We start from the raw sequence: 56862 nt of genomic DNA, 5'->3' as shown, positions 1-56862 counted from the left end.
TTGGACAGTGATGCCCGTAAAAACGCGCTGTTTCTGACTGAACGCGGACGCGATGCGGCCATCGTTGAATTTACCAATCACCTGCGCAGTGCGATGCTGGATGACATCCCGACCGAGGAACTGGACCGCACCATGCTGGTCCTGAACAAGATCACCCACAATATCCGCAAGCTGGACCGCACATGAACGACCAGCCCCAACCCGCAGAACCTGCCGCCCCGCAGCGTCCTGCGCCGCACCCGCCGCTGCCGTTCTGGCTGGCGGTGGCCTATATGACGGCGGCTGCGATGATTGCCCTTTCGCAGGGCCTGCAACAGGGGTTTATCACCACCAACCTGTCGCAGATCGCCGGTGATCTGGGGGTGACAACCTCGAAGGCGGCGTGGCTGTATATTGCTTATACCGTTCCCCGCGCGGCGTTGCCGGTCTTGCTGATCAAGGTCCGCACGCAATACGGGTTGCGCCGTTTTGCCGAACTGGGGATCATCGTCTATGTGCTGGTTGCCTTTACCGCTGTCTGGGTGACGGATTTCCGGTCGGCCCTTGTGGTTCAGGCGCTTTCGGGTGCCGCAGCTGCGCCGCTGTCGACGCTTGGCTTCCTTTACATGCTAGAGGCTTTGGCCCCCGAATGGAAAATGCGTCTGGGCCTGCCGATGGCGCTGACGGTATTGCTGTTGGGGTCGTCCCTTGCGCGGATCGTGTCACCGGCGCTGATCGGTGATGGCGGGTTGCTGTGGATCCACCTGACGGGGCTGGGCATGGCGATGGTGTCGCTGATGCTGGTGTTCTTCCTGCCCCTGCGCCCCATCCCTCGCATGAAGGTGATCGAGCCGACGGATTTCCTCAGCTTCGGTCTGATCGCGCTGGGGTTCGGGGGAATGACGACCGCCTTTATCATGGGGCCGATCTATTACTGGACGAATGCCGCGTGGATCGGCTGGACGATTGTCGTTGCGGTGATTTCACTGACGCTGGCAATTATTGTCGAATTGAACCGCAAGGCGCCGCTGCTGGATGTGCGCTGGCTGGCCAGCCCTACCATTCTGCACCTGACGGGGACGCTGTTCCTGTTCCGGCTGATCCTGTCCGAACAGGCCGCGGGCGCGCCCAAGATGTTCACCATTCTGGGCGTCGCACCCAGCCAGATGGTGGTGCTGTTTGCGGTAATCACAGTGGCCACCCTGCTGGGTGCGCTGGCCTGCGTGGCATGGATGCGCCCGAACCGTGTGCCGTGGTTCCACCTGATCGCGCTGTTGCTGATTGCTTTTGGGGCATTGCTGGACAGTCAGGTCACCAGCCTGACGCGGCCTGCCCAGATGATCTTCAGTCAGGCGCTGGTCGGATTCGCAGGCATGCTGTTCATGCCGCCCGCGATGATGACGGGGCTGATCACCGCACTGACCAAAGGGCCGCAATATCTGCTGTCGTTTATCATCGTCTTTATCTCGACCCAAACATTGGGCGGGGTGCTTGGGTCGGGGCTGTTCACCACCTTCACCACGCATCGGCAGGCGTTCCATTTGCAGGGGCTGGCCGAACAGCTGACCCCCAGCGATCCGATGACGGTGCAAGCACTGACCCTCTATGCGACCAATCTGGCCGGACAGATCACCGACAGTTCGGTGCGTACCGCGCAGGCCGCCAGTCAGGTCGTCCAGATCGCCACAGCGCAGGCCTGGGTGCAGGCCTATGCCGATGCCTATCTGCTGACGGCAATCGTCGCGATGATCGCGGCGGGGGCACTGCTGCTGCATGTGCTGCGCGACATGATGGCCCGCAAGGCCGCAACCTGAATATTCAAGGGCAAGACCATGAAAAAAGAAAACCTTCTGCCAACTGCCGTTGCCCTGGTTCTGGGGATTGCCGGTGTGCTTTTGTTGCTGTTCGCATGGCATCTGCCGCCGTTCCAGGCATCGACGCCGACGACGGAAAACGCCTATCTGCGGGGCAAGGTCACATCATTGGCCCCCCAAGCCTCGGGCTATGTGTCCGAGGTCGAGGTAACAGATTTCGACACCGTCAAGGCGGGCGACGTCATTGCCCGTATCGACGACCGTATCGCCCGCCAGAAACTGGCACAGGCCGAGGCGCAGTTGCAGGCGGCCAATGCCGCACTTGAGGTTGCCGAACAAAGCATTGTGTCCGCCGAAGCCTCGGCCCGCGCCAATCAGGCTGCGGTGGATGCCGCAGGCTCGGCGCTGGAAATCGCGCAGACGGCAGCGGACCGTTCAGGGCGCTTGCTGGATCGGGGCGTCACGTCGCAATCCTCGACCGATCAGGCGCAGCTGACCTTGCAACAGGCACTTGCCGCCCAGACGCAGGCCAATGCCCAGCTTGCCGTCCAGAACGAGGCGATCCGTTCGGCCCGTGTCGCACTGGATTCCCGTCACGCCGATATTACCAGCGCCGAAGCCGCAGTCGAACTGGCGCGTATCGATCTGGACAATACCGTGATCCGTGCACCAACCGATGGCCGTCTGGGCCAGCTGTCCGTCCGCGTGGGGCAATATGTCACGCCGGGAACGGCTTTGGTGTCCCATGTCGGCACCGATCTGTGGGTCATCGCAAATTTCCGCGAAACGAACCTGAACGGGTTGACCCAAGGGCAGGCTGTGACCTTCACCGTCGATGCGCTGCAAGGGCGTCGATTTAACGGCAAAGTGCAGTCATTTTCGCCCGCGACGGCATCGGAATACAGTCTTTTGTCGGGAACCAATGCCACGGGCAATTTCACCAAAATTGCCCAACGCCTGCCGGTTCGCGTGTCTATTGACGACGGGCAGGAAGATGCGGACCAACTTCGTCCGGGCATGTCTGTCGTAGTGTCCGCCGTCCAGTGATATCTGGAACGGCGGGAACCCAAGCCCTTGTGCCACGTTTGCCCTGACCCAGCAAACGCGGATCAAGGAGCCCAAGATGGCGAACACTCGCGCAGCCAGGATTGCCGTCAACGGCACCACCTATGACTTTAACGGCGACCCGCGTCGCAGTCTTCTGGACTTCCTGCGCCTTGAACTGGGCATGACAGGAACCAAAAAAGGCTGTGACCATGGTCAATGCGGTGCCTGCACCGTCCACGTCAACGGACGCCGCATCAATTCCTGCCTGTCACTGGCCGTGATGCATGACGGTGACGAGGTCACGACCATCGAAGGCATCGGAATGCCCGACAAGCTGTCGGCGCTGCAAAAAGCCTTTGTCGAACATGACGGATACCAGTGCGGCTATTGCACCCCCGGCCAGATTTGTTCCGCCGCGGCCATGATCGAGGAGATCAAGGCAGATTGGCCAAGCGCCCTGACCGATGACGTCGCCGCCAAACCCGCCATCAGCGACAACGAGTTGCGCGAAAGGATGAGCGGTAATCTGTGTCGCTGCGGTGCATATGACAACATCATCAGCGCCATCAAGGATGCCATGGGACAAGAGGTGGCATCATGAGGGCTTTTGATTATACCCGCGCCTCTGCTTTGCCCGATGCTGTTGCCGCCGACGCCAAGCTGATCGCGGGCGGCACCAACCTGCTGGACCTGATGAAGCTGGAGGTCGAGACCCCTGACAGCCTGCTGGACATCAATCGCATCGGTCTGGACCTGATCGAGCCAGAGGGCGACGGCCTGCGGATCGGTGCTTTGGTGACCAATTCCGATTGCGCCGCCGATCCCCGTATCCGCAAGGATTGGCCGCTTCTGTCCAAGGCCATTCTGGCAGGTGCCAGTCCCCAACTGCGTAATAAGGCGACGACGGGTGGCAACCTGTGCCAACGCACACGCTGCGGCTATTTCATGGACAACCGGTCGGCCTGTAACAAGCGGCAGCCAGGGTCCGGCTGCGCGGCGATGGGCGGGTTCAACCGTATTCACGCCATTCTTGGTGCGTCGGATGCCTGCATCGCCACCTATCCCGGTGATATGGCGGTCGCGCTGTCAGCCTTGGACGCCCATGTGGTTATCGCAGGCAGCGGTGATGCGCGCACGGTCCGTGTGCGTGATTTCCACGTCCTGCCGGGGGATAAGCCGCAATTCGAAAACGTGCTGCAAAAGGGCGAGGTGATTACAGGTGTCACCTTGCCTGCGCCGGTGAAAGGGCAGCATATCTATCGCAAGGTGCGCGACCGCGCGTCCTATGCCTTTGCCTTGCTGTCGGTGGCGGCGGTGATCCGGATGGATCAGGGCCGCATTGCCCATGCCCAACTGGCCTTTGGCAGTCTGGCACATAAGCCTTGGCATGATCCCCGCATCGAAGAACTGCTGACCGGTGAAACGCCATCAACTGCATTGTTCGACAAGGCTTCCGACCTGCTGCTGGAAAATGCACAGGGGCATGGGGCCAATGATTTCAAGATTCCTCTGGCGCGGCGCACCCTTGCAGCCGTTCTGGCCGAAGCGACGGGAGTGTGAGTGATGTTTGGAACATATGACCGTCCTGACCAGCGCAATATGCTGGACCGCACCAAACAGGGTGTGATCGGCAAGCCGCTGGACCGCCCCGAGGGCCATCTGAAGGTTGCGGGACAGGCAACCTATGCCGCCGAATATCAGCGCCCCGATTGCGCCGAAGGTGTGTTGGTTGGCGCAACCATCAGCAAAGGCCGCGTCACCGCCATTCACCGCGATAAGGTGATGGCGATGCCCGGTGTGTTGGGGGTCTACGCCGCGCAGGCCATGCTGCGCCGCGCGGCCCAAGGCACTGCGGGGCAGGCACCTGCACAAGATGTGCAGCAGGTGGATTTCCCCTTGCAGCCGGTTGCTTTGGTCGTGGCCGAAACCTTTGAACAAGCCACCGCAGCCGCCAAGGCGTTGCAGATTGACTATGACGATCAATCCGCAGATGCGGTGTTTGTGCCATCCCGCGAAATGGCCGAACCAGCGACCGAACCGACTGAAGCGGGTGACATCGACGATGCGATGACGCAGGCGAAACACGTGGTCGACCATATCTATACCACCCCCGGACATTCCAGCACCGCGATGGAGCCGCATGCCTCGATTGCCGAATGGGACGGGGACAAGCTGACCCTTTGGGGCAGTTTCCAGATGTTGAAATACAACATCAAGGAATTGGCAGACAGTCTGGGTATTGCTTCCAGCAAGGTCCGGATCTTGTCGAACTATGTCGGCGGTGGCTTCGGATCGAAGCTGGGCATCTCGCATGACGCGGTTTCCGCAGCGGTCGCGGCGCGGGAATTGGGACGTCCGGTGCGCGTGGTTCTGACGCGCCAGCAGGTGTTCCAGATCATTATGCGCAGGTCGGAAACCGAACAACGGGTGCGATTGGGCGCGGATGCGGATGGCCGCCTGATTGCCTTGGGGCACGAGGCATGGGTGTCGAACCTGCCCGACGAAGCCTTTGCCGAACCCGTGACCCAAGCGACCGAGTTTCTTTATGCCGGTGAGAACCGCCGTCTAGCGATCGAGCTGTCGCAGATTTGCCGCGTAACCGCAGGTTCTGTCCGTGCCCCGGGCGAGGCTGTAGGCATGCAGGTTCTGGAATCCGCAATGGACGAACTGGCCTGCCAGATGCAGATTGACCCGATTGAATTGCGCAAGTGCAATATTCCTTCAGTGGTGCCGGGGGACGGCACGCAATATTCATCGCGCAAACTGGTCGAGGCTTTGGATCAGGGTGCCAAAGCCTTTGGCTGGGACAAGCGCAAGCCGAACCCCTGTATGCGTCGCGAAGGCGAATGGTGGATCGGAATGGGCATGGCGTCGGCTGCGCGGGTGAATATCCTGATGGCGGCACAAGCACGGGTGACGATGCGGGCCGATGGATCGCTTCTGGTGCAAAGCGACCAGACCGATATCGGCACCGGCAGCTATGCCATTCTAGGCCAGATCGCAGCCGAGATGTTGGGCCAGCCGATTGACCGTACCGAGGTAGAGCTGGGCGATAGTTCATTGCCGCATGGTGCGGGCTCGGGGGGCAGCTGGGGTGCCAGCTCGACCGGATCGGCGGTTTTTCGGGCCTGCGAGGCGATCCGCGGCGTTCTGGCGGGTCGTCTGAAATGCCGCCCTGACGATCTGCATCTGCAAGACGGTATGGCATGGGCCGAAGGGATCGCGCCGCGCCCCGTCACCGATCTTCTGGACGGTGATATTGCCAAGATCGGGCTTATCAAGCCGGGCAAAACCTCGAAAAACTATCAGCAGGCGACCTATGGTGCCTTCTTTGTCGAGGTTGCCGTGAATGCCTTTACCGGCGAAACGCGCCTGCGCCGTATGACGGGTGCCTTCGGGATCGGGCGTGTTCTGAATGAAAAGACCGCGCGGTCGCAATGTCTGGGTGGTATGGTCTGGGGCATCGGCAGTGCGCTGACCGAGGAATTGGCCTTTGATAACCGTGACGGTCATCTGGTCAACCATGATCTGGCCGAATACCATGTGCCGGTTCACCGCGACATTCCCAAGATGGAGGTGATCTTCGTCGAGGAACGTGACGGCGTCGCATCCCCCTTACAGGCCAAAGGTGTCGGCGAATTGGGCATCTGCGGTGCTGCAGGGGCGGTGGCAAATGCCATTTACAACGCCTGCGGTGTACGTTTGCGCGATTTCCCGATGACACCGGACAAGCTGTTGGCGGATCTGCCTGATCCTTTTACGGCAGCATCCTGATACAAGGCGGCAGGGGGTGAACCCTTGCCGCCTTTTCCATGACATGATCCCAGATAAAGGACGCCCCCCATGGCCGATGATAAAATGCCCCAAGTTGCTGAATATGACGGCCCTGTCGGTGGTTGGGGGTCGGCCAAGGGCATGGCGGCGGTGGGGCGTACGGCCCGCCCAAGTCCGGGGGCAATGAAGACGCTGGCCCATCAGAACAAGCTGGGCGGGACGATGTGCAGTTCCTGCGCGTGGGGCAAACCTGCCCATCCACATGCAGCCGAGTTTTGTGAAAACGGTGCCAAGGCGACATTATGGGACCTGACCTCGGCGCGATGCGGACCGGATTTCTTTGCCACGCATAAGGTTGCCGATCTGGTGACGTGGTCGGAATACGATCTGGAACGGGCAGGGCGGTTGACGCATCCGCTGCGCTATGACGCGGCGCAGGATAAATACGTCCCGACGACATGGGATGCGGCATTTGACGCCATCGGGGCCGAATTGCAGCAGTTGGACCCAAAGAAGGTCACCTTCTATGCGTCGGGCAAGGCCGCGCTTGAGGCATCCTATCTTTATGCGCTGTTTGCGCGATCCTATGGACATACGAATCTGCCTGACAGTTCGAATATGTGCCATGAAACCACCTCGGTGGGGTTAAGTGAGATGATCGGATCACCGGTCGGCACCTGTGTGCTGGAGGATTTCGAACATTGCGACATGATTCTGCATGTCGGCCAGAACCCCGGCACCAACAGCCCGCGCATGCTGCACCCCTTGCAAGAGGCTGCCAAGCGCGGGTGCCATATCGTCGCCATGAACCCATTGCGGGAAAAGGGTCTGATAGAATTCGCCAATCCGCAAAGCCCGATGCAGATGACAGTGGGTGCCCCGACCGAAATTGCCGACAGCTATCTGCAGGTCCGCACCGGTGGCGATATTGCCGCACTGACCGGCATTGCCAAACATGTGTTGGAGCTGGAGGAGACCGAGGGAGGCATTCTTGACCACGATTTCTTGAACCAGCACTGCCATGGTCTGCAATCTTGGATGGATTGGGTGGCCGCAACACCGTGGGACCGGTTGGAAAAGGTCAGCGGTCTGTCGCGTCAGCAGATGGAACAGACCGGCAAGGTCTATGCGGGATCAAAGGCGGTGATCGGTGTCTATGGCATGGGTCTGACGCAGCATGTGCATGGGTCCGATGCCATCGGGACCTTGGTGAACCTGTTGCTGCTGCGCGGTAACATCGGTCGCAAGGGGGCGGGGTGTTCGCCGGTGCGTGGCCATTCCAACGTGCAGGGCCAGCGCACAGTAGGTATCTCTGAAAAACCCGATCTGGTGCCGAATGACAAGCTGCGCGCATTGTTCGGGATCGAACCCCCGATGGAGGAAGGTTGGAACACCACTGCCTTTGTCAACGCGTTGCTGGAAGGTAATGCGCAGGGCTATGTCGGTTTGGGCGGCAATCTGGCCCGTGCGGTTCCTGATCAGGACCGCGTGGTGCAAGCTTGGGGAACGATGCCCTTGACGGTCCATATCGCAACGCGCCTGAACCGCACCCATCTGATGCCCGGAAAATCATCCTGGATCCTGCCCTGTCTGGTGCGGGCAGAACAGGATATCCAGAACGGCACCAACCAGCAGGTCACGGTCGAGGATAGCTTCAGCCATATCCAGGCCTCGATCGGGCATCGCACCCCCGCCAGCGAAGACCTGAAATCCGAGGTGGCAATTATTGCGGGCATTGCTGCCGCGACGGTTGATCCGAACCCCAGACTGGCATGGCAGGACTGGACAGGCGATTATGCGAAAATCCGGTCGCTGATCGCCAAGACCTATCCCGAACAGTTTCATGACTTTGAAACGCGGATGAACCAGTCCGGTGGCTTTTACCGCGGCAATCCCGCACGGGAACGGCAGTGGAAAACCGACAGTGGCAAGGCGAATTTTACCGTGCCGCAGGATCTGGATGCGACGGGCTTGGGCGATGCAGCCGATGTTTTCCGACTGATGACCCTGCGATCGAACGACCAGTTCAATACAACCATCTATGGCATGTCGGACCGTTTACGCGGAATCACCGGCGACCGGATGCTGGTCATGATGTCCCCACAGGACATGCAGGCGCTGGGGCTGAAGGCTGAACAGCGCATCGCGTTGCGGTCAGTTATGGACGATGATGTCCAGCGGCAAGTCAAAGGCTTGCGCGTCATTCCCTATGATCTGCCGCGCGGCTGTCTGGCGGGGTATTTCCCCGAATTGAACCCGCTGGCCCCATTGTCGCGCGGCGACAGGCTTTCGGATACCCCCGCAAGCAAGGGCATCCCTGTCAGTATCGACGTGACTTAATCCGCGTCGGGCATCGCCCCGGATTGATATAATCCGGGGTTGGCCACGACTTTCTGGCACAGCGCCAGCAGGGTCGCCTGTTCATCATCACTCAGGACACAGAAAATTTCGGCCTGCCGTTTCTGGATGGTTGCGCGGATTTCATCGTTCAACTGCTGTCCTGCATCGGTCGGGAACAACTGCTTGGCGCGCCCATCCTCGACAGAAGGACGCTGCGTGATCAGGCCGCGCTGTTCCAGCAGGCTGACGGCACGGCTGATGGTGTTTTGTGGACGCGGGAAAACCCGCATGACATCGCGTGCCCGCAATCCTGGAAAAGACGTAATGGCATAAAGCGCCGACCAGCATTGGACAGGCATGCCGTAACGCCGTTCGATATAGCGGTTTGTCACCTGGTTGTTCGACAACACAATATGGGTGATCGAAGACAATTCCTTCAGATCGGATGACAGCAGTCGGGCCAGAAGCGGATCACTGTCCATTTTATCCTCATTTTTTTTAAAAACTGACATTTAAATTCCATCATAATCAATTGCGCATTGCGAAATAAAACCATCTGGATCAAATATCGCGCCAGAGGGGTGATTTGCGGTGATATATTATGCATCGCCGTCATGCATGGAAATTTTGTAATCAGTTGACAGGAAATCTGACAATGCCGCAGCTTTTGGCTTTCTCGATTTTGGCGTTCATTCTTTGGGTCGGGGATATTGTCTCGGTCAGGACGCGATCGTGGTTGCCATCGGTGTTTATCTGCGCGCTGCTGTTCCTGTTCGGCTATTGGACTTTCTTCCCGCAGGACATCGTCGAAATTGCCGGCTTCCAGACGCCGATCGTCTATCTGGCAATGTATCTGCTGATCACGAATATGGGCAGTTTGCTGTCGTTCGCCGAATTGACGCGGCAATGGCGGACGGTTGTCATCGCCCTGTCGGGGATCGTCGGGATCATCATCCTGCTGTTCACAGCGGGGCTGCTGGTTCTGGATTACCAGACCATTGTGATCGCCACGCCGCCTTTGGTGGGGGGAATTGTCGCCTCATTGATCATGTCGCAGGCGGCGACCGATGCCGGATTGCAGGCGCTGTCGGTGCTGGCGATCCTTGTCTATGTCATGCAGGGCTTTGCTGGTTATCCACTGACTGCCATCATGCTGAAGCGTGAAGGTCGCCGCGTTCTTATCGCGCATCGCAAGGGGGAATGGCAGGCTGTAACGCGCGCTGACACAACCGTCGTTGATGCGGGTGGGCCGCGTCTGTTCAAAGCGTTTCCTGCGGGCTACCAGACGCCCTATTTCGCCTTTATGCGCCTTGGCATCGTGGCCTTTGCGGCATGGGGATCGGCACAACTGCTGTCGCCCGTTGTAACGATCAGCCCGTTCGTGCTGTGTCTGGTCTTTGGCGTCATCGCCACGACACTTGGTTTTCTGGAACGCGAACCGCTGCGAAAGGCCAATGGCTTTGGCCTGACGGTGCTGATCCTGATGGTCTTTATCTTTGACGGCCTGAAGCGCGCGACGCCGGATATGCTGACGCAACTGGCTGTTCCATTGGTCACCATCGTCGTGATCGGTCTGATCGGGATGTATCTGGCATCATTTCTGACGGGGCGGTTGCTGGGTGTGTCGCCTGCTATGGCCTTTGCCTGTTCACTGACAGCGCTTTACGGGTTTCCTGCCGATTATATCATCACGAATGATGTCATCCGCGCCCTGTCCGATGACGAGGATGAACGTGCCCTTCTGACCGACCATCTGCTGCCGCCGATGCTGGTGGCGGGCTTTGTGACCGTGACCATGGTTTCAGTCGTTCTTGCGGGGCTGTTTGTGGGGCTGATCGCATGACCGGATATGCCGACACCCGCCGCGTTGCGGACCTGATCGAGGATCTGGACCAGTTTACGGCCACCCCCGAAAACGGCACGACGCGCCTGACCTACAGCGCGGAATATGCCGCCGCGCGTGATTTCATCATCACCCATATGCTGCGCGCCGGACTTGAGGTCAGGCAGGATGCCATCGGCAATATCTTTGGCAGGCTGGCCGGCAGCAATCCGGATCTGGCGCCGGTTCTGGTCGGATCACATCTGGATTCCGTGCCAAATGGCGGACGCTTTGACGGGCCTGCGGGCATCATTGCAGGTCTGGAAACGGCCTATCTGTTCCGCGATCTTCGACTGACACCCGAACGCGGGCTGGAGGTCGTCGCCATGATCGAGGAAGAGGGCGCCCGTTTTGGCGGCGGTCTGCTGGGATCGCGGATGCTGACCGGACGGGTCGCGCCTGCGGATCTGGTCGAACTGACCGATGATCACGGTGTTTCGATGGCGGATGCGATGGAGGGTTACGGTCTGGATCCGCAAAAAGCCGTGCAGGCCGTGCTGGCGCCCAATGCCTATCACAGCTTTCTGGAACTGCACATTGAACAGGGCCCCGTGCTGGAGGATGCCTGTCAGGATGTTGCCATTGTCGACCGGATCGTCGGTATTGCACAGTTGAAGGTCACCATCTGGGGGCGCGCAGGCCATGCAGGAACCACGCCGATGCACGCCCGCCGCGATGCCTTGACGGGGGCCGTTGCCATACTGTCACAACTGTCGGGCCTGCCGGTGCAGACCAGCAAAGAGGCTGTCCTGACCGTTGGCAAGCTGGAGGTTCTGCCCGGCGGCGCGAATGTCATTCCCGATCTGGTCAATTTCACCGTCGATCTGCGTGCGCCTTTGGCCAAGGATATCGATTGGATGATTTCCTGCGTCCGCGATATTGTCGGCAGCGCCTGCACCGGTGGTCTGACGGGCGATGTCGAAGAAATGCTTTATGCCAAACCCACGATGCTGTCGCCCGATCTGCATCGTTGTTTGACCACCAATGCGCGGGCCTTGGGGCTGAAGTACCGGACCATGGTCAGCGGCGCAGGGCATGATGCGATGATCATATCGGCGGTGATGCCAACAGGCCTGATTTTTGTTCCCAGCCGCGACGGAATTTCCCACGCGCCCGAGGAATGGACCGATTACGCACAGCTGGCGCGGGGTATCGATGTAATCTTTACCACCATCCGCGACATGACGGGGGCTTAACGTTCCAGCACCAGCATATCGTTTTCAAAGCTGACCCGCGTGAAGCGGCGCAGATAGGACATGCCCAGCAGTGAGTCTTCCAGTTCGCTGTTGATGACGACGGCGGTGACATTTCGGTCCGCAGTATCGCCTATGGCAAAGCTGTCGATCGTGACCGAGGCTGTGGAGACCCGTCCATTGGCCGTCACGGCAATCCCGTCAAAACGCAGGTTGTCGAGATGCAGGCCGATGGCAGTGGCGTCATTCCGGCTGAGGGCGATACGCGTGGCGCCGGTATCGACAATGAAACTGACCGGTATGCCGTTCAGTTGTGCCGTCAGGTGGAAATGACCGTCGCGCCCCGAGGGAATCTCGATTCGGGTGCCATTGTTCAGGACCTGCTGGCGCGGGGCGGTCCGTTCCATGTACCAATCGGCCCCCATGGTCACACCTGCAAAGATCACCACCCAAAGCAGCAACTGCCGTAATTTTTGTCCGCCACGTCCCGACAGTTCGAACAGCATCGCGCCGCCGATCACCACCAGCAGAACGACATAGAAGACAAGTCTGGCGACATCGTCTTCCAGCATCAGAACAGCCCCGACCCTTGCAACCCGTCGATGACAAATTGCACCGACAATGCGGCCAGCAACATTCCCAGCAGACGGGTGACAACCATGGTGCCGGTGCGCCCCAGCCCGCGGGCCAGCGGTGTGGCCAACATGAACAGCACCATAGCGATGGCCAGAACCGACAGCATGACCAGATGGATCATCACGATATGGCCCACGCCGCCATCCTGCCCGACCAGCAGGATCATGGAGGCCAGCGCCCCCGGACCCGCCAGCAGCGGCATGGCCAGCGGAAAGACCGACGGATCATGGCTTGGTTCGTCTTCCTCGGCCTTGCCTTCGCGGCGTTCGGTGCGGCGTTCGAACAACATGTCCAGTGCCGTTAAAAACAGCAGCATCCCGCCCGCGATCCGGAACGCGGAAATCGAGATGCCGATCCCCGACAGGATCGCATCCCCCGCCAGACCGAACAGCGTCAGCAGGATCGCGGCAATGAACAGCGCGCGAAACCCGATACGGCGGCGCTGTGCAGCGTCCATATCCAGCGTCAATGCGATGAAAATCGGCGCAAGGCCGATCGGGTCGATAATCACGAAAAGCGTGACGAATGCGGTGATATATGTGGCCATGTCCATAGGCCCTTATCGCCTGCCGTTCGTTCCCTGCCAAGACCGCGATAGGTAACGGTATTGCAACGATCCCCGAAAGGGCTTTGCATTCCCGTTTCATGGGCCTAAATATCGGGTGCGGGTGTCAGGATCACCCTGCAATGGAGTTTGTCATGCTGAACAATATCGGCCTTCCCGGCCTTCTTCTGATCGCAGTTGTCGTGCTGGTCCTGTTCGGACGCGGTAAGATTTCGTCCCTGATGGGCGAAATGGGCAAAGGCATCACCGCGTTCAAACGCGGCGTGAAAGAAGGCGCGGATGAAAACGAAACCGCAGCTGAGGAACCCCGCAACCTGCCGGGCGAAACCGCACGCGATGTGACGCCGCATACCACCCCTGCCGCGGGTTCGAAAACGAACGACCGTATCTAAGCCCGGAAAGGCGCGTCCCTTATGTTGGACATTGGCTGGACCGAACTGCTGTTGATCGGCGTTGTCGCCTTGATCGTGGTCGGTCCCAAGGATCTGCCGCATCTGTTCCATACGCTGGGGCGCCTGACGTCCCGTGCGCGTGGCATGGCACGGGAATTCACCTCGGCTATGGAAGATGCGGCCAAAGGCTCTGGCCTGGACGAGGCGGCGAATTCGCTGCGTGACGTCAAGAACATCGCCTCGAAAAAATCGCTGGGGCTGGACGCGCTGGAACGCGCGACCGAAAAATTCGAAAAATGGGACCCCAAGCGTCCCGCACCCAGAAAAAGCGTGCTGCCGGATCCGGCGGCCCCTGCCGTGGCGGAAACACCCGCACCCGCAGCAGCCAAGGATCTGCCCGTGGCCGATAGCCCGCAGCGTCAGCTGCATGCGGTGCGTCGCTCTGATATGAAAGACGACTGAATTGGCCAGCAACATCCATCCTGATGAGAACCCGGACGAAAGCTCGGCCCCGCTGATCGAACATCTGGCTGAACTGCGAAACCGGATCATCTGGTCCATGGTCGCGTTCATTACCGCGATGGTGCTGTGCTATACCGTCTGGAACCCGATCTATAATTTCCTGACGCAGCCGATCTGTCACGCATTGGAAAGCCGCAATCAGGAATGTGGCCTGATCCTGTTGAAACTGCAGGAAGGCTTCTTCGTCGCCGTGCGTATTTCGCTGTTGGGCGGCTTTGTGCTGGCCTTCCCGATCATCGCCTACCAGATGTGGCGCTTTGTGGCGCCGGGGCTTTATCGCAATGAAAAGGCGGCATTCCTGCCGTTCCTGATCGCATCACCGGTGATGTTCTTTATCGGTGCGGCCTTCGCTTATTACATCATCCTGCCGATGGCCTATGACTTCTTTCTGGGCTTCCAGCAGGGGCCGTTGAACCTGCCAGATGACGTGGCAGCGGGGGCGCCCGCGATTCCGTCCGACAGTGCGTTGGCGGCCATCGTGTTCCAAGGCTCGGTCGATGAATATCTGTCGCTGACGACCAAATTCATCCTGTCCTTCGGTCTCAGCTTCCAGTTGCCGGTTCTGCTGACCCTGATGGGGCGGGCAGGGCTGGTGTCGGCCGCAGGTCTGGCGTCGGTGCGGCGCTATGCCGTGCTGGCCATTCTGGTGCTGGCCGCTGTGGCGACCCCGCCGGATGTGATTTCACAGGTGGTGCTGTTCGTTGTGGTCTATGGCCTGTTTGAAATTTCGATCCATCTGGTCCGCCGCATCGAACGCAAGCGCGAGGCCGAGCTGCGCGCACAAGGCCTGTGGGTTGATGAAGACGAGGATGACGCATGACACGTCCCCCTTTGGACCGGATTGCCGATGCGCTGGAACGGCTGGCCCCGCCGCCCGTTCCTTCGCCTGATTTTTCCAAGGCGAATGCCTTTGTCTGGCATCCCGATCCCGACCGCCTACTGCCGGTCGAAACTGTTGACGGTGTCGATCTGACGCAACTGATCGGGATCGAACGGTCAAAGGCGACTTTGCTGGCCAATACCCTGCAATTCGCGCGCGGCTTTGCGGCCAATAACGCGCTGCTTTGGGGGGCGCGTGGCATGGGGAAATCGTCTCTGGTCAAGGCGGTCCATGCTGAATGCGTAGGGCAGGGCTTGCCGCTGTCCTTGGTTGAAATCGCCCGCGACGACCTGTCTTCGGTCGGGCGCTTGCTGACCATTCTAGGGCGCGCCAAGGACCGGCGTTTCCTGTTGTTTGCCGATGATCTGTCGTTCAGCCACGATGATACGCAGTATAAATCGCTGAAGGCGGTTCTGGATGGCGGCATCAGTGGCCGTCCGGCGAATGTGCTGCTTTACGCCACCTCGAACCGGCGTCATCTGATGCCGCGCGATATGATCGACAACGAACGTGCCAGCGCCATCCATCCGGGCGAAGCGGTCGAGGAAAAGGTTTCACTTTCAGACCGTTTCGGACTGTGGCTGGGCTTCCACCCCTGTGATCAGGACGATTATCTGGCGATGATCGCCGGATATTGCGCGTTCTATGGTCTGCAGATCGACGCGGATGACCTGCGTGCCCAAGCCATCGAATGGCAGGCGACCCGCGGGGCGCGGTCGGGCCGTGTGGCGTGGCAATTCTTTGTCGATCTGGCGGGGCGTCATGACATCGCGCTGTAACCTTTCGGGATGGTGCGCCCTGATACGGGCATGAACGACCGCCATTCGCCCAATGTATTGACCGGCACGCGCATCCGCGAACGACGGATGGCGATGTCGCGCAGGCAGGCCGACATCGCGCGGGCGGTGGGAATTTCACCCGCCTATCTGAACCTGATCGAACACAACCGCCGTCCGGTCAGCCCCGAACTGATCGCCCGCCTTGCGTCCGAGCTGGAGGTTCCCGCCGACGAACTGGCCGAGGGCCGCGAAGAGGTCCGCATCGCCGCCCTGCGCGAGGCGGCAGCCCATCCTGTTGCGGCAACCTTGTCGCCCGAACTGGAACAGGTTGCCGAATTTCTGGCCCGTTTTCCCGGTTGGGGCCAGCTGCTGATCGCGCATGCGCGCCGCGCGGGAGGGCTGGAAAAGCAGCTGGTCGATTTGTCCGACCGGATGACGCAGGATCCCTATCTGCTGACCACCCTGCACGAGGTGTTGTCGGCGGTGACCGCCGTGCGATCCACCGCCGCGATTCTGGTCGAGGAGGGTGAGATTTCCGATGAATGGCGTCGCCGTTTTCACACCAACCTGCACGAAGACAGCCAGCGCCTGTCATTGACCGCACAGGCATTGGTCGCCTATCTGGACAGCTTCGAGGCCGAGGGCAGCGCCGCCACCCCCCAAGAAGAGGTTGAGGCGTGGCTGGCCGCCGGTGCGCCCGCTGCCGTCGATACGCCGCAATTGGCTTCGGATGCGGCACGGTCAATGGCCACGCAGTTGGAGGTCGGGCTGCATCAGGACCAGATCGCGCTGCCGGATCAGACCCTGATCGATGCGCTGGTGCATAATGATGCCAAAACCGACCCCTTACGGCTAGCCGCGCGGCTTGGCGCGCCGCTGGATCTGGTGATGCGCCGTCTGGCCGATCTGCGCCCTGCTGGATACGAGGGGGCGGGCCTGTTGGTTTGTGACGGATCGGGTGCGCTGACCCTGCGCCGCGCCGCCCCCGGTTTTCCCTTGCCGCGTCCGGGTGACAGCTGCGCGTTATTGCCACTGTATCAATCGCTTGCAACGCCGCAGGTGGCGACTTCGCAGGTTGTTGCGACACCGGACGGTCGCGGTTTCCGCACCTTCAGCTATGCGACCCGCAGCCAGCCGCTGGGTCTTTCAGGACCGCTGCTGACGACGGCGCAGATGTTGTTCATGCCGCTGGAGGGTCCGGCCCCCGATGACGCCTTGCCCATCGGTCCGGCCTGTCGCATCTGTCCGCGTGGTGCATGTCCGGCGCGGCGCGAACCGTCGATCCTTGTGCCGCAGACCGGTCCTTCAGGGGCGACTGATCGCAGTCTTTGACACAGGGTCGTGATCCAGCCCATGATCGCCCTCTGTAAGCGTTGGAATGGTGTGGAGAGGGGGGATGCAATTGGACATCCTGATGATCGAGGATGAGGTGAACATCGCCGAGGCGGTGCGCTTTATCCTGACCCGCGCGGGGTGGCGGGTCGATTTGCATGGCGACGGGGATGGCGCAATCCAGATCATCCGCACGCAGCGCCCGCGTCTGCTGATCCTTGATCTGATGCTTCCCAACCGTTCGGGGGCTGAAATTCTGGCCGAATTGCGGCAGGATGCCGACCCTGAACTGGCGGCCATGCCGGTGCTGATGCTGACCGCCCGCGGGCAGGTGGGGGATGCCGGCGGTCAGGCCGATGCCGTTCTGTCCAAACCTTTCGACAATGACGACCTGCGCGCGATGGTGCGCAAAATGCTGTCATGACTGCGGATAGGGTGTCCTGATGCCGGACCGTCCGCTGTTTCTGGAACGCGCATCTTTCCGCCGACGTCGTCTGGGCGATGCGGCGCGGGTTCTGCCCGTGCTGGCGATGATGCTGATGCTGGTGCCGGTTTGGTGGGTGCCGCGCAGCCTCAGCTATGCGGGCGGGGCGGTGTGGGTCTTTACCCTTTGGGCGGGGCTGATCGTGGCCGTCCGCGCACTGCACCGCGCCTTGTTACGGGCCGAAACTGCGACCATCCGTGCCAGCGAAGATCATGCAAAGATCACGGTGCATAATGCCCCTTAACGCGCTTGTCATCAGCTGTCTGGCCTATGCCGCGCTGATGTTTGCCGTGGCCTACGCTGCCGATCGTGCGGCTGCGCGGGGGCATGTGCGCTGGCTGGACCATCCACTGGTCTATACGCTGTCGCTGTCGGTCTATTGTTCGGCATGGACGTTTTACGGCGCGGTTGGCTATGCCTCGCGGTCGGGGTTGGAATTTCTAACCATCTATCTGGGTCCGACGATCATCTTTTGCGGTGCATGGTGGGGGCTGCGGCGGCTGGTGCGGGTCGCGCGGATGCATCATGTGACCTCGGTCGCAGATCTGATCTCGGCGCGGTTCGGCAAATCGAACCGTCTGGCGGCGATGGTGACCCTGATCGCCGTGATTGCCGCAACGCCCTATATCGCGCTGCAACTGCAATCGGTCCGCCTGTCGTTCGAGGTTTTCGCCATGGACCCGCGCGGTGTCGTCACGGCGGATGCCCTTGGTGGCACCGCGCTGTGGGTCGCCATCGGACTGGCCGCCTTTACGATCCTGTTCGGCACCCGCAATCTGGCCGCCGATGAACGCCACCACGGGGTTGTCACTGCCATCGCGTTCGAGGCTGTCGTCAAGCTGGCTGCCTTTATCGCCCTTGGGATATTTGTTGTCTGGGGGCTGGCCGACGGGCCGGTCGATATGCTGGCCCGTATCAATCGCGCCAGCACCGACCCCCGCATCGCCGAAGGCTGGCTGTTAAAGCCCGACCGCTGGACCGCGCTGATCCTGATTTCCGCCGCCGCCATCCTGACCTTGCCCCGCATGTTTCAGGTGCTGGTCGTCGAGGCCGCGGATGAGGACCGCCTGCACGTCGCGGGCTGGGCCTTTCCGGCCTATCTGTTCGCAATGTCGCTTTTCGTGCTGCCCATCGCGGTGATGGGGCGGGAATTGCTGCCTGCGGATGCCAACCCCGATCTTTATGTGCTGACGCTGCCAGCAGCCTCGGGGCAGAACCTGCTGGCGCTGCTGGTGTTTTTGGGCGGGTTCTCGGCGGCGACATCTATGGTGGTGGTCTGCGCGATTGCGGTGGCGACGATGGTGTCGAACCATTGGCTGGTGCCCGCATGGCTGGCCCTGCGCCGCATCCCCGTGGGTGAGGATACCGACGACCTGCGCGGTTTTGTGCTGAACGCTCGGCGCTTTGCCATTCTGGCGATCGTGGCGGCGGGCTGGGTCTATCATCAGGCCTCGGGCGGGGCGGCGGCACTGGCGGCGATGGGGTTGGTGGCCTTCAGCGGCATGGCGCAGGTTCTGCCCGCGATGCTGGGCGGTTTGCTGTGGCGGGGGGCGAACCGCAAGGGGGCCTATGCGGGGATCGGGCTGGGGTTCACGCTGTGGATCGGTCTGGTGTTTCTGCCCTCGGTCGGGATCGGGGGGGATCTGCCGGTGCCGCAGGGGATGGATGCATGGACCGCGGCTGTCGCGCTGTCCTTGGCGTTGAATACGCTGGTCTTTGTCGGGGTGTCGATTTTCGGTTTTCCCGATCCGGTCGAACGCTTTCAGGGCCTGTCCTTCGTGTCGGCGATCGAACCTTTGCGCCACAGCCGCACGGCCAGCGCGGATGACCGTGCCGAACCCTTGCTGGCCATGGCGCGTCGTATCTGGGGCCCCGAGGCCGCCCTGCGTTATTTCCAGACCGAGGCACGCCGGCAGGGCAAATCGGGGTATCTGCCCGATCTGACGCCGGATTTTCTGACGGGGCTGGAACGGCGGCTGGCGGGGTCCATCGGATCAGCCACGGCGCATGCGATGATCGACCGAGTGGCAGGCGGGGTGGCGCTGACGGTCGCCGACCTGTTGCAGGTCGCGGATGAGGCGCAGCGGGCCAAGGAAGAAACCCAGCGGCTTGAGGCCGCGCAGGCTGAACTGACCCGCACCGCCCGCCAGCTGCATCAGGCAAATGAAAAGCTGACCACATTGTCGGTGCAAAAAGACGCGTTTCTGGGCCAGATCAGCCATGAACTGCGCACGCCCATGACCTCGGTCCGCGCATTTTCCGAGATTTTGAAAGACCCCGATGTGTCGGACCCCGACCGCCTGCGCTTTGCCGCCATCATTCATGACGAGGCGGGCCGTCTGACCCGTCTGCTGGACGATCTGCTGGATCTGTCGGTGCTGGAAAGCGGGCAGGCGCAGCTGAATATCACCGTGGTCAATCTGCATGACCTGATCACCCGCGCGCTTGAGGCAGCTTCGGCCACGCGGGCGGAACGCGGTTTTCTGATCGACCGCGATCTGCCGTCGGAACATCTGGGGCTGATCACCGATCCCGACCGGCTGTTGCAGGTGCTGATCAATGTCATCAGCAATGCCCGTAAATATTGCGATGCGGTCCATCCGGTGCTGATCATCCGCGTCCAGCGCCCGCAGGCAGGTGGTGCCATCATCGACATCATCGACAATGGCAGCGGCATCGACAGCGGCCGCCAATCGCTGATCTTTGAAAAATTCGCCCGCCTGAATGACCCGGCGCGGGCAGGTGGCGCAGGGCTGGGGCTGGCGATCTGTAAAGAGATTATGGTCACGCTTGGCGGTGATATCGGTTATCTGCCGGGGCAGGGCGGGGCAGCGTTCCGGATTGTGCTGCCGCAGAAACCCGCGGGCGGGACCGGTTAACCGTTTCTCAACCCTGATTGCTGAATATGGGGGCGGGACAGGTTGATTCGGACATGATATGACCATTGCAGATGCCATCGGCGGTGATACGGCCATCGCGGCGGATACCAAGACAGGGGGCATCTTGCGCCGCATGTTGCGGGCCCGCACGGATGCAGACCAAGGTCGCGCACCAACCCTGCCGCCCCCTGTTCCGACGACACCGGCCAAGGCTGCGGCAACGGCGATCGGGCGGGCGGCTGACCGGCTTTATAATCTGGCGGTCCAGCCGGTCCATGTCGTGCCCGGTGTGATGACCTTGGCCGAACTGCCTGAATTGCTGCCGGAGTTGCCGCTGGTTGTCGTACTGCAGGGGACGGGGGATCATTTGGGGATGATCGCGCTTTGTCCGCAAACAGTTGCCAGCCTGATCGAGGTGCAGGCCCTTGGCCGCGTCACGTGTCGCATATTGGAACGTCGCAGACCGACCCGCAGTGATGCAATGCTTTGCGCCGATTTTATCAATCTGCTGCTGACAGAACTTTCGGCGGAAACAGAAGGGCTGGACGGGTTTCAGGGGATTGGCGGTTATCGTTTCCTGACCCATCTGGACGATCCCCGCCCTTTGGCGCTGATGCTTGAAGATAAGCCCCTGCGCAGTCTTGGCTTTGATTTGCGGATGGGAACGACCGATACGCGCGATGGCAGGGTCCTGCTGGCCTTGCCACAATCGCAAACGGTCGCCGCCGCCAAACCGCAGGCCACAGCGGTGCCGCTGCCGGTCAAGCCGGCTGTGCCGCGCGCATCGCTTGGGGGGGCGGTCCAGCAGGCGCCGCTGGATGTCGTCGGGGTGCTGTGCCGGCGCAGCGTTTCACTGGCAGAACTGCGGGCGCTGGCACCGGGGCGCATCCTGCAACTGCCGCGAGCCTGTCTGACCGATGCGCGGCTGGAAACGGTCGATGGCCAGATCCTTGCCGCCGGAAAATTCGGCGAGGCCGAGGGCTGTCATGCCATCCGTCTGCGCGACATGACGGCCCCGCCAATGGCCGATACACCACCGGCTGCATCAGTGCCGCCGCCCGCCGATCTGTCCAGACCTGACCCGTTTCGACCCCAAACCGGCGAAATAACACCCCGTGATCCGGCCCAAAACGCAACGATCCTTCGGTCAACCCGCTAATATGACGCTTTTGCCTTGAAATCCGCGCGTTGCGGACGCATCTAACAGCGGTCCCGAATCTTGCGGGATGACAAATATGGAGTGACCATGGCCAAGGAAGAAATGCTCGAATTCCCCGGCGTCGTGAAAGAACTCCTGCCAAATGCGACATTCCGGGTCGAGCTTGAAAACGGCCATGAGATTATCGCACATATGGCAGGAAAGATGCGTAAAAACCGCATCCGCGTTCTGGCCGGCGACAAGGTTCAGGTGGAAATGAACACCTATGACCTGACCAAGGGGCGCATCAATTACCGCTTCAAGTAAGCTGTCCCACGGGACGGCTGACGCCACCAACGGAGGCCGTATCATGGCCGAACTGCGCCCACCCCGGCTTGTGCTGGGATCGGCAAGCCCGCGCCGGCTTGAATTGCTGGCGCAGATCGGCATCACGCCGCATGCGCTTCGCCCCGCTGACATCGACGAAACACCGCAAAGGGACGAAGTTGCCCGCGCCTATGTCCGCCGTATGGCGGTCGAAAAGGCGCAGGCGATTGTTCTTGAGGAGGATGAAGCCTGCCTGACCGCCGATACGACCGTTGCGGTCGGACGGCGGATATTGGGCAAGCCCGCCGATCGTGCCGAAGCCGCCGAATTCATGCGATTGATGTCGGGGCGACGCCATGTCGTGCTGACCTCAATGGCGCTGCGCTTTGGTGACCGCTTGTCTGTGCGGGTGGTCGAAACCAAGGTGCGGATGCGGTCAATCGACGCCGCTGCGCTGGAAAATTATCTTGATATGGGTGACTGGCAGGGCAAGGCGGGCGCCTATGCGATCCAGGGGGCTGCTGCGGCCTTTATCCCGTGGATCGAAGGGTCGTTTTCCGCTGTTGTCGGTCTGCCCCTTTCCGAAACCGCCGCCATGCTGGCCGCAATCGGTATCCATTCCGCCCCTGAAGGAGCACGCCCATGAAGGGTCGCCAAGTCGTTTTGGGTCATCTTTTCGGCCAGGAAGCCGCCGCCCTGATGGAGGATGGTCAGCTGGTCGATCTGCTGGTCGCCACCGATGCTGTCTCGTCGTTGGCCCCCGGTGCAATCTGCCGCGCCGAGGCGGACCGTTTCATGAAAGGGCAGGGCGGTATTTTCCTGCGACTGCCGGATGGCCAGACCGGCTATCTGCGCGACCGCAAGGGCGTGTCCGAGGGTAAGCCCTTGTTGGTTCAGGTCGCGGGCGTCGCGGATGATGGCAAAGCCGTTCCCCTGACCACCCGACTTATTTTTCGTGGCCGCCATGCGCTGGTCACGCCGGGCAAACCGGGGGTCAACGTCTCGCGCCAGATCCGGATCGAGGATCGCCGTGATGAACTGGAGGCATTGGGTCAGGAAGCCCTTGGCCCACGGGATTATGGCCTGATCCTTCGCAGTGCCTCGGAAGGGGCGGATGATCAGGATATCACCGACGAACTGGCCGAATTGGTGGAACTGGCCGACGGTGTCTGCGCCGAAACCAGTGGTAAGCCGGAACTGCTGCTGGATGCCCCGACACCGTGGGAACAGGCGTGGATGGATTGGGCCGAACCGGTTCCTGACGCAATCGAGGAAGGCGAAGACAGCTTCGAACGCTGCGGCGTCCTCGAGGCGGTTGATTCGCTGCTGGCCGCGCAGATTGCGCTGCCCGGCGGTGGCGATGCCTATATCGAAACCACCCGCGCGCTGGTTGCTGTCGATGTGAACACCGGCAATGACACCTCTATTGCTGCGGGGTTGAAGGTCAATATCGCTCTGGCCCGCGAACTGCCGCGTCAATTGGCGCTGCGCGGTCTTGGTGGCCAGATTGTTGTCGATTTTGCACCGATGCCCAAGCGCGACCGTGCGACGCTGGATCAGGTTCTGGGCGCGGCTTTCCGTAACGCAGGTGCCGAAACCACTTTGGTCGGCTGGACCGCGATGGGCCTTTACGAGTTGAACCGCAAACGCGACCGCGTGCCATTGGCACGTCTGGCCACCGCCAGCGGAGAGGCCTGATGGCGGCCTGTCCGATCTGCGGCAAGGAAAGCGTGCCGGAATACCGCCCGTTTTGTTCGAAACGCTGCGCCGATGTTGACCTGGCAAAGTGGTTGCGGGGGTCCTATGTGATCCCTGGCGCACCGCTTGACGATATTTCTTCGGACGAAAACGGTTCTGATTGAAAAAACATGCGTTTGGGTCTGGACAGTCCGCTCAACCCCTCGTAAATACCCCTCACCCGACGCGGCAACCCGCGTCACTAAGGGCCCGGATAGCTCAGTTGGTAGAGCAGCGGATTGAAAATCCGCGTGTCGGCGGTTCGAATCCGTCTCCGGGCACCATTTAAATTATTAAAAAATAAGATTGTTCGAAAAAAGGTTTTTCCTTTAAACGTTTGACAGTTTTTAATTGTGGTTTGACAGTTTTGGTCGCCGTTCAATTTCACTGTCATAGACTGCCATGGCTTCGCGGTTCTTTGAGGAAAAGTAGAGCGTCCCGAGAAGGTCGGCTATTTGTCGTAGATCTGCTCCGCACACGCAAAGAACTGTTGTTACGGTATGCCATAGACCTTTTAGCGTGAGATCTTCTGACAAATTTGCACCTGTTGCGGTTTGGTTCCGCTCCTTGGATAGCATGATGTGCAGCAAAGGAGACGACCTATTGGCGCGGGGCGAACGTATAAATTCCGCAAGGATGCAGTGCGTATTGCGCTGACAAGCGGGCTTTCGCGGCGTTAGGTCGCGGATGATCTTGGGGTCGGCTTGTCGACCTTGAACCGATAAGTGGTAACGCACCGCGACACGGATTTGGTGTCGTCTGAAGATCATGAGGTTGCGCGAAAGAACGAACAGCTTCGGGGCGAGAACCGCATTGTCAAAGAGGAGAGAGACATCCTTAGACAAAGCCACACGGTTCTTCGTGATCCATGGAGGGCATGAACGCCATCGGTCTGAGTGAATAAGTTTCGGTTCGTTGAAGAACAGCGCCATGCCTGCCCGATTAACCGGTTGTGTCAGCTCATGAATGTCAGCCCGCGTGGCTTGCGGGCTTTTTGGAACTGCACCACCAGCCGCAGGCAGCACATGGGCTTGGTTGCTCTGGCGCATATCAAGAAACAGTCGCGTTTGAGCCTGGTCAGCTATGGTCGCCTATAGATGACCGAAGGGTTGAAGGAGGTCGGTGCCGATGCGGGTCGCCTAATGCGCGAAAACGGGATTTTCGCTTGAAGAACGCGCAAGCTCAAAGCCCCGACCGATAGCAACCATACGTTCAACATCGCCCCGAACTTGCCGGACCGCAATTTTGGTGCAGCCGGGCCGAACCGGAAAAGGGCGGGCGACATCAGCTACATCCGGACCCGAGAGGGTTGGCTGTATCTGGCAATGATCCTTGATTTGCACTCCGGGCACGTGATTGGCCCTGCCGTCAGCAACCGGATGAAGCGCGATCTGGCGATCCGGGCTTTAAAGATGGCCGTTGCCCTCCAAGTGCCACCCAAGGGCTGCATCTTCGACAGCGATCGCGGCAACCAATACTGTTCGCATGACGATCCGAAGATCCTGCGCCAGCATGGTTTTAGAGCGTCCATGAGCGGCAAGGGCAATTGTTATGACACTGCCGCCGTCGAGCGTCGCCTGTTCTCTCGAACCAATGGCGTTCACAGGCTCCATCTTAAGGACCATCAGGGCAGAGCTGAAATGGCAGCGGTCTTGGGAAATTAGGCGGCAAGCCGAGATGGTGATCTTTGAATAGATCAACGGCTTTTATAATCCATGCCGCCGGTATTCAGCATTGGGTTGGAAAAGCTTGGTCGCCTTCGAATAGAAAGGTGCCAAAAAGAGCACTTGGGGCGGTACATAAAAGCGACAGGTTCAATGGAGTGGTTAACTTGTATTTGCGGGTCCCGATAAGCGTTATGCCATTCTCTTGCTTCATGTGGCTACTGTATTAGTGTCGGACCTTACGTCCCTGCTACTATTATCTTTTGTTCATGCGCGGCCCTTTATAGCGTTGCGGGCGGGGCGGTGGTTTTTAGGAATATGAGCGAAGGATGATTATGCCATCGGGTTACCGTTAATGTACTGATCAAACCCTTCATTCAAGAAAGCTGCGAGATGTAATCCGCATAATCTGGCATAAGATTTTATTAATCATTTCTCTTAATGGGCTTCGATGGGCGCCATGCCCTTTGGCTTTGGCCTACAAGAAGTTTCACTTTCCAACACCTCGCTTGCCTTGCGCCACAAACGTATCTCTTTGCCGAAATGATCTTTTTTAACCACTTGCGCGATCCCGACATCCGTCCGTCATCTGGATATTTCGGGTTCACCTGTTCGGCGTCGAACGCCTGAATCCACAGTCGGGGGCCGTTTGTTGTCGTGTCTGTCCATTGGTCGTCGCAATGTGCGTCTCATCACGACGAAACTGCTTTGGATATATCGGTGCCATTCCCGATCTGCATTCATCGCAGATACTCTTCAAAGAAAACCAGACCGGAGCCGCAGCAAGGCCAACAAGGGGTTTTGCGGTCATATATACCGTAGTTGATCATTAGAAAAATTCTGGATCCGCCGTTCTGACATGACTGGTGCATATGTCGGTTTTACAAAATGGTCTGCCCCGCCATAAAAGCCGCGCATTTATCATGCTGAAAAACCGGCGCTAAGGTATTCTGCGCGCGCAAAACCTTGACCTTGGGGATGAAACTGGCAACGGTTTGGAAAGCCGCTATGTGTCTGGCGGAAATGGCCGAAAGGGTTCTAGGTGGCATCACTCTTGGCGTTTATCCAGATCGGCGGCGCGGTTGCTTTATTGCTGTTCGGATTGAAGCTGGTTCAGGACGGCGCGACCAAAGCCTTCGGGTTGCGGCTGAAAACGGCAATCGGCTTGGGGACAAAGACGGGATTGCGGGCTTTCTTTTCGGGATTGGTGGCAACGCTGGGGCTGCAATCGTCGACCGCGACGGCGCTGCTGACGGCCTCGTTCATTGATCGCGGGATGATTCGGGGCCGGATGGCGCAGATCGTGCTGCTTGGGGCGAATGTCGGAACGGCCCTGACGGCGGTGATCGTTTCGGCCGGGATCGAGGCGATCAGCCCTTTGCTGTTGCTGCTGGGCTATGGCTTGGGACGTCGGCAGGCGACGGTCTGGGTGGGGACGGGCAAGGCGCTGACAGGTATCGGCCTAATGCTGCTGTCGCTGTCGCTGCTGGGTGCTGCGACGGATCCTTTGCGCGAAGCACCCGCCATGGCCAGCTTTATCGGTTTGCTGGATCAGGCCTGGCCCGTTGCGCTGGTGTTTGCTGCTGTGCTGGCGGTGCTGTGTTCGTCATCCTTGGCCGCGGTGCTGCTGGTTTTGTCGCTGGATCTGCCACCGGGTCTGGCTGTGGTGATGGTGCTGGGCGCGAATATCGGTGGCGCTGTGCCACCTGTGCTGGCCACGCTGACATCGCGGGCGGCGACGCGCCGTCTGACAGTGGGCAATCTGATCGTGCGGTCGGCGGGGGCTTTGCTGGCCTTGCCGTTCGCGGGATTGGCAGGGCAGGCGCTGGCGGCGCAGGATATCTGGACCAGCGGGCTGGCCGTGCAGGCGCATCTGGCCTTCAATCTTGTGCTGGCGATGTTGGTCTGGCCCTTGGCACGGGTTCTGACGCGCATCTTGCGTCATATGGTCCCCGATCAGGAAGAAGCCGGCGAAAACGCCCCGCAATGGCTGGATGAAACCGCCTTGGAAACGCCACCCCTTGCATTGGCAGGGGCCAGCCGGCAGGCGCTGGCCATCGGTGACGTGATCGAACGGATGCTGGAACAGACGCGCGTGGGTTTTCGTAAGAACGACGCCGCCCCATTGGCCGAGGTTGCCAAGCTGGAAGAGCGGGTCGATCTGCGCCAGCAGCAGGTGAAAACCTATCTGTCGCGGTTGGGGCGCGGGGCCAGCGAAACCGAACGCCGCCACACGATCACCATTCTGGATTATGTGATCAATCTGGAACATGTCGGCGACATCATCGACCGTGGCCTTGCCGTGCAGGTCCGCAAGAAGATCGGGCTGCAACTGCATTTCTCGGATGAAGGGTATAAGGAACTGGACACCATGTTCCTTCAGACATTCGAGGTGCTGAAGCTGGCGCAGACGGTCTTTATGACCCGCGACCGCGATCTGGCGCGCCGTCTGATGGAGCTGAAGGTCGAAATCCGCAATCAGGAACGCCAGTCATCGCAACGCCATCTGATCCGCCTGCGTGAAGGGCTGGAAGAAACGCGCGAAACCTCGTCGGTCCATCTGGACATCCTGCGCGACCTGAAGCGCATCAATGCGCATTTCGTTTCGGTCGCGCATCCGATTCTGGATGAAGAAGGGCTGCTGATCGAAAGCCGTCTGCGCGGCGGATAAGCAGCCCTGTCAGGTCATCAGCCCCAAAGCTGCGACAGGGTCGAGATGGGGTCGTCCTGCGTCCAGAGTTCCGGCCCGAGGGCGATGAAATCGCTGATGGGTGACAGCTGGGTGATCAATTCGCGGGTGATGGCACCTTCGGCAACGACCGGCACTTCGATCATTTCCGACCACCACTGGAACAATTCAAGGTCGACGACCTCGTTCTTGTACAGGGCCGATTCGCCGATCGGGCCAAAGGACACGTAATCCGCACCGGCTTCGGCTGCGTTCATGCCTTCGTGGCGCGAGCTGCCGCAGAAAGCGCCGACAATGGCGTCATCACCCAATTCCTTGCGGGCATAACGGACGCTGCGTGCGCCGTCATTCAGATGCACGCCGTCAAGGCCGTGGCGCTGCGCAAGTTTGACATGATCGTCAATAACAACAGCAACATCTCGGGCATGGGCGATTTCACGGGCCATATCGGCAAGGCGGCCCAGCTCGTCCTCCTCGGCGCCGCCGCGGATGCGAAGGCAGGACGGGGAAAAGCGGTCCATCACTTCGGCCAGCATCGGGCCAAGGGCATGGGCCTGCGCGCCGGCAGGGGTCATCAGATACAATTGCGAGGCATCGGTCATGGCGTGTCTCCTTTGTGTCGCAGATAGCGCAGCTTGCCGCGCACCGCCAGACGGACTATTTGCGGGATCATGCAAATCGAACGTCATCCTGTCATTATTCTTGTGCGCCCGCAAATGGGTGAAAATATAGGCGCAGCCGCGCGCGCCATGCTCAATTTCGGTTTGACCGAAATGCGGCTGGTCGAACCGCGCGACGGCTGGCCGAACCCCAAGGCTGTTGCCATGGCCTCGGGGGCGGCGGGTCAGGTGCTGGATCAGGCCAAGGTCTATCCGACGCTGGCCGAAGCGATGGAGGGCATTGATTACGCCTATGCCACCACCGCGCGGGGCCGCGAGTTGTCCAAGCCGGTCTATACCCCCGCCACCGCGATGGAGAAAGTCCGTGGCCATGCCGGACGCAGCGCCATTATTTTCGGCCCCGAACGCGCGGGTCTGGAAAACGAGGATATCGCGCGGGCCAATGCCATCGTCACCGTTCCGGTCAACCCCGATTTTCCGTCGCTGAATCTGGCGCAGGCGGTGTTGCTGATAGGCTATGAATACGGCCGCGACACCTTGCCGCCGGAACCTGCCCCCCACGCGCGGCATTCCGAAAGCCATGATGTGGCCAACCGCGTGGAAATCGAACGGCTGGGCGACCGCTATGACGAGGCGCTTGGCGAAACCGGCTTTTTCTTTCCCGAAGAAAAGGCGGCATCCATGCGGATGAACATGCGCAATATGTGGTCGCGGCTGTCTTTGACACGCGGTGACGTCAAGATCCTGCATGGCGTTCTGCGCCAGTTGACCCGCCGATAGGCGCCCCATAACCTCTGCCTGACGCAAAGGAGCAAGCGATGGCCAAGCGCCCCGTTTTCGAGGAAGTCTCGGACCTGACCGCAAGCCGCCCCGTCCAGACCACCGGCATGATCGACGCCCGCCCGAAAGGTGCGCGTCGCGCCATCCGGTTCTGGCTGCTGGTCCTGTTCGCCATGGTTCTGGCGATGATCGCCCTTGGCGGCGCGACCCGCCTGACCGGATCGGGTCTGTCGATCACCGAATGGGCCCCCGTGACGGGGTCGATCCCGCCGCTGTCCCGTGCCGATTGGCAATCCGAATTCGAAGCCTATCAACAGATCCCGCAATATACCGAAGTGAACGCGGGCATGTCGCTGGGTGATTTCCAATATATCTATATGTGGGAATGGTCGCACCGCCTGCTGGGCCGCCTGATCGGGTTGGTCTGGGCTGTCGGCTTTCTGTTCTTCTGGGCCACGGGCCGCATTCCAACGGGCTGGAAGTCGCGCCTGCTGGCCGTGGGGGCGCTTGGCGGTCTGCAAGGTGCCATCGGCTGGTGGATGGTCAGTTCCGGTCTGGTCGAGGGGATGACCCGCGTGGCGTCCTATCGTCTGGCCACGCATCTGGGCATCGCTTTTGTCATCCTTGGCCTGATCGCATGGTACGCCCTGCAACTGTCGCGGTCCGAGGCAGAATTGCTGCGTGCCCGCCGCGCGGGCGAGGCCAAGCTGTTCGGCATGTCCACAGGCTTGCTGCATCTGGCATTCGTGCAGATCCTGATCGGCGCGCTGGTCGCTGGTATCGACGCGGGCCGGACCTATACCGGCTGGCCGACAATGGGGGGCGAATGGATCCCGGCCGCCATCTGGGACGCAACGCTTGGCTGGCGCAATTTCTTTGAAAATCCTGCGCTGGTGCAATTTATCCACCGCATGACGGGCTATCTGGTGGCGATCTTTGCGATTGTCGTCTGGATGCGGTCGCGCAAATCGCCGCATAAGGTGACGCGCGGCGCCTTTACGGTGATGATCGTAGCGGTGGCCGCACAGGTGGGCTTGGGTATCATGAATGTCATCCATGCCTCGCCGCTGGATCTGGCGCTGTCGCACCAGATCGGCGCGGTTATCCTGTTCTCGTTGATCCTGCGGGCGCGTCACCATGCCCGCTATCCGATTGAAACCTCTATCAGGGGAAGCCTGCGATGAGCGCGCTTGAAGATCTGTTTGCCTTCCAGCACCAGACCGAGGCTTTGTCTTCGGTCTCCGAACGCCTTGGCTGGGATCAGGAAACCGTCATGCCACGCGGCGCGACGGAACAACGGGCCGAAGAAATGGCCGCGATGGAGGAAGTGCTACATGAACGCCGCACCGATCCGCGCATCGGCGAATGGCTGGATGCGGCCAAGCCGGTCACGCCATCCGATCACCGCGCCGTCGATCTGATCGCCCGCGATTTCGCCCGCACCAGCAAGGTGCCCGCCCGTCTGGCATCCGAACTGGCGCGCCTGACATCGCTGGCCCAAGGCATCTGGGCCGATGCCCGAGCCAAAGACGCCCCGAACGATTTCCTGCCGACGCTGGATCAGGTCCTGATGCTGAAGCGGGAAGAGGCTGCGGCCCTTGCCGATGGCGGCGATCTTTATGACGCCCTGCTGGAGGATTACGAACCGGGCATGACCGGTGCGCGTCTTGCCAGCCTATTCGACCAGATGCGCCCGCGTCTGGTGGCCCTGCGCGATGACGTGATGGGGGCAGAACGCCAGCCCAAAGCCCTGTCAGGTCATTTCCCGCAGGAAACCCAGCTGCGTCTGGCACGTGCCTGTGCATCGGCCTTTGGTTATGACTGGTCGCGTGGCCGGCTGGATCTGGCGGTGCATCCCTTCAGCAGCGGTCGCTGGCAGGACAGCAGGATCACCACGCGTGTGGTCGAAACCGATCCGTTCAACTGCATTTATTCGGCCATCCACGAGGTCGGGCATTCCAGCTATGAACAGGGCATCGACCCCGATTATGCGTTCACGCCATTGGGGCGCGGCGTGTCGATGGGCGTGCATGAAAGCCAAAGTCGCATCTATGAAAACCAGATGGGGCGGGGGCGTGCCTTTACCGGCTGGCTGTTCGACCGCATGTCGCATGCCTTCGACGGGCTGAACATCACCGATGCCGATGATTTCTATGCCACCGTCAACCGTCTGACCCCCGGCTATATCCGCACCGAATCGGACGAGGTTCAGTATAACCTGCACGTCATGCTGCGGTTTGATCTGGAGCGTGATCTGATTTCGGGCCGTCTGGACACCAATGATCTGGTCGAGGCATGGAATTCCCGCTTTCTGCGCGATTTCGGCGTGCCTGTGGACCGTCCGGCGAATGGTGTTTTGCAAGATGTTCATTGGTCGGTGGGCCTGTTCGGCTACTTCCCGACCTATGCCTTGGGCAATGTCTATGCGGGTTGCCTGAACCAAGCGTTGTGCAATGACGTGCCCGATCTGGATGCGTCACTGGCCCAAGGAGATGCATCGCAGGGCACTGAATGGTTGCGTGAAAACGTCCAGCGCCATGGCGGCCTGTTGCCACCGGCGCAGGTGATCGAGGAAGCCTCGGGGCAGGCGATCAGCCCCGAACCGTTGCTGTCCTATCTTGAGGACAAATTCCAAGGCATCTACGGATTGTGAAAAAGGGGGGCAATGTGCCCCCCTTTGTTATTCGGCTGCCTGTGCCATCGGATTGTTGGCATGGGTGGTCCAGTTGGCGTATTCGCCGCGCGGAACGCCGGTGCGCTTGTCCATCTCGCCCACCTCCAGTTCGCGCATGGTGATGCAATCCTGAACGGGGCACACCTCGACGCACAGATTGCAGGCGACGCATTCTTCCTCGACCACTTCGAACACACGGTCCGGCGACATCGCAATGGCTTGGTGGCTGGTGTCTTCACAGGCCGCAAAACAGCGGCCACAGCTGATGCAGGCATCCTGATCAATCACCGCTTTGGTGACATAGTTCAGGTTCAGATGCTGCCAGTCGGTGACATTGGGCGTGGCGCGACCGATCAGATCGGACAGCTCCATCTCGTGGCTGTCCAGATAGTCATGCAGACCGCTGATCATTTCCTGAACGACCTTGAAGCCATAGGTCATCGCCGCCGTGCAGACCTGCACATTGCCCGCCCCAAGCGCCATGAATTCCGCCGCATCGCGCCATGTCGTCACGCCGCCGATGCCGCTGATCGGCAGGCCGGCGGTTTCGGGATTGCGGGCGATTTCAGCGACCATGTTCAGCGCGATCGGCTTGACCGCCGGACCGCAGAGGCCGCCGTGGCTGCCTTTGCCGTCAATCGTCGGCTGGGGCGCGAACAGGTCCAGATCGACCGAGGTGATGGAATTCACCGTGTTGATCAGGCTGACCGCATCGGCACCGCCGCGTTTGGCGGCCTCGGCGGGTTTGGTCACGTCGCTGATATTGGGGGTCAGCTTGACGATGCAGGGCATACGGCTGTGTTGTTTGACCCAGCGTGTCACCATCTCGATATATTCGGGCACCTGACCGACGGCGGCACCCATGCCGCGTTCGGCCATGCCATGGGGACAGCCAAAGTTCAGCTCGACCCCGTCCGCACCGGTATCTTCGATCCTGTGCAGGATATCGCGCCAGCTTTCCTCGTCACATGGCACCATCAGCGAAATGATCATCGCACGGTCGGGATAGTCGCGCTTGACCGATTTGATCTCGCGCAGGTTCACCTCCAGCGGGCGGTCGGTGATCAGCTCGATGTTGTTGATGCCCAAGACGCGGCGGTCGGCACCGTGGATCACGCCGTATCGCGGGCCGTTGACGTTGACGACGGGCGGGCCTTCGGAGCCCAGTGTTTTCCAGACGACACCGCCCCAACCGGCCTGAAAGGCGCGACGGACGTTGTATTCCTTGTCGGTGGGCGGGGCCGAGGCCAGCCAGAACGGGTTCGGGGATTTGATCCCGATGAAATTACTGCGCAGATCTGCCATGTTCAGCGTCCTTTTTCATGCGCGAATGGGATGGGCCTCAGCCCGGGATGCTGACGGGGCGACCGGTCAGATGGGCGTCGATGTCTTCGGCAGCGTCGCGGCCTTCGGCCACGGCGGTCACCGTCAGATCATCGCCACCTGCCGCACAATCGCCGCCCGCCCAGACACCATCAACGCTGGTGCGGCCTGCGCCGGTGATGGCGATCTTGCCGCCTTCCAACTGCATCGCATCAGGGGTGCCGTCCAGCCGCTGGCCGATGGCGCGGAACACCTGATCGGCCTTCAGACGGAAGCGGTCGTCGGTCATGGTCAGCCCGTCGGGGCCATTCGCGGTATAGCAGAACTCGATTTCCGCCACGGCACCATTGCCATGGATCGCCACAGGTGCTGCGTTGCAGATCAGGCGCACGCCGGATGCGGTGGCGTGGTCCTGTTCATGGCGGCTGGCCCCCATGCGGTCCTGACCGCGGCGATAGACGATGGACACGTTTTCCGCCCCCAGCAGTTTCGCCTGCACCGCCGCATCGACCGCCGTCATGCCACCACCGATGACCACCACATCGCGCCCGACGGGCAGGGTGGTCAGGTCGCTGGCCTGACGCAGATCGCGGATAAAGCTGACCGCGTCGGTGACATGGTCGCGGTCTTCGCCCGTGGTACGCAATGCGTTGACGCCGCTCAGACCCATGCCAAGGAACACCGCGTCATAATCGGCTTGCAGGGTTTCCAGCGTGATCTGCTGGCCCAAGGCCTGACCGTGCTGGACGGTGATGCCGCCGATGCCCATCAGCCACTCAACCTCGGCCTGTGCAAAGTTATCGACGGATTTATAGCTGGCGATGCCATATTCGTTCAGCCCGCCGGATTTTGGACGCGCCTCGAAGATGGTGACATCATGGCCTTTGGCGGCCAGACGGTGTGCTGCGGCCAGACCTGCGGGGCCTGCGCCAATAACGGCGATACGCTTGCCGGTGGTTTCGGCGCGGATAAAGGGGTGACCTTCCTGCGCCATCAGACCGTCGGTGGCATAGCGTTGCAGCGCACCGATTTCGACGGGTTTGCCTTCGGCCATTTCACGGACACATGCGCCTTCGCACAGGTTTTCCGTGGGACAGACGCGGGCGCACATGCCGCCAAGGATATTGGCGTGAAAAATCGTCATGGCCGCGGCATCCGGCGTATCGGTCGAGATCTGCCGGATAAACAGCGGAATATCGATCGAGGTCGGACATGCCGTGATGCAGGGCGCGTCATGGCAGAAATAGCACCGGTCGGCGGCGACCAGCGCCTCGTGCCGGTCAAGGGGTGGCGCGACATCGCAGAAATTCGCGGCCATGTGTTCTGGGTCAAGTCGACCCGGCAAAACGCCGGGCGACAGTCTTGCTTGGGACATTTTCGTCTCCTGGCTCACCTGTTGGTAGAATCAGGCTGGCACAGGTCCGATTTTTTATCAAATGGTAAAATTTAGCGCAGGTCGGTTTGCGGAAATTTCAGGCAGGCAGATCGATGATTGCCGCAAGTCCGCCCAGATCGGACCGTTCCAGCCGCAATTCACCGCCGTGAAGCGCCGCAAGATCGGCCACGATGGCCAGTCCCAGACCCGCACCGGGGGGGCCGTGTTCATCCAGCCGACCGCCGCGCATCAAGGCCATGGGGGCTTGGCCGTCTGTCAGGCCGGGGCCGTCATCTTCGACCCTCAGGGTCAGGGTGGCATCGTATTGGGTAACGTGAACACGCATCCGGCTGTGACCGAATTTGGCGGCGTTTTCGCAGAGGTTGCCGACCATTTCTTCCAGATCCTGCCGTTCGGCGGGAAATGCGGCATCTGGCTGGCAGTCGATTTCGGCGGTCATGCCTTTGTCCTGCATGGGCCAGCGCAGGACCAGCAGGATGTCGTCGATGACCGGCGCGATGGGCGTGCGTTGGCCCAAAACCCGCCCGCCTGCCTGCCGTGCGCGGCGCAGGTGCCAGCCGATCAAGCGGTCCATGCGGGCAATCAGGGCCTGACCCTGATGGTCGGCGGGCAGGTCGTTCGACAATGCCGCCAGCGGGGTTTTCAGCGAATGGGCAAGATTGCCCAGATGGTGGCGCGAACGCGTCAGCAGGGTTTCGTTCTGGTCCAGTGATGCGTTGATTTCATCAGTCAGCGGGCGCAATTCGGACACATCGGGGACATCCAGACGCGGCTTGTCGCCCGCACGCACGCGGGCCAGATCGGCACGCAAGCGGCCAAGGCTTTTCAGGCCGGTCAGCACCTGTATGACGCTGGCCAAAGCCAGACCCAACCCCAGCACTGCCAGCGCGACGGCCAAGGGTCTGATAACCTGACGCAGGCTGTTGTTGATCTGGGCCATAGGGACAGTCACCGTAATGGCGATCATGCTGTCGCTGTCGGGAACCGTGACCTCGCGGCGCAGCAGGCGCAGGGGGGCACCGTCTGTATCCGCAGTTAGCGCGCCGGTTTCTTCGCCATCCGCGATGTCCAGCGTTCCATCCAGCAGGGACGCTGATCGGGCCACCGGCGCACCGTCGGCATTGACCTGCCAGTACCAGCCTGAAAACGGCAGGGAAAAGCGGGCATCGGTGGGTTCGTCATCCAGTTCGATCTGCCCGTCATCGGAATCAAGCTGCCCGATCAGGCTGTCGGCGACGGCCATCGCCTCGGCGTCGAAGCGGTCGGTGACAAAATCGCGCAACAGCCCCGAGATCAGCAGGAACGCCCCCAGCAGCGCCACTGACAGCCACAGCGCCGCCAGAAGCAGCAGCCGCCCCCTGATAGAGCGGATCATGCCGCACTGCGCAGGATGTAACCTTCGCCCCGACGTGTCTGGATGACGCCTTCACCGACTTTCTTGCGAAGGCGACCGATGACAACCTCGATCGATTTGAAGTCGCGGTCGGTTTCGGCCTCGTACAGATGTTCGGACAATTCGGTGCGGCTGACGACACGGTCCTGATGGTGGATCAGATAGGTCAGGATGCGTAATTCGAAAGCGGTCAGTTTCAGCGGGCTGCCTTCGAAGGTGACGACGCCCAGCTGGCCGTCCAGTTTCAGCTTGCCAGCCTGAATGACAGGGCGCGAATGGCCGGCGGCGCGGCGGATCAGGGCCTGTGCGCGCAGGACCACTTCTTCCAGCCGGAAGGGTTTGACGGCGTAATCATCGGCACCGGCGCGAAAGCCCGCAACTTTATCGGTCCAGTCGCCGCGTGCGGTCAGGATCAGCACGGGCATGGTAATGCCCTGATCGCGCCAACGGGTCAGAACCTCGATTCCCGACATATTGGGCAGCCCCAAATCCAGAATGGCCACGTCATAGGTTTCGGTCGATCCCAGAAATTCGCCCTGTGTGCCGTCATGGGCGCGGTCACTGACAAAGCCTGCCTGAACCATAGCGGATGCAAGCTGTTCGGCCAGCTGGGGGTCGTCCTCGACGATCAAAGCGCGCATAGTCCTGTCTTTCTTATCGTTTCGATGCGGCCGATCGGGCCTGTAACTGGCCGCGCCCCGACACCTGCAGGAACCTGCCGTTGCGGGCGTCCAGCCGGATGTCCAGCAGATTGCGGTCCGGCGTCAGCAGGCGCACCTGATAGACCAGTTGCGTGCCTAATGCGGTTTCGCTGTCCGTCGGCAACTGCATGTCGATGGCAACGGGGCGTCCTGCATAACGTGCGGTGACCATGCGGACAATCTGGCGCAGGGGCAGGGGCTGGAAATCGGTGGCGCTTTCTTGGGATGTGAACGGCAGCATGTCCTGCGCCGCGCAAAGGCGGGGCAATGGCAGGGCCGTCAGAATCACAAGGGCAAGGGTGCGGATCATTCGTTGATTATGACGTTGGAAAGCCAAATGGAAACCAAATGGCGCATTGGCGTTTCGTTCGGCAAGCCTTTGTTAGAAGTGATTCGTCGAAGGCCGGAAACGACCGGTCCAAAGAATGACGATAGGAGACTGATATGAACCTGAGCAAACTCACCTCGTCCGCTGCCCTGATCGCCCTGATCGCCGGCGCACCTTTTCTGACGATGGTGTCCAGCGCCTCGGCCCAAGACGCTGCCCCGCAGGCTGCCGTTGAAATGCCAAGCCTGTTGCAGGGTCTGAATCTGGAAGGTGTCGACATCGAGACAGGCCGCGACGGCCAGCGTGAATACGAAGGCAAGATGGCCGATGGCACCGAAATCGAGGCCAGCTTCGATATGGCCGGAAACCTGAACAAGATCGAGGCCGATGACGGCGTATTGCCCGCCCCAGTGCTAGAGGCAGCCGTTCCTGCCGAAATCCGCAATTCCGACAGCTTTGCCATGTTAGATAAGGTTGAGGAATTGCACAACCGTCCCGGTATGATCGGCCTGAAGGGGCAGGATGCCGATGGTGGCGACCTGCGTCTGATGTTCGACATGGACGGCACGCTGACCGGCGTCGGCATGAAAGACGCAGCCGTTCCGCAGGATCTGTTGGACAGCCTGCTGCCCCAAGCCGTTCGTGACGCCGATGTCATGGACCAATTCGCCACCATCGACCGTGTCATGACCGGCCGCGAGCGTATCATGATCGCCGGCGAGGATGCGGACGGCAAAGGCATCCGCGCCCAGCTAGACGAAGCTGGTAATGTCCTGCGCTTTGGCCGCGGTGGCGACCATGAAGGCGGCAAGATGCATGGCGACCGCAAGGATCATGGTGAACGCGGTGAACATCGCGGCGAACGCGGCCCCCGCGGGGACCATGGCGATCACGGCCCGCGTGGTGACCACGGTGACCGTGGCGATCATGGGCCGCGCGGCGATCATGGCGACCGTGGTGATCACAGCGACCGTGATGCAAAGGGCCCGCGCGGCGATGCCCCCGCTTTTGACGCCGAGGCAGCAACCCAGCGTCTGAACGACGCCGGATATTCCGATCTGGGTGAACCCCGTCGTGGTAATCGTGGTGTGGCGATCGAGGCAACCAACCCCGACGGAGAATCGGTCGTTCTGCATCTGAACCCCAAGGGTGAAGTTGTGCGCGAAACCGCACGCTAATCCACTGCCTGTCTTCTGGACAGCTGGCCGTCCCCGAAAGGGGGCGGCTTTTGTCATTTTGGACCCTGTCCAATCTGGCAGTCTTACAACGTGCAAACCCGTCCTAGTCTTGCGTAATGCCGGAAAGGCGACGGGGCTGACACCGGACTGTCACATGCCGTCTTTAACGGAAGTCAGGATAAGATCATTTGCAAGAGGATGACTTGATGACACGGATCGACAGACGCGGAATTCTGCGCGGTGCTGCTGCCACCGTAGGTGTGGCACTTGCGGCCCCCTTCCTGACCCGCAGCGCCATGGCGCAGGGCAATGGAACTGTGAATATCTTCGCATGGGCAGGCTATCTGAACGATGACATCCTGAAGGCGTTCAAGGATTCAACCGGTATCACGCCGAACTATACCCCCTATGGCACCAATGATGAATTGCTGAACCAGTTGCGCGCCAATAACGGCGGCGGGTTCGACCTGATCTGGCCGACCGTCGACCGTGTTCCGAACTATGTTGAGTATGATCTGGTCCAGCCCATCGACGAATCGCGTATCAAGGTCGATCAGGTGCTGCCAAGCGCTTGGGAAAACTCGGTCACTTTGGGCGCTGTCGTGGATGGCGCACGTTATCAGGTCCCGACCGATTGGGGCACCGAGGCGATTGCCTTTGATACCGACCAGATGCCGCTGGAATATGGCAGCGCGTCCTATGGCAATATTTGGGGGGCCGCTGCCGAAGGCAAAGCTACCGTTCGGGGCCATTCGTCACTTATCGGTCTTGGTCTGTGGCTGGAGGCCGAAGGCAAACTGCCGCGTCCGTTGCTGGATGCTTTCAAGACCCCCGAAGCCCAGACCGAAATCTTTGATGTGATTCTGGCCGAAGCTGTGGCGCGAAAAGCCAATATCATCCAGTTCTGGACGAACGAGAACGAGGCCCAGGGCGCATTCCGCGTCAATGGTGCCGCTATTGGCCAGACGTGGGATTCGACCGCCGCCACCTTGGCCCGCGAAGGTCTGCCCATTGGCTTTATTGCCCCCAAAGAAGGTGCATTGGCATGGATGGAGGGTCTGTCGATCCCCAAGAACGCCGAAAATCTTGATGCGGCCTATGCGTTCATCAACTGGTTCCTGACACCCGAAGCGGGCGCGATGTATACCAACGCTACATCGATCAATTCGACGGCTGTCGGGTCCGACCAGCTGATCTCGGATGAAGCAAAGGCATTCTTTGCCGCCGCCTATCCGGGGGATGCGCTTGAAAAGCTGTGGTGGTGGCCCATTCAGGAAAGCTGGTACGTCACCAAGCGCAATGAATATCAGGACCGTTTCCTGTCGGCATGACAAAAGACGCGGGCAGGGGACGCCTCTGCCCGCCACCATAACAGGAGACACGATGTCCCATTCCGTTGAACTGGCCGACATCGGCATGACCTTTGGCACCACCCGCGCCGTCAGTGACGTATCCTTCAAGGTGCAAGCGGGTGAATTTTTTTCCATCCTTGGCCCGTCGGGATGCGGCAAGACGACGATTCTGCGAATGATCGCGGGGTTTATCCAGCCGACCGATGGCCGCGTGCTGATTGGCGACCGCGATATGGTGGGGCTTGGTCCCGACAAACGCCCGACGGCCATGATCTTCCAGTCGCTGGCGCTGTTTCCGTTGATGACCGTCTGGGAAAATATCGCCTTCGGGCTTGAAGCGCGCGGTATGCCCCGCGCCGAACGTCGCAAGAAAGCCGAAGACCTGCTGCAGCTGATCGCGCTGGACGGCTACGGCGACCGGATGCCTGGTGAATTGTCGGGTGGCCAACGCCAGCGCGTTGCCATTGCGCGTGCCTTGGCCGTTGAACCCAGTGTGCTGCTGCTGGACGAACCGCTGTCGGCGCTGGATCTGAAGCTGCGCCAGCATATGCGCGCCGAGCTGCGTGATTTGCAAAAGCGCACCGGCGTGACGTTTATCTATATCACCCATGACCAGTCCGAAGCCCTTGCCATGTCCGACCGCGTCGCCGTGATGAGCAATGGTGTTTTGCAACAGGTCGAAACGCCCCGTCAGTTATATGACAACCCCGCCACGCCTTTTGTTGCCCGCTTTGTAGGTGAAACAAACGCGTTGTCGGGTACCATCACGCAGGTGCAGGACGGTATCGCCACTATCGAAACCGCGCTGGGCGTGCTGCATGGTCGCGCGGGTCACGGTGCTGCAACGGGTACCCAAGGCACCATCTATATCCGCCCCGAGGCCCTTACTCCGACCGTTACCGCCGCCAATACCCTGTCCGCGCAAATCCAGCGCGTTGATTTCGAAGGGTCATTCGCGTTGGTCCACGGCCAGTTCGACGATGGCGCAGCCCTTGCCGCATCCATTCCCAGCACCCGTCTGGCCGAGGCCCCCGAACCCGGTACCCGCGCCAGTTTCAGCTTTGCAACAGAACATGCGGTGGTGTTGGCCGATGGGTGATCTGTTCAACCGCTTTGGCACGGGGCTTTCGACGGTCTTCCTGACTCTGGTCATGCTGTGGCTGGCGGGGATGGTGCTGGCCCCGAACCTGATGATGATCGACTATGCCCTGCGCCCCAATTTGCCACCTGCGGCGCTGGGCGGGCCGGATGATACCTATTCGTTGGCCAATATCACCTATCTGGCGACCGAAAGCGTGCATCGCGTCATTTTCTTTAAAACCATCTGGGCCAGTGCTTTGGTGGCGTTGGTGACGTTTCTTGTCTGCTATCCCATCGCGTTCTGGATGGCCCAGCGCGCCACGACCGGCCAATTGGCGATTGCGATGCTGCTGATCATCATCCCGTTTTTCATCAATGAGGTTCTGCGGACCTTGGCATGGTTTATCCTGCTGGCCTATCGCGGGCCGTTGAACAGCGTGCTGATGGGGATGGGCATAACCGACGCACCAATCCGCTGGCAGGGTGATGGCGGCGTGCTGGCCGCGATGGTCTATGCCTATATTCTGTTCATGCTGCTGCCGATTTTCAACGCTATTGAAAGCCTTGACCGGTCCCAGCTGGAGGCATCGCGTGATCTGGGCGCGTCCCGCTGGAAAACCCACACCCGCGTTGTCATCCCCCATGCCAAGGCGGGGATTGCGACGGGTTTTGTCTTTACCTTTATGCTGGCGGCGGGGTCTTATGTCGCGCCGTCCCTGTTGGGATCACCGGGCAGCCGCTGGTTCACCGAGATCATCTATAACTGGTTCTTCGAAGGCGGTGATTGGAACCGTGGTGCCGCCTATGCGCTGGTGCTGCTGGTCCTGTGTCTGGCGATTGTTCTGGTCACACTGCGTATTGCGCGGGTCAATCTGGCGGATGTTGCGAAATGACCGGCGCCAATAAAATCTTTCGCGCCGTCTTCGTCATGTATCTGGCCATCTTCACGCTGTATCTGTTTGCGCCGTTGATTATCATGGGGGCCGCCGCCTTTAACGAAAGCCGCTTTCCGACGGTAATCCCGTGGCAGCGAACCACGCTGCAGTGGTTCAAGGCGATGTGGGCGGATGCCGCGATGTGGCAGTCGTTGTGGACATCGGTTCTGGTCGCCATTTGCGTGGTTGTTGTGGTGGTGCCGATCGGCACGGCGGCGGCGCTGGTGCTGACATCGCTGCATGCACGGGCGCGCAGCTTTGCCTATGGGTTGATGGTCTCGCCGCTGTTGACGCCGGGGGTGGTGATCGGCATCTCGACCCTGATCCTGTGGCGGCAGATGGGTGTCGGCGGCGGGATTTTCCTGATCGTTCTGGCGCAATCGACCTATATCATCTGCTATGTCATGCTGATGGTCATGGCCCGTCTGCAGCGCTTTGACCGCACACAAGAGGAAGCCGCTTTGGGTCTTGGCGCATCCCGCATGATGGTGTTCCGCCGCGTGCTGATGCCTTTCCTGAAACCTGCGTTATTGGCATCGGGTGGCTTGGCGATCCTGCAATCGGTGGAAAATTATAACACCACCCTGTTCGTGCGCGGGTTCGAAACGCCTTTGACGGTGTTCATTGCCACCAAGGTCAGGACCGGCCTGACCCCTGCGGTCAACGCGCTGGCCTTGGTCATCATCGTCGCCACGGTCATCGGCGCAATTGCTTATGAAGTCGCGCGCCGCCGTCAGGCCGCGCGCAAGTTGCCCTAGGCGTTATCCAGCACAAGGTCTGCGGGGCGGCTCGCTTCGCAGACCAGACGCATATTGGGCAGGTCGTTCGCCTCTAACTTGGTCTTCGCCTGATCGCGTGGCAGATTGCGCCAACGCGCCATGAGACGCCGTTGCAGAACCGCTTGGGGCACCTGCAAAAACACCGTCAGCGCGAAGTGCCGTCCCAGATCACACCAGCCGGGGCGATCCAGCAACAGATAATTCCCCTCGACCACGATCAGGCGGGTGCTCGGGGCAATCTCACGTGCCCCTGCGCGTGAAATCTCCAGATTGCGGTCAAACACGGGCGCCAACACATTACGACCATCATCGGCGGCCAGCCGGTCCAGCATTACAGCAAACCCGTCCAGATCGAAGGTATGCGGCGCGCCTTTGCGGGGCAGGTCGCCACGCGCAGACAGCAGGCCGTCATCCAGATGGAAGCCGTCCATCGGCAGAACCGCTGCCCGCCCCGCTGCAGTCTGTGCCAGCCCTTGGGCCAATGCGTCTGAAACATGGCTTTTGCCCGCCCCCGGTGGTCCTGCCAGTGCCACCAGTTGGCGTTCGTCCGATTGCGCCATGACCGACAAACGGTCCAGCAGTTGGGGCAGGGTGGTTGTCCGGGTCATGGTTGTGGCCTTTGCTATATCCGTCTGGTCTTCCACGCACGGCAGGCTGTGACAAGACCACGGGTTGCCTGTGGCGTCCTGACCCCCGAAGATATGCAGACGAAACAGGGGAATATGATGCAGGCGGTCAAAAGCAGTCGCAGGCTGGCCGCGCTTGGTCTGGCATTGGTGCTTGCGTGGGTGCTGTTGGCGCAAGGCGGCAGCTGGCTGGCCGCGCGGCATATCAGGGCGACGATCCCGCAGGGTGAAAACATCCTGCGGCTGGCGGTATCGGGCCTGCGCGGCGAATTGGCGCGCTATGAACGCCTGCCGGATCTGATGTCGCGCGCGCCGGTCCTGTCCGATGCCTTGCGCCCCGATGCCAGCCGCGTCGATATTGCCGCTGCCAACCTTTATCTGCGGCATGTGACGCGGATGATGGGACTGTCGGATGCCTATATCATGACCGCGGATGGCATGACGGTGGCAGCCAGCAACTTTGACCAAGACCTCAGCTTTATCGGGCAGGGGTTCGCATACCGGCCCTATTTCACACAGGCAATGGCGGGCGGACAGGGTCGGTTCTTTGCGCTTGGCACCACTTCGGGCAAGCGGGGGTATTATTTCGGCGCAGCGGTGCGGGATCGTGGGCGTATCCTTGGGGTGCTGGCGCTGAAGGTCGATGTCGATGCCATCGAGGACAGCTGGCGCGCCGCCGAATACGAGATGATCGTGACCGACAGCGAGGGCATCGTCTTTCTGGCCAGCCGCCGTGATTGGCAATTCCGGTCGCTTGGTCCCTTAGGCACCGCGGCCCGCGCAAGAATCGCGGCCACCCGCCGTTATCATGATGAACCCTTGGCCATGTTGCCCTTGGAACGCGCGGGGCGTGTGGCGGGGCATCAGATGTTGCGGCTGGACAGCGGCCATGACCGGCGTGAATTCGTTTCGGTTTCGGAAACCATGCCCGAGGCGGGCTGGCGGGTTCAGGTTCTGCTGGACACCGCGCCTGCGCGCCAACAGGCGTTGCAGGGGACGGTGGCGGCGCTATTGATTGTCGGGGCGGTTCTGGCGGGGCTGATGGCTTGGATGCAACGCCGCGCCCGTCTGCGTGAACGCCTGTCCATTCAGGCCGAAGCGCAGGCCCAGCTGGAGGGGCGCGTCGATGCCCGCACCCGCGAACTGGCCCAATTGAACGACCGCCTGACCGCCGAGATCACCGAACGCCGCGCAACCGAGGATGAATTGCGCCGCACCCAACGTCATCTGGTCCAATCGGCCAAACTGGCGGCGCTTGGGCAGATGTCGGCGGCCCTGTCGCATGAATTGAACCAGCCGCTGGGGGCGGTGCGTAACTTTGCCGCCAATGCCGTGACCTATCTGGACCGCGACCGCCCCGATGACACGCGCGCCAATTTGGCGCGCATTCTGTCGCTGACCGACCGGATGACCGAAATTGGCCGCACTCTGCGAAACTTTGCCCGCAAGCCGAACGCCCAGTTGCGTCAGGTTGATCTGCACGATGTCATGCATGACGCATTCGAGGTGATCGCATGGCGCATTGGCAATCGGGCGGTGACGATGAGCGTTGATCTGGGTGATGCACCTTTGTTGGTTATGGCGGGGCCGCTGCGGTTTCAGCAGGTGGTTGTTAACCTGCTGTCGAACGCGCTGGATGCGCTGGAGGGGTGCGATGATCCCCGCATCGACATCACTGGCCACGCCACCGCCGACCGCGTGATCCTGACGGTCAGCGACAATGGTCCGGGCGTGGCCGAAGGACTGGATGATCGCGTCTTCGACCCGTTCTTTTCCACCAAAGGTGTTGGCAGCGGGCTTGGCTTGGGGCTGTCGATCTCGTTTAATATCATCAAGGATTTCGGCGGCGAATTGCGGCTGGTCCAGAACGGGCAGGGCGCATCTTTTGTGATCGACCTGCCGCGCATTACATCGGGGAAGACATGAACGCAGGCCGCATCCTGTTGATCGACGACGAGGCCGACATGCGTCTGTCCACCGCCCAGTCACTGGATCTGGAAGGGTTTCAGGTCGAGGATGTCCCCGACGCCGAATCCGCCCTTGACCGTCTTGGCTTTGGGTTCACGGGCATCGTCATCACCGATATCCGCATGCCTGCCATGGATGGCATGACCCTGATGCGCCGTATCAGGGATATAGACCCCGATATTCCGGTGATTCTGGTGACGGGGCATGGGGATATCCAGCTGGCCGTCAGGGCGATGCGTGAAGGCGCCTATGATTTCGTTGAAAAGCCTTTTGACGGGGCGCAACTGGCAGAAATTGCCGCCCGCGCCATGGGCTATCGCCGCGTTGTGCTTGAAAACCGTGTGTTGCGGGCGGCGGCGGGGCAGGTGGACGACCTTGAAACGCGGTTGGTGGGGCGATCAAATGCCATGATCGACCTGCGCCGCCGCCTTCGCACCATCGGCCCGACCGAGGCTGACGTGCTGATCGAAGGCGAAACCGGTGTCGGCAAAGAGGTTGTCGCCCGCGCCCTGCACGACCTGTCGCCGCGGGCGGGCAAGCCGTTCATCGCCATTGATTGCGCCGCGCTGCCTGCGTCGCTGATCGAATCCGAACTGTTCGGCCACGAGGCTGGCGCTTTCCCCGGTGCCCTGCGCCCGCGATACGGAAAATTCGAACACGCCCGTGGCGGCACCATCCTGTTGGACGAGATCGGCTCTATGCCCTTGGACGTGCAGGGCAAGTTGCTGCGGGTGGTGCAGGATCGCGTGATCTCCCCACTTGGCGCGAACGAAGACCGCGTGCTGGATGTGCGTTTCATCGCCACATCCCGCCAACCCTTGGCCGATGAGGTCGCGCGCGGGCGTTTCCGCGCCGATCTTTTGTATCGCCTGAACGTCGTCACGCTGAACGTGCCGCCCCTGTCGGCGCGGCGCGAGGATATCCAGCTGCTGTTCATCAAGCTGGTGCAGGAAGCTGCCGCCCGCCACCGCCGCCCGCCCGTGGCCATCGACCCTAATATGCTGGCCGAAATTGTCGAACGTCCGTGGCCCGGAAATGTCCGCGAATTGCGCAATGCTGCAGACCGCCACGCCCTTGGCATTGCCCTGCAACCCGCCGAGGATCGCAGCCCCGACCAAATGCGTCTGGCCCATCGCGTGGCGATGTTCGAACGCGATGTCATTGTCGCGACGCTGGCCGCACATGGCGGGCGGTTGAAACCGGTCTATGAAGCTTTGGGCCTGTCGCGAAAATCGCTATACGAAAAGATGCAGAAATACCGGATCGACAAAACGCATTACGTTGATGCCGAAGGGTGATGTGGGGAAATCCACCCGTCACGGACCCGCGATGTTACCATTTCTACCCATCCGGCATCAGTATGCAGCAAGAACCTGATCAGTAAACGCATAGCGGCATTGCATTGGCGGCATGGCTGTCGCTAGCTGGCTGTACGTCGTCCGGCTGCGGGACCACCACCCCGGCACTTCGCTAAATCTGGGAGGATTTCGATGCGTTTCTTATCCGCCGCCATCGCGGCAACTGCCGCCATGTCCCTGTCACCCGCCTTCGCACAAGAGGACCGTTCGGACTGGCCGTCCAGTATCACGCTTGGCACTGCCAGTCAGGGCGGCACCTATTTCATCTATGGCACCGGTCTGGCCGGATTGATCACCCAGCGTCTGGGCATCAACGCCTCGGCCGAGGTGACGGGCGGTCCGGTCCAGAATGCCACGTTGGTGGAAACCGGCGACCATCAGGTTGGCTTGGTCACCATGGGCCCCGCATATGAGGCATGGACCGGCAACAGCGAACTGGCACCAGGCGTCGAGCATTCGTCCATGCGCGCCCTGTTCCCGATGTATCAGACGCCCTTCGAGGCGGTGGCGCTGAAATCCTCGGGCGTGGCTGATGTCACCGACATGTCCGGCAAGCGCGTGTCGGTCGGTCCGGCGGGCGGCACGGCTGCCACCTATTGGCCGCGCTTCTTCGAGGTGTTGGGTGTCGATGCGACGATCAGCTATTCGGGGGCCAATGACGCGACGGGTCAGGTCAAGGACGGCCTGATCGACGCGTTTTCCTTTGCCGCCGGCGTGCCAATTTCGGCCTTCGCCCAGATCGCAGCTGAAAACGACGTCAACATCTTCGGTTTCACCGAAGAACAGCGCAGCCAGATTCTGGAAGCCATGCCCGAGGTCGCGGCATATGAAGTCGCGGGCGGCATGTATCAGGGCTTCCCCGAAGGTCACGGCACGGTCGCGATGTGGAACTTTGCCATCGCGCATCAGGATATGCCCGAAAGCCTTGCCTATGAAATCACCAAGCTGGTGATGGAGGATAACGAGGCGATGATGCAGATTCATGCGACATCCGCCGAAACCCTGCCGGAAAACGCCGATAAGAACACCTTCCTGCCGTTCCACCCCGGCGCGGTGAAATATTTTGACGAAAAGGGGATCGAAATCCCCGACGACCTGCGCGGCTGATGCCTGCCGCCCCGATGCCCGCGCGGCATCGGGGCATCCTTTTTTCCCATTCCGGACCGGCCACGTGGGTCTGACCACACGGTTTGTCCCGACGAAGGTTTCCCATGTCCGCACCCGATGCCTTTGCGGCACAGAACGCTTCCGTCATCGCGCAAGGCGTCGATGACGAACCGATGGCCCCCAACCAGCGTGACGCCCGTGCGCGCACCGGTCTGATCATCGCCGTTCTTTGCGCCGCCTATACCGTCTTTCACCTGTTCGTCATGGTCGTCTATCCGCTGGAGACATGGGCGTACCGCATGATCCACGTCTGCGGCGGGTTGGTCATCGGTTTCCTGACCTATTCCGCCCTGACCCAGACCAGCGAAACCGAAGCGGCCACCAAACGTGGTCCGGTGGAACTGGCGCTGCTGGGCGTCGGTGCGCTTGGCATCGGCTACGGCTTTGTCATCATCGCCTATGCGTGGCTGGCGTGGTGGGTGGCAGGTGTCGCGCGTCCGCCGGCCTTCGGGTTTGCCACCTATGGTCTGCCGCTGGCCATTGGCACGGTAGCGGCCATCGTGGCGGGCTGGCGTTTTTCGTCGCGCGACCGCAGCCGCATCTATGTGGGTGATCTGCTACTGTGCTTTGCCTCGGTCGCGGTGCTGGGCTATATCCTGTTTGTCGTGAACGCACTGCGGATGCGGGCGGGCACGGGCATGGCGCAGCCGGGCGATCTATGGGCCGCGGTGACCGGGGTCATGCTGATTCTGGAACTGGCACGCCGCCTGACCGGTCTGGCACTGGTGGGCATCGTCGGCGTGTTCATCGCCTACAGCTTCCTTGGGCCATGGCTGCCCGGTTTCCTGAACCATCGCGGTTACACGGCCACGCGGTTCTTCACCTATATCTTTACCGACCAAGGCGTGCTAGGCGACCCGATTGCCGTCAGCTCGACCTATATCATCCTGTTCATCGTCTTTGCGGCCTTCCTTCAGGCGTCGAAGGTCGGTGATTACTTCGTCAACTTCGCCTTTGCCTGCGCGGGTCAGGCGCGCGGCGGTCCGGCCAAGGTCGCGGTCTTTGCATCCGGCCTGATGGGCATGATCAACGGCACATCGGCGGGCAACGTGGTGTCCACAGGGTCGCTGACCATTCCGCTGATGAAGAAGGTCGGCTATTCCCCCAAGACCTCTGCCGCGATCGAGGCGACGGCATCATCGGGCGGGCAGATCCTGCCGCCGATCATGGGTGCCGGGGCCTTCATCATGGCCGAGGTGACGGGCATTCCCTATACCGACATCGTCATCGCCGCGATCATTCCGGCGCTGCTGTATTTCGTCTCGGTCTATTTCATGGTCGATCTTCAGGCGCTGAAGCTGGACATGAAGGGCCTGCCACGGTCCGAATTGCCGCGCTTTGGTGATCTGGTCAAACAGGTCTATCTGTTCCTGCCGATCATCATCCTGATCTATACGCTGTTTGCGGGCTATTCCGTCATCAGGGCGGGGGCGATGGGCATGGCCGCCGCTGCGATGGTCAGCTGGCTGACCCCGCATAAGATGGGGCCGCGCCAGATCTTCAAAGCGCTGGATATGGGCGCCAAAATGTCGATCCAGATGGTCGCCGTCTGTGCCGCCGCCGGTGTCATCGTGGGTGTCATCGCGTTGACGGGTGTGGGCGCACGCTTTTCGGCGCTGTTGCTGACGATTGCGGATCAGAACCAGTTTCTGGCGATGTTCTTTGCAATGTGTATCTCGATCATTCTGGGGATGGGGATGCCGACAACGGCGGCCTATGCCGTGGCGGCTGCGGTTGTCGCGCCGGGGCTGATCCAGCTGGGCGTGCCGGTGCTGGTCGCGCATTTCTTTGTGTTCTATTACGCTGTCATGTCGGCAATCACGCCCCCCGTCGCGCTGGCGGCCTATGCGGGCGCGGGCCTTGCGGGGTCGGACCCGATGAAAACCTCGGTCGAGGCGTTCAAGCTGGGCCTTGCCGCCTTCATCGTGCCCTTCATGTTCTTCAGCTCGCATGAATTGCTGATGCAGGGCGAAACGCTTGACATTATTCACGCCACCCTGACGGCGCTGCTGGGCATGTTCCTGCTGTCAGCGGGGGTGATCGGATACTTCTTCGGCCATGCTGCAGGATGGATGCGGATCGTGCTGATCGTCGCGGCACTTTCCATGATCTCGGTCGGTTGGGTCAGCGATGTCGCGGGTTTGGTCGTCGCCGTCGCGCTGTTCTTGTGGCAGCGCAAGGCGGTGACACCCGCCGCATTGGCCAAGGGTCGCGCCGACTGACATCTGCGCCAACAAACTGGAACACGGGTCGGGAAACCGGCCCGTTTCTTCATGACATATCGCGTAAGCACATGAAAAAGCCGCGCAAAAAGCACGGCTGCGGGCACATCAGTCTTTCAGGAAAAACTGGTGCTGTGAGAGAGGATTGAACTCTCGACCTCACCCTTACCAAGGGTGTGCTCTACCACTGAGCTACCACAGCATCGTTGGAGGGGCGTTTAACTAATGCCCTGAATGCGTGCAAGAGGATTTTCACATTTTTTCCAGATTTTACCATTTGCCGCCGAGTTGTATGTGCGTTTGCTGGACTGCATCGCTGACGAAGGCTAACAGGATACCTATGACAGATCGACGCAAAGACAAATCCGGTTCGGAAACCCGCGATGATCGCCTGCGACAGGCGTTGCGCGCGAATCTGGCACGCCGCAAGGCACAGGCCCGCGCACGCGCCGATAAACCACAAACCGATAACAAGGTCGCACCCGAAGCGACCGATCATACAGGCAAGGACGACAGCTGATGGATCAGATCATCGTAGAGGGCAACGGCCCCCTGAAAGGCGAAATTCCGATTGCGGGTGCCAAGAACGCCTGTCTGACGCTGATGCCTGCGACGCTGCTGACCGATCAGCCGCTGACGCTGACGAATGCGCCGCGTCTGTCGGATATTCGGACCATGACCGAATTGCTGCAAAGTCTTGGTGCCGAAGTGACCAGCCTGCAAAACGGCAAGGTGCTGGCCCTGTCCAGCCATGCGATGACCAGCCACCGCGCCGAATATGACATCGTGCGCAAGATGCGCGCCTCGATTCTGGTGCTGGGACCGATGCTGGCGCGCGATGGCGTGGCCGAGGTGTCGCTGCCGGGCGGTTGTGCCATCGGCGCGCGTCCCGTCGACCTGCATCTGCGCGCACTAGAGGCCTTGGGTGCGACGCTGGATCTACGCGACGGCTATGTCCATGCCAAGGCCCCTGCGGGTGGTCTGAAGGGCGCGGTCTTCGAATTCCCCATCGTCTCGGTCGGGGCGACGGAAAACGCCCTGTTGGCGGCGACGCTGGCACGCGGCACCACGGTGTTGAAGAACGCTGCCCGCGAACCCGAGATTGTCGATCTGGCCCATTGCCTGCGTCGCATGGGTGCCCAAATCGAAGGTGAAGGCACCGGCACCATCACCATCCAAGGCGTCACCAGCCTGAATGGCGCGACCCATCCCGTCGTCACCGACCGGATCGAATTGGGCACCTATATGCTGGCCCCCGCCATGTGCGGCGGCGAGGTTGAGCTGCTGGGCGGTCGCATCGACCTGTTGTCGGCCTTTTGTGAAAAGCTGGACGAAGCCGGCGTCAGTGTCGAAGAAACGCAGCGCGGGTTGAAGGTCAGCCGCAAGAACGGCCGCCTGAAGGCCGTGAATGTCACCACCGAGCCCTTCCCCGGTTTCCCGACCGACCTGCAGGCCCAGTTCATGGCGATGATGTGCACGGCCGAAGGCACCAGCGTGCTCGAAGAAACCATCTTCGAAAACCGCTTCATGCACGCCCCCGAACTGATCCGCATGGGGGCCCAGATCGAGGTTCACGGCGGGCACGCCACCGTCACCGGCGTCGAAAAGCTGCGCGGTGCGCCGGTGATGGCGACCGACCTTCGCGCCTCGGTCAGTCTGATTCTGGCAGGGATGGCCGCGGAAGGTCAGACCACCGTCAGCCGCGTCTATCACCTTGATCGCGGTTACGAACATGTCGTGCGCAAGCTGCGCGGCGTAGGTGCCCATATCGAACGCGTCAAAGAGGAGTAGATCATGGCCGAGGATGCAAGTTTCAGCGATGCCGACCCACGCCCCCTGACCCTGAAGGCCGAGGATGAGGTCGATCTGCGCATCCTCTCGTCATTGGTGCAGGATACGATTCTGCCTGCGTCCGAAATCAGCCATGACCCCAAGGCACGCCGTCTGGCCCTGCTGGTCAACCGTTTCCGCTGGGAAGACGCCGATGCTGCCCGCAGTGAAGGACGCGATTTCGAACGCGTCCGGTCGCTTTTGGTGATCAGCGATGTGATGCGTGTGGTCAGCGACGGTATCTCGCGCGATGCGGACACCGTGCTGTCGTTGCTGGCTGTCACATGGCAGGCGGGCGAGGATGGCACAGGGAAAATGTCACTGGATTTCGCGGGCGATGGCACCATGATCGTCGAGGTCGAATGCATCAACGCCGATCTGCGCGACGTGACGCGGCCCTATCGCGCCGTTTCGGGCAAGGCGCCCAGTCACCCCGACTGACGCCTTTCGCCCGTGTCGTTTTGTCCGCCCCGTGCCCATTGAGGCGCGGGTGACGGACGGATAAAGCCGTCAGGCTTCAAGGGATTAAAGAACATGCCGGTCACGCTGAACACCAAAGATGCCGATTTCGAACAGGGCTTTCAGCGGATGCTGAACGCCAAGCGCGAAGATTCGGTCGATGTGAACACCACCGTCACCAACATCATCGCCGATGTGCGCGAACGTGGCGATGCGGCCCTGTGCGAATTGACATCGCGCTTTGACCGTCTGGACCTGACGCCGGAAACCTTGCGGTTCACGGCGCAGGAAATCGACGACCAGATCGCGCTTGTGTCCGATGCCGACCGTGCCGCGCTGGCCCTGGCTGCCGAACGCATCCGCGCCTATCACGCTCGCCAGATCCCCGAAGATGCCAGCTGGACCGATCCCGAAGGTGCAACACTTGGCTGGCGTTGGAGCGCGGTTTCCGCCGCCGGTCTTTATGTGCCGGGCGGGCAGGCGGCCTATCCCTCCAGCGTGTTGATGAATGCGATTCCCGCGCGGGTTGCGGGTGTGGAACGTCTGGTGATCTGCGTGCCAACGCCGGACGGGGTGATCAACCCGTTGGTCCTGCTGGCCGCGCGCCTGTCGGGCGTCGAGGAGGTTTACCGCGTCGGTGGCGCACAGGCCGTGGCCGCAATGGCCTATGGCACTGATACGATTGCCCCCGTTGATAAAATCACCGGCCCGGGCAACGCCTTTGTGGCCGCCGCCAAGCGCCATGTCTTTGGCCGCGTCGGCATCGACATGATCGCAGGTCCCTCCGAGGTCTTGGTGATTGCCGATGGCGACCAGAGCCCCGAATGGCTGGCCTGGGATCTGCTGGCGCAGGCCGAACATGACGCCGACGCACAATCGATCCTGATCACCACCGATCCGGCGATGGCCCGCGCTGTGGGCGAAGCGGTCGAACGCATCATCCCCACGCTGGACCGCGCGGCCATCGCCGGTGCCAGCTGGCGCGATTACGGCACGTTGATCGTGGTCGATGATCTGGAACAGGCAGCCAAGCTGTCGAACCGCATCGCGCCCGAACATCTGGAACTTTGCGTCGCCGATCCCGAAGCCTTGGCCAAAGACTGCATCCACGCCGGTGCGATCTTCCTTGGCGCACATACGCCCGAAGCGGTGGGGGATTACGTCAGCGGTCCGAATCACGTCCTGCCGACAGCGCGTTCGGCGCGCTTCAGTTCCGGCCTGTCGGTGCTGGATTTCATGAAGCGCACCACCATGGCACGCATGACGCCGGGTGCTTTGGCCGCAATCGGCCCCGCTGCCGTGCGTCTTGCCGCATCCGAGGGCTTGCAGGCGCATGGCGCTTCGGTTCAGGCTCGGTTGGGGACGTTGAACGAAAGGCCACGGGAATGAGCCGCATCACACGGATCGAGATTGACGACAGCGCCATCGCGCCTGCCACGCCGGAAATGGAACAGGAACGCAAGGTCGCGATCTTTGATCTGATCGAAGATAACAGCTTTGCCGTTCCGGGCCGCGACGGCGAAGCCGCCCCCGATGGTCCCTTTGCGCTGGAATTGTGCATCCGCGAGGGACGTCTGGTCTTTGACGTCAGTTCGGAAGCCGATGAAAAGGTCGCCGAATTCCATCTGTCGCTGGGACCGTTCCGTCAGGTGGTTAAAGATTACTTCCAGATATGCCAAAGCTATTTCGAGGCGGTCAAACGATTGCCCCCCGCCCAGATAGAGGCAATCGACATGGCGCGGCGTGGCATTCATAACGAAGGTGCGCGCACCTTGCAGGAACGTCTGGAGGGCAAGGCCACGTTGGACATCGACACGGCGCGCCGCCTGTTTACCCTGATTTGCGCCTTGATCCCGCAAAGCTGAGATTATGGCGCAGGACAAGTTTCCTTCATCGGTTCTGTTCTGTTGCGATCATAATGCCATTCGTTCCCCTATGGCCGAAGGCATGATGAAGAAATTCTATGGCCATGCCGCCTATGTCCAATCGGCAGGGGTCAAAAACGATATGGATGTGGACGGCTTTGCCATTGCCGTCTGCGAGGAGGTCGGCATCCCCTTGGCCGACCACCGCAGCCGCAGCTTTGAAGAAATGCAGGATTGGGGCGATGATCTGGGGCAGTTCGATCTGATCGTTGCCCTGTCACCTGCCAGCCAGCGCATGGCATTGGAAATGACCCGCCATGCCCATCTGGAAATCGAATACTGGCCCATCATGGACCCCGCCGGTCTGGCCGAGGGACGAGAGGCGCGTCTGGCCGCCTATCGCCAGACGCGTGACCAGATCGAAAAGCGGATGCTGGAACGTTTCGGACCCACGCGACAGGATTAGATGCGCGCGGGGCTGCGGGCCTCGGACGACAGCAGCCACATGGATGCCGCGACAATAAGCGCCGACCCCAGCCACATGCTGCCCGGTGGCACAAAGCCGAAGGCCAGAATGCCCAGCACCACATTGAATGGCAGTTTGACGTGGTCGAATGGCTGCAAGAAAGCGGCATCTGCCGTGGCATAGGCTTTCGCCAGAGCAAATTGCGCCGCAGCCGTCAGCAGTCCCGCAACGGCCAGTGCCAGAAAGGCCGTCATCCCGCCTGGTGCCATGCCGCCGCTGCCCAATGTCAGCAGCGCATTCAGCGGCGTCAGCAAGGCCAGCAGATACAGCGTCAGCGTCGCAGGGCTTTCGGTGGCCGTCATACGCTTGGTCATCAGCGATGAGGCCGCCCAGAGCGCCGCCGCCACCACGGGGGCCAGCGCCCAAAGGGTGAAATTGTCATCCCATGGCGACAGGATCACCGCGCCACCTGCAAAACCGGCCAGAACGGCCAGCCAGCGTTGGGGGGTGACATCTTCGTCCAGCAGCAGGGCCGCGCCTGCCGTGACGAAAAACGGAGACAGCATGATCAGGGAAATCGCCTGCCAGATCGGCACATGTGCCAGACCCATCGCCCACAGCTGGACGCCACCGACCGCAAAGCCGACCCGCAGGACATGGGCAGGAAAACGACGGGTGCGCAGGGCGGACAGGCCGACACCCTGCCAAGGCAGCAGGACAACCAAGGCAATTCCGTATTGCCAGAAGGTGGCGGTGGGGGCGGGAACGCCCAGCTTCATGGTGACGAATTGCAGCATGGTGTTCACGCAGGCAAACATCGCCCCTGCGCCGATCATCAAGGCAGCACCCGTACGGGCTGGATGAGTCATCTGGCCCATATGTTCCCCTTTGCGTTCACAACGCAGATAGGCGGGCAGGGAAGTCATGGCAAGCGATATGCCACCGCCCGATCTGTCGGGCGGTGGCGTTGCAGGTTTTTAAACGACGACGCCTGCGCCTTCGGTGGCGGGGCCTGCCACGGCGCGGAAGGCGCTGAACAATTCGCGGCCCATACCTTCGCTGCTTTCGGTCGGGTCGAATGCAACCGGCTGGCGGCTTTCAAAACCTTCGGCCAGACATTCCAGCGTTCCGGATGCCGCATCCAGACGCAGCAGATCGCCGTCCTGTACGCGGGCCAAGGGCCCACCGCTTGCCGCCTCGGGCGAGATATGGATCGCCGCAGGCACCTTGCCCGAGGCACCCGACATGCGCCCGTCGGTGACCAGCGCGACCTTCAACCCGCGATCCTGCAGGACCGCCAGCGTCGGCGTCAGCGAATGCAGTTCCGGCATGCCATTGGCGCGCGGCCCTTGGAAGCGGACGACGACGATGGTGTCTTCGTTGAATTCACCGGCGCGGAAGGCCGTCTTGACCGATTCCTGATCGGAAAAGACGCGGGCCTTCGCCTCGATCACATGGCGTTCGGGGGCGACGGCGCTGATCTTGATGACGCCGCGACCCAGATTGCCCTGAAGCTGCTTCAGACCACCGGTTTTCGCGAAGGGGTCTGCGGCGGGGCGCAGGATGCGGTCGTTCAGCGAATCTTTCGCACCGGCTTCCCAACGCACACGGCCCGCGTCCAGCTTGGGCTCGGCGGTATAGCCGTCCAGACCCGTGCCGTTGATCGTCTTGACATCGGGGTGCAGCAGGCCACCCTCCAACAGTTGGCCGATCATATAGCCAAGACCGCCTGCGGCGTGGAAGTGGTTCACGTCGGCCAGACCGTTGGGATAGACGCGCGCCATCAGCGGCACGTTTTCGGACAGGTCGTGAAAATCCTCGATGTCCAGCAGGACACCGGCAGCACGCGCCATGGCGGGCAGGTGCAGAACAAGGTTGGTCGAGCCGCCCGTGGCCATCAGGCCGACGATGCCGTTCACAAAGGCGCGTTCGTCCATGACGTGACCGGCGGGCAGATATTCATTGCCCAGATTAGTGATGGCGGCGGCGCGTTCGACGGCAGCCACTGTCAGCGCCTCGCGCAGGGGCGTGTTGGGGTTCACGAAGGACGATCCGGGCAGGTGCAGGCCCATGAATTCCATCAGCATCTGGTTGGTATTGGCCGTGCCATAGAAGGTACAGGTGCCTGCGGAATGATAGCTGGCCATTTCAGCGGCCATTAGTTCCTCGCGGCCGACCTCGCCGGTGGCGAATTGCTGGCGGACCTTGGATTTTTCATCGTTGGGCAGGCCGGATGGCATGGGGCCGGCAGGCACGAAGACCGCAGGCACATGGCCGAAAGTTGCCGCCGCGATGATCAGGCCCGGCAC

The 56862-nt window shown here is 61.0% G+C and carries 53 protein-coding genes, 2 tRNA genes and 1 pseudogene (2 of these 56 cut by a window edge); 43 read left to right on the top strand and 13 right to left on the bottom strand.

What is annotated here, in order from left to right; all coding sequences use genetic code 11:
- From DWB67_RS01990 to DWB67_RS01960, 7 genes are all read left to right on the top strand, one after another.
- Window positions 1-186, top strand: the 3' portion of a protein-coding gene (locus DWB67_RS01990; protein WP_119805820.1) for a MarR family winged helix-turn-helix transcriptional regulator. 243 nt of this gene lie to the left of the window's left edge; 186 of the gene's 429 nt are visible here — the last part of the coding sequence; its start codon lies off the left edge, out of view; it ends in the stop codon at window positions 184-186.
- Window positions 183-1793 (top strand): MFS transporter, encoded by a 1611-nt coding sequence (locus tag DWB67_RS01985; protein ID WP_255418506.1) that lies wholly within the window; start codon window positions 183-185, stop codon window positions 1791-1793. The genes DWB67_RS01990 and DWB67_RS01985 overlap by 4 nt, the downstream gene beginning before the upstream one ends.
- Window positions 1794-1811: 18 nt before the next feature.
- Window positions 1812-2840 (top strand): HlyD family secretion protein, encoded by a 1029-nt coding sequence (locus DWB67_RS01980; protein WP_119805819.1) that lies wholly within the window; start codon window positions 1812-1814, stop codon window positions 2838-2840.
- Window positions 2841-2916: 76 nt separating this feature from the next.
- Complete coding sequence (locus DWB67_RS01975; protein WP_119805818.1) at window positions 2917-3441, top strand: 2Fe-2S iron-sulfur cluster-binding protein; 525 nt, start codon at window positions 2917-2919, stop codon at window positions 3439-3441.
- On the top strand, window positions 3438-4400 hold the full coding sequence (locus tag DWB67_RS01970; RefSeq protein ID WP_119805817.1) for a xanthine dehydrogenase family protein subunit M: 963 nt from the start codon (window positions 3438-3440) through the stop codon (window positions 4398-4400). The genes DWB67_RS01975 and DWB67_RS01970 overlap by 4 nt, the downstream gene beginning before the upstream one ends.
- A 3-nt stretch (window positions 4401-4403) precedes the next feature.
- Window positions 4404-6614: a xanthine dehydrogenase family protein molybdopterin-binding subunit gene (locus DWB67_RS01965; protein ID WP_119805816.1), complete on the top strand. Its 2211-nt coding sequence runs from the start codon at window positions 4404-4406 to the stop codon at window positions 6612-6614.
- 69 nt (window positions 6615-6683) lie between these two features.
- The gene (locus DWB67_RS01960; RefSeq protein WP_119805815.1) at window positions 6684-8954 is read left to right on the top strand and encodes an FdhF/YdeP family oxidoreductase; all 2271 of its coding nucleotides are present in this window, start codon (window positions 6684-6686) and stop codon (window positions 8952-8954) included.
- Here DWB67_RS01960 and DWB67_RS01955 read toward each other — a convergent pair.
- Complete coding sequence (locus tag DWB67_RS01955; RefSeq protein ID WP_119805814.1) at window positions 8951-9436, bottom strand: MarR family winged helix-turn-helix transcriptional regulator; 486 nt, start codon at window positions 9434-9436, stop codon at window positions 8951-8953. The genes DWB67_RS01960 and DWB67_RS01955 overlap by 4 nt on opposite strands.
- A 173-nt stretch (window positions 9437-9609) precedes the next feature.
- On the opposite strand from DWB67_RS01955, the gene DWB67_RS01950 reads away from it, so the two are divergent.
- Window positions 9610-10797 carry a hypothetical protein gene (locus DWB67_RS01950; RefSeq protein ID WP_119805813.1) on the top strand — a complete coding sequence of 396 codons (1188 nt, stop codon included), beginning with the start codon at window positions 9610-9612 and terminating at the stop codon, window positions 10795-10797.
- Window positions 10794-12032 (top strand): Zn-dependent hydrolase, encoded by a 1239-nt coding sequence (locus tag DWB67_RS01945; RefSeq protein WP_119805812.1) that lies wholly within the window; start codon window positions 10794-10796, stop codon window positions 12030-12032. The genes DWB67_RS01950 and DWB67_RS01945 overlap by 4 nt, the downstream gene beginning before the upstream one ends.
- On the opposite strand, the gene DWB67_RS01940 is transcribed toward DWB67_RS01945, so the two are convergent.
- The gene (locus DWB67_RS01940) at window positions 12029-12601 is read right to left on the bottom strand and encodes a TIGR02281 family clan AA aspartic protease (protein ID WP_119805811.1); all 573 of its coding nucleotides are present in this window, start codon (window positions 12599-12601) and stop codon (window positions 12029-12031) included. The genes DWB67_RS01945 and DWB67_RS01940 overlap by 4 nt on opposite strands.
- A complete protein-coding gene (locus DWB67_RS01935; protein ID WP_119805810.1) occupies window positions 12601-13218 on the bottom strand; it encodes a MarC family protein in 618 nt (205 codons plus the stop codon). Before DWB67_RS01935 ends, DWB67_RS01940 begins: the two co-directional genes overlap by 1 nt.
- A gap of 146 nt (window positions 13219-13364) precedes the next feature.
- Between DWB67_RS01935 and DWB67_RS01930 the strand changes: the two genes are divergently transcribed.
- The 16 genes and pseudogenes from DWB67_RS01930 to DWB67_RS01855 all read left to right on the top strand — a co-directional run bounded on the left by DWB67_RS01930 (window position 13365) and on the right by DWB67_RS01855 (window position 28035).
- Window positions 13365-13622, top strand: coding sequence for a twin-arginine translocase TatA/TatE family subunit (locus DWB67_RS01930; protein ID WP_119806152.1), 258 nt, complete (start codon window positions 13365-13367; stop codon window positions 13620-13622).
- Window positions 13623-13643: 21 nt separating this feature from the next.
- Window positions 13644-14084, top strand: a complete 441-nt coding sequence (tatB, locus tag DWB67_RS01925; RefSeq protein ID WP_119805808.1) for a Sec-independent protein translocase protein TatB — start codon at window positions 13644-13646, stop codon at window positions 14082-14084.
- 1 nt (window position 14085) lies between these two features.
- Complete coding sequence (tatC, locus tag DWB67_RS01920) at window positions 14086-14964, top strand: twin-arginine translocase subunit TatC (RefSeq protein ID WP_255418505.1); 879 nt, start codon at window positions 14086-14088, stop codon at window positions 14962-14964.
- On the top strand, window positions 14961-15803 hold the full coding sequence (locus DWB67_RS01915) for an ATP-binding protein (RefSeq protein ID WP_119805807.1): 843 nt from the start codon (window positions 14961-14963) through the stop codon (window positions 15801-15803). The genes tatC and DWB67_RS01915 overlap by 4 nt, the downstream gene beginning before the upstream one ends.
- A gap of 30 nt (window positions 15804-15833) precedes the next feature.
- Window positions 15834-17135, top strand: a complete 1302-nt coding sequence (locus DWB67_RS01910; protein WP_119806150.1) for a helix-turn-helix transcriptional regulator — start codon at window positions 15834-15836, stop codon at window positions 17133-17135.
- A 64-nt stretch (window positions 17136-17199) separates the two neighbouring features.
- On the top strand, window positions 17200-17559 hold the full coding sequence (locus tag DWB67_RS01905) for a response regulator transcription factor (RefSeq protein WP_119805805.1): 360 nt from the start codon (window positions 17200-17202) through the stop codon (window positions 17557-17559).
- A 19-nt stretch (window positions 17560-17578) separates the two neighbouring features.
- Window positions 17579-17863, top strand: a complete 285-nt coding sequence (locus DWB67_RS01900; RefSeq protein WP_182911460.1) for a hypothetical protein — start codon at window positions 17579-17581, stop codon at window positions 17861-17863.
- Window positions 17853-20498 carry a sensor histidine kinase gene (locus DWB67_RS01895; protein WP_119805803.1) on the top strand — a complete coding sequence of 882 codons (2646 nt, stop codon included), beginning with the start codon at window positions 17853-17855 and terminating at the stop codon, window positions 20496-20498. The genes DWB67_RS01900 and DWB67_RS01895 overlap by 11 nt, the downstream gene beginning before the upstream one ends.
- Before the next feature lie 58 nt (window positions 20499-20556).
- Window positions 20557-21657, top strand: a complete 1101-nt coding sequence (locus tag DWB67_RS01890) for a FliM/FliN family flagellar motor switch protein (RefSeq protein WP_119805801.1) — start codon at window positions 20557-20559, stop codon at window positions 21655-21657.
- An 87-nt stretch (window positions 21658-21744) separates the two neighbouring features.
- Window positions 21745-21963 (top strand): translation initiation factor IF-1, encoded by a 219-nt coding sequence (infA, locus tag DWB67_RS01885; protein ID WP_010397442.1) that lies wholly within the window; start codon window positions 21745-21747, stop codon window positions 21961-21963.
- A gap of 43 nt (window positions 21964-22006) precedes the next feature.
- On the top strand, window positions 22007-22609 hold the full coding sequence (locus DWB67_RS01880) for a nucleoside triphosphate pyrophosphatase (protein ID WP_119805800.1): 603 nt from the start codon (window positions 22007-22009) through the stop codon (window positions 22607-22609).
- Window positions 22606-23661 (top strand): ribonuclease E/G, encoded by a 1056-nt coding sequence (locus DWB67_RS01875; protein ID WP_119805798.1) that lies wholly within the window; start codon window positions 22606-22608, stop codon window positions 23659-23661. The genes DWB67_RS01880 and DWB67_RS01875 overlap by 4 nt, the downstream gene beginning before the upstream one ends.
- The gene (locus tag DWB67_RS01870) at window positions 23661-23825 is read left to right on the top strand and encodes a DNA gyrase inhibitor YacG (protein ID WP_119805796.1); all 165 of its coding nucleotides are present in this window, start codon (window positions 23661-23663) and stop codon (window positions 23823-23825) included. The genes DWB67_RS01875 and DWB67_RS01870 overlap by 1 nt, the downstream gene beginning before the upstream one ends.
- 83 nt (window positions 23826-23908) lie before the next feature.
- A tRNA-Phe gene (locus tag DWB67_RS01865) sits at window positions 23909-23984 on the top strand.
- Window positions 23985-24302: 318 nt separating this feature from the next.
- Window positions 24303-25467 (top strand): annotated as a pseudogene (locus DWB67_RS01860) (IS3 family transposase).
- Between the two features lie 939 nt (window positions 25468-26406).
- A complete protein-coding gene (locus DWB67_RS01855) occupies window positions 26407-28035 on the top strand; it encodes a Na/Pi cotransporter family protein (protein WP_119805794.1) in 1629 nt (542 codons plus the stop codon).
- Between the two features lie 17 nt (window positions 28036-28052).
- Here the strand turns inward: DWB67_RS01855 and DWB67_RS01850 are convergent, their stop codons facing one another.
- A complete protein-coding gene (locus DWB67_RS01850; RefSeq protein WP_119805792.1) occupies window positions 28053-28655 on the bottom strand; it encodes a thiamine phosphate synthase in 603 nt (200 codons plus the stop codon).
- Window positions 28656-28724: 69 nt separating this feature from the next.
- Between DWB67_RS01850 and DWB67_RS01845 the strand changes: the two genes are divergently transcribed.
- The 3 genes from DWB67_RS01845 to DWB67_RS01835 are packed head-to-tail and all read left to right on the top strand — an operon-like array spanning window position 28725 to window position 32106.
- The gene (locus DWB67_RS01845; protein ID WP_119805790.1) at window positions 28725-29453 is read left to right on the top strand and encodes an RNA methyltransferase; all 729 of its coding nucleotides are present in this window, start codon (window positions 28725-28727) and stop codon (window positions 29451-29453) included.
- Window positions 29454-29491: 38 nt separating this feature from the next.
- The gene (gene ctaA / locus DWB67_RS01840) at window positions 29492-30637 is read left to right on the top strand and encodes a heme A synthase (RefSeq protein WP_119805788.1); all 1146 of its coding nucleotides are present in this window, start codon (window positions 29492-29494) and stop codon (window positions 30635-30637) included.
- A complete protein-coding gene (locus DWB67_RS01835) occupies window positions 30634-32106 on the top strand; it encodes a carboxypeptidase M32 (protein ID WP_119805787.1) in 1473 nt (490 codons plus the stop codon). The genes ctaA and DWB67_RS01835 overlap by 4 nt, the downstream gene beginning before the upstream one ends.
- Before the next feature lie 27 nt (window positions 32107-32133).
- On the opposite strand, the gene preA is transcribed toward DWB67_RS01835, so the two are convergent.
- From preA to DWB67_RS01810, 5 genes are all read right to left on the bottom strand, one after another.
- Window positions 32134-33432, bottom strand: coding sequence for an NAD-dependent dihydropyrimidine dehydrogenase subunit PreA (gene preA, locus DWB67_RS01830; protein WP_119805785.1), 1299 nt, complete (start codon window positions 33430-33432; stop codon window positions 32134-32136).
- Window positions 33433-33469: 37 nt separating this feature from the next.
- Entirely contained in the window at window positions 33470-34825 is a 1356-nt protein-coding gene (locus DWB67_RS01825) for an NAD(P)-dependent oxidoreductase (protein ID WP_119805783.1), read from the bottom strand.
- 97 nt (window positions 34826-34922) lie between these two features.
- Entirely contained in the window at window positions 34923-36221 is a 1299-nt protein-coding gene (locus tag DWB67_RS01820; protein WP_119805782.1) for an ATP-binding protein, read from the bottom strand.
- Window positions 36218-36880 (bottom strand): response regulator transcription factor, encoded by a 663-nt coding sequence (locus DWB67_RS01815; protein ID WP_119805780.1) that lies wholly within the window; start codon window positions 36878-36880, stop codon window positions 36218-36220. The genes DWB67_RS01820 and DWB67_RS01815 overlap by 4 nt, the downstream gene beginning before the upstream one ends.
- Before the next feature lie 13 nt (window positions 36881-36893).
- Window positions 36894-37250, bottom strand: coding sequence for a PepSY domain-containing protein (locus DWB67_RS01810; protein ID WP_119805778.1), 357 nt, complete (start codon window positions 37248-37250; stop codon window positions 36894-36896).
- A 134-nt stretch (window positions 37251-37384) separates the two neighbouring features.
- On the opposite strand from DWB67_RS01810, the gene DWB67_RS01805 reads away from it, so the two are divergent.
- From DWB67_RS01805 to DWB67_RS01785, 5 genes are all read left to right on the top strand, one after another.
- The gene (locus DWB67_RS01805; protein WP_119805776.1) at window positions 37385-38446 is read left to right on the top strand and encodes a hypothetical protein; all 1062 of its coding nucleotides are present in this window, start codon (window positions 37385-37387) and stop codon (window positions 38444-38446) included.
- A 206-nt stretch (window positions 38447-38652) separates the two neighbouring features.
- Window positions 38653-39777, top strand: coding sequence for an extracellular solute-binding protein (locus DWB67_RS01800; RefSeq protein ID WP_119805775.1), 1125 nt, complete (start codon window positions 38653-38655; stop codon window positions 39775-39777).
- Between the two features lie 52 nt (window positions 39778-39829).
- Entirely contained in the window at window positions 39830-40897 is a 1068-nt protein-coding gene (locus DWB67_RS01795) for an ABC transporter ATP-binding protein (RefSeq protein ID WP_119805774.1), read from the top strand.
- On the top strand, window positions 40890-41771 hold the full coding sequence (locus DWB67_RS01790; RefSeq protein WP_119805773.1) for an ABC transporter permease: 882 nt from the start codon (window positions 40890-40892) through the stop codon (window positions 41769-41771). The genes DWB67_RS01795 and DWB67_RS01790 overlap by 8 nt, the downstream gene beginning before the upstream one ends.
- Entirely contained in the window at window positions 41768-42571 is an 804-nt protein-coding gene (locus tag DWB67_RS01785; protein ID WP_119805772.1) for an ABC transporter permease, read from the top strand. Before DWB67_RS01790 ends, DWB67_RS01785 begins: the two co-directional genes overlap by 4 nt.
- On the opposite strand, the gene DWB67_RS01780 is transcribed toward DWB67_RS01785, so the two are convergent.
- Window positions 42568-43200, bottom strand: a complete 633-nt coding sequence (locus tag DWB67_RS01780) for a nucleoside/nucleotide kinase family protein (RefSeq protein ID WP_119805770.1) — start codon at window positions 43198-43200, stop codon at window positions 42568-42570. The genes DWB67_RS01785 and DWB67_RS01780 overlap by 4 nt on opposite strands.
- Before the next feature lie 48 nt (window positions 43201-43248).
- Between DWB67_RS01780 and DWB67_RS01775 the strand changes: the two genes are divergently transcribed.
- The 4 genes from DWB67_RS01775 (at window position 43249) to DWB67_RS01760 (ending at window position 49933) form a co-directional block, all read left to right on the top strand.
- Window positions 43249-45144, top strand: a complete 1896-nt coding sequence (locus DWB67_RS01775) for an ATP-binding protein (protein ID WP_220475086.1) — start codon at window positions 43249-43251, stop codon at window positions 45142-45144.
- Entirely contained in the window at window positions 45141-46484 is a 1344-nt protein-coding gene (locus DWB67_RS01770) for a sigma-54 dependent transcriptional regulator (RefSeq protein ID WP_119805768.1), read from the top strand. The genes DWB67_RS01775 and DWB67_RS01770 overlap by 4 nt, the downstream gene beginning before the upstream one ends.
- A 192-nt stretch (window positions 46485-46676) precedes the next feature.
- Window positions 46677-47651: a TAXI family TRAP transporter solute-binding subunit gene (locus DWB67_RS01765; RefSeq protein WP_119805767.1), complete on the top strand. Its 975-nt coding sequence runs from the start codon at window positions 46677-46679 to the stop codon at window positions 47649-47651.
- Window positions 47652-47755: 104 nt separating this feature from the next.
- Window positions 47756-49933: a TRAP transporter permease gene (locus DWB67_RS01760; RefSeq protein WP_119805766.1), complete on the top strand. Its 2178-nt coding sequence runs from the start codon at window positions 47756-47758 to the stop codon at window positions 49931-49933.
- 127 nt (window positions 49934-50060) lie between these two features.
- On the opposite strand, the gene DWB67_RS01755 is transcribed toward DWB67_RS01760, so the two are convergent.
- Window positions 50061-50135 (bottom strand) — tRNA-Thr (locus DWB67_RS01755).
- Window positions 50136-50273: 138 nt separating this feature from the next.
- Between DWB67_RS01755 and DWB67_RS01750 the strand changes: the two genes are divergently transcribed.
- The 6 genes from DWB67_RS01750 to DWB67_RS01725 all read left to right on the top strand — a co-directional run bounded on the left by DWB67_RS01750 (window position 50274) and on the right by DWB67_RS01725 (window position 54553).
- Window positions 50274-50453, top strand: coding sequence for a hypothetical protein (locus tag DWB67_RS01750; RefSeq protein WP_119805765.1), 180 nt, complete (start codon window positions 50274-50276; stop codon window positions 50451-50453).
- Window positions 50453-51724, top strand: coding sequence for a UDP-N-acetylglucosamine 1-carboxyvinyltransferase (gene murA, locus DWB67_RS01745; protein ID WP_119805764.1), 1272 nt, complete (start codon window positions 50453-50455; stop codon window positions 51722-51724). The genes DWB67_RS01750 and murA overlap by 1 nt, the downstream gene beginning before the upstream one ends.
- Before the next feature lie 3 nt (window positions 51725-51727).
- On the top strand, window positions 51728-52204 hold the full coding sequence (locus DWB67_RS01740) for a DUF2948 family protein (RefSeq protein ID WP_119805763.1): 477 nt from the start codon (window positions 51728-51730) through the stop codon (window positions 52202-52204).
- A 93-nt stretch (window positions 52205-52297) separates the two neighbouring features.
- Window positions 52298-53611, top strand: a complete 1314-nt coding sequence (hisD, locus tag DWB67_RS01735; RefSeq protein WP_119805762.1) for a histidinol dehydrogenase — start codon at window positions 52298-52300, stop codon at window positions 53609-53611.
- Window positions 53608-54087, top strand: a complete 480-nt coding sequence (locus tag DWB67_RS01730) for a UPF0262 family protein (protein WP_119805761.1) — start codon at window positions 53608-53610, stop codon at window positions 54085-54087. Before hisD ends, DWB67_RS01730 begins: the two co-directional genes overlap by 4 nt.
- Before the next feature lie 4 nt (window positions 54088-54091).
- On the top strand, window positions 54092-54553 hold the full coding sequence (locus DWB67_RS01725; RefSeq protein WP_119805760.1) for a low molecular weight phosphatase family protein: 462 nt from the start codon (window positions 54092-54094) through the stop codon (window positions 54551-54553).
- Here the strand turns inward: DWB67_RS01725 and DWB67_RS01720 are convergent.
- On the bottom strand, window positions 54550-55431 hold the full coding sequence (locus tag DWB67_RS01720; RefSeq protein WP_119806149.1) for a DMT family transporter: 882 nt from the start codon (window positions 55429-55431) through the stop codon (window positions 54550-54552). The genes DWB67_RS01725 and DWB67_RS01720 overlap by 4 nt on opposite strands.
- Before the next feature lie 99 nt (window positions 55432-55530).
- Window positions 55531-56862: the 3' portion of a phosphogluconate dehydratase gene (gene edd, locus DWB67_RS01715; RefSeq protein WP_119805759.1), read on the bottom strand. 471 nt of this gene lie beyond the right edge of the window; 1332 of the gene's 1803 nt are visible here — the last part of the coding sequence; its start codon lies beyond the right edge, outside the window; its stop codon occupies window positions 55531-55533.

This window comes from Paracoccus sp. JM45, from assembly GCF_003590715.1.
Lineage (GTDB): Bacteria > Pseudomonadota > Alphaproteobacteria > Rhodobacterales > Rhodobacteraceae > Paracoccus.
The sequence above is the reverse complement of the archived record's forward strand: the minus strand, read 5'-3'. Positions and strand labels throughout refer to the sequence as shown.

Coding starts and splice junctions, on each gene's coding strand:
- DWB67_RS01870 (WP_119805796.1), top strand. CDS start 23,661: ATGGCGGCCTGTCCGATCTGCGGCAAGGAAAGCGTGCCGGAATACCGC.
- DWB67_RS01965 (WP_119805816.1), top strand. CDS start 4,404: ATGTTTGGAACATATGACCGTCCTGACCAGCGCAATATGCTGGACCGC.
- DWB67_RS01945 (WP_119805812.1), top strand. CDS start 10,794: ATGACCGGATATGCCGACACCCGCCGCGTTGCGGACCTGATCGAGGAT.
- DWB67_RS01750 (WP_119805765.1), top strand. CDS start 50,274: ATGACAGATCGACGCAAAGACAAATCCGGTTCGGAAACCCGCGATGAT.
- DWB67_RS01790 (WP_119805773.1), top strand. CDS start 40,890: ATGGGTGATCTGTTCAACCGCTTTGGCACGGGGCTTTCGACGGTCTTC.
- ctaA (WP_119805788.1), top strand. CDS start 29,492: ATGGCCAAGCGCCCCGTTTTCGAGGAAGTCTCGGACCTGACCGCAAGC.
- DWB67_RS01875 (WP_119805798.1), top strand. CDS start 22,606: ATGAAGGGTCGCCAAGTCGTTTTGGGTCATCTTTTCGGCCAGGAAGCC.
- DWB67_RS01910 (WP_119806150.1), top strand. CDS start 15,834: ATGAACGACCGCCATTCGCCCAATGTATTGACCGGCACGCGCATCCGC.
- DWB67_RS01900 (WP_182911460.1), top strand. CDS start 17,579: ATGCCGGACCGTCCGCTGTTTCTGGAACGCGCATCTTTCCGCCGACGT.
- DWB67_RS01845 (WP_119805790.1), top strand. CDS start 28,725: ATGCAAATCGAACGTCATCCTGTCATTATTCTTGTGCGCCCGCAAATG.
- DWB67_RS01730 (WP_119805761.1), top strand. CDS start 53,608: ATGAGCCGCATCACACGGATCGAGATTGACGACAGCGCCATCGCGCCT.
- tatB (WP_119805808.1), top strand. CDS start 13,644: ATGTTGGACATTGGCTGGACCGAACTGCTGTTGATCGGCGTTGTCGCC.
- DWB67_RS01890 (WP_119805801.1), top strand. CDS start 20,557: ATGACCATTGCAGATGCCATCGGCGGTGATACGGCCATCGCGGCGGAT.
- DWB67_RS01815 (WP_119805780.1), bottom strand. CDS start 36,880: ATGCGCGCTTTGATCGTCGAGGACGACCCCCAGCTGGCCGAACAGCTT.
- DWB67_RS01785 (WP_119805772.1), top strand. CDS start 41,768: ATGACCGGCGCCAATAAAATCTTTCGCGCCGTCTTCGTCATGTATCTG.
- DWB67_RS01800 (WP_119805775.1), top strand. CDS start 38,653: ATGACACGGATCGACAGACGCGGAATTCTGCGCGGTGCTGCTGCCACC.
- DWB67_RS01975 (WP_119805818.1), top strand. CDS start 2,917: ATGGCGAACACTCGCGCAGCCAGGATTGCCGTCAACGGCACCACCTAT.
- DWB67_RS01895 (WP_119805803.1), top strand. CDS start 17,853: ATGCCCCTTAACGCGCTTGTCATCAGCTGTCTGGCCTATGCCGCGCTG.
- murA (WP_119805764.1), top strand. CDS start 50,453: ATGGATCAGATCATCGTAGAGGGCAACGGCCCCCTGAAAGGCGAAATT.
- DWB67_RS01940 (WP_119805811.1), bottom strand. CDS start 12,601: ATGCTGGAAGACGATGTCGCCAGACTTGTCTTCTATGTCGTTCTGCTG.
- DWB67_RS01780 (WP_119805770.1), bottom strand. CDS start 43,200: ATGACCCGGACAACCACCCTGCCCCAACTGCTGGACCGTTTGTCGGTC.
- DWB67_RS01760 (WP_119805766.1), top strand. CDS start 47,756: ATGTCCGCACCCGATGCCTTTGCGGCACAGAACGCTTCCGTCATCGCG.
- DWB67_RS01825 (WP_119805783.1), bottom strand. CDS start 34,825: ATGTCCCAAGCAAGACTGTCGCCCGGCGTTTTGCCGGGTCGACTTGAC.
- DWB67_RS01725 (WP_119805760.1), top strand. CDS start 54,092: ATGGCGCAGGACAAGTTTCCTTCATCGGTTCTGTTCTGTTGCGATCAT.
- DWB67_RS01765 (WP_119805767.1), top strand. CDS start 46,677: ATGCGTTTCTTATCCGCCGCCATCGCGGCAACTGCCGCCATGTCCCTG.
- preA (WP_119805785.1), bottom strand. CDS start 33,432: ATGGCAGATCTGCGCAGTAATTTCATCGGGATCAAATCCCCGAACCCG.
- DWB67_RS01805 (WP_119805776.1), top strand. CDS start 37,385: ATGAACCTGAGCAAACTCACCTCGTCCGCTGCCCTGATCGCCCTGATC.
- DWB67_RS01880 (WP_119805800.1), top strand. CDS start 22,007: ATGGCCGAACTGCGCCCACCCCGGCTTGTGCTGGGATCGGCAAGCCCG.
- DWB67_RS01985 (WP_255418506.1), top strand. CDS start 183: ATGAACGACCAGCCCCAACCCGCAGAACCTGCCGCCCCGCAGCGTCCT.
- DWB67_RS01810 (WP_119805778.1), bottom strand. CDS start 37,250: ATGATCCGCACCCTTGCCCTTGTGATTCTGACGGCCCTGCCATTGCCC.
- DWB67_RS01740 (WP_119805763.1), top strand. CDS start 51,728: ATGGCCGAGGATGCAAGTTTCAGCGATGCCGACCCACGCCCCCTGACC.
- DWB67_RS01970 (WP_119805817.1), top strand. CDS start 3,438: ATGAGGGCTTTTGATTATACCCGCGCCTCTGCTTTGCCCGATGCTGTT.
- hisD (WP_119805762.1), top strand. CDS start 52,298: ATGCCGGTCACGCTGAACACCAAAGATGCCGATTTCGAACAGGGCTTT.
- DWB67_RS01720 (WP_119806149.1), bottom strand. CDS start 55,431: ATGGGCCAGATGACTCATCCAGCCCGTACGGGTGCTGCCTTGATGATC.
- DWB67_RS01905 (WP_119805805.1), top strand. CDS start 17,200: ATGCAATTGGACATCCTGATGATCGAGGATGAGGTGAACATCGCCGAG.
- DWB67_RS01820 (WP_119805782.1), bottom strand. CDS start 36,221: ATGATCCGCTCTATCAGGGGGCGGCTGCTGCTTCTGGCGGCGCTGTGG.
- DWB67_RS01950 (WP_119805813.1), top strand. CDS start 9,610: ATGCCGCAGCTTTTGGCTTTCTCGATTTTGGCGTTCATTCTTTGGGTC.
- DWB67_RS01835 (WP_119805787.1), top strand. CDS start 30,634: ATGAGCGCGCTTGAAGATCTGTTTGCCTTCCAGCACCAGACCGAGGCT.
- DWB67_RS01770 (WP_119805768.1), top strand. CDS start 45,141: ATGAACGCAGGCCGCATCCTGTTGATCGACGACGAGGCCGACATGCGT.
- infA (WP_010397442.1), top strand. CDS start 21,745: ATGGCCAAGGAAGAAATGCTCGAATTCCCCGGCGTCGTGAAAGAACTC.
- DWB67_RS01955 (WP_119805814.1), bottom strand. CDS start 9,436: ATGGACAGTGATCCGCTTCTGGCCCGACTGCTGTCATCCGATCTGAAG.
- DWB67_RS01960 (WP_119805815.1), top strand. CDS start 6,684: ATGGCCGATGATAAAATGCCCCAAGTTGCTGAATATGACGGCCCTGTC.
- DWB67_RS01930 (WP_119806152.1), top strand. CDS start 13,365: ATGCTGAACAATATCGGCCTTCCCGGCCTTCTTCTGATCGCAGTTGTC.
- DWB67_RS01935 (WP_119805810.1), bottom strand. CDS start 13,218: ATGGACATGGCCACATATATCACCGCATTCGTCACGCTTTTCGTGATT.
- DWB67_RS01850 (WP_119805792.1), bottom strand. CDS start 28,655: ATGACCGATGCCTCGCAATTGTATCTGATGACCCCTGCCGGCGCGCAG.
- DWB67_RS01915 (WP_119805807.1), top strand. CDS start 14,961: ATGACACGTCCCCCTTTGGACCGGATTGCCGATGCGCTGGAACGGCTG.
- DWB67_RS01980 (WP_119805819.1), top strand. CDS start 1,812: ATGAAAAAAGAAAACCTTCTGCCAACTGCCGTTGCCCTGGTTCTGGGG.
- DWB67_RS01795 (WP_119805774.1), top strand. CDS start 39,830: ATGTCCCATTCCGTTGAACTGGCCGACATCGGCATGACCTTTGGCACC.